This is a genomic window from Micromonospora sp. NPDC004704 (assembly GCF_053601675.1).
On record NZ_JBSGCD010000017.1, the window covers coordinates 1 to 57,671 of the forward strand.

A 57,671-nucleotide genomic window follows, 5' to 3' on the forward strand; every position below is an offset into this window, starting at 1 on the left:
GGTCCCAGGACGTCTTCGAACGGATCTCCGACGAATTCACCGCCTTCGCCGCGAAACTCGAAGCCCCCGACCTGACCGTGGTCCCGATCTCCGCGCTGCGCGGCGACAACATCGTCACCCGGTCCGAACACACCCCCTGGTACGAGGGCCCGTCGTTGCTGCACCACCTGGAACGGGTGCACATCGCCTCCGACCGCAACCTCGTCGACGTACGGTTCCCGGTCCAGTACGTGATCCGCCCCCAGTCGACCACCATCACCGACTACCGCGGGTACGCCGGACAGGTCGCCTCCGGCGTACTCAAGCCGGGTGACGAGGTGATGGTCCTCCCGTCCGGATTCACCAGCAGGATCGCCGCCATCGAGACCGCCGACGGACCCGTCGCCGAGGCGTTCCCCCCGATGTCCGTCACCGTCCGGCTCACCGACGAGATCGACATCTCCCGCGGCGACATGATCTGCCGGCCGAACAACGCCCCCGCCGTCGCCCAGGACATCGAGGCGATGATCTGCTGGATGGACGAGAGCACCCCGCTACGCCCCGGCGCCAAGTACGCCATCAAACACACCACCCGTACCGCCCGAACCGTCATCCGCGAACTGCACTACCGCCTCGACGTGAACTCCCTGCACCGCGACGAGACCGCCACCGAACTCGGACTCAACGAAATCGGCCGCGTCCGCCTCCGCACCACCGTCCCGCTCCTCGCCGACGAGTACCGCCGCAACCGCACCACCGGCGGTTTCATCCTCATCGACGAGACCACCAACCGCACCATCGCCGCCGGCATGATCGTCGACACCAACTGACCAACGGAAAGGGCCCCTCCCGCCACCGGAAATCGGAGCGGGAGGGGCCCTTTGTCACGTCTCAGAGGGTGAGGGTCCAGGTGTTGATGTAGCCGGTGTCACCGGCGAAGACGTCTCGCACCCGGAGCAGCCAGGTGCCGTTCGCCGCCTCGCTGGAGAGATTCGCGGTGTAGGTCGTGTTGACGTTGTCGGCGCCGTCGAAGAAGCTCTGGTTCTTCAGCCGGTAGGCCGTAGCGTCCGGGGCCACCAGGTCGATGATCAGGTCGCCGCGGAAGGTGTGCACGATGTTCACCGCCACCGTGGACGCCGAGGAGGCGCTACGGTTGCAGCCGGCGATGACGATGCTGCTGGTCACCGCCGTGTTGCTGTCCGGGATCGCCACATCGGTGCCGTTCGTGCCCGAGCAACCGCCGCCACCCGATCCGGTCACCGTCAACGAGTACGTGGCGCTGCGCGTACCCGCGGTGCCAGTGCCGGTGACACTGATGCTGTAGGTGCCGGAAGGCGTGCTCGCCGAGGTGGCGATGGTGAGCGCGGACGAGCTGCCCGAGGTGACCGTGGCCGGACTGAACGAGGCGGTGGCGCCACTCGGCAGGCCGCTCGCCGACAGGCTCACCGACTGCGCCGAGCCGCTGGTGGTCGCGGTACTCACGGTGGCACTGACCGAACCGCCCGGCGCGGTCGAACCGGCCGTCGGCGAGACACCGACCGAGAAATCGTTGGCCGGCGGGGTCCCGTCGTTGACCACATAGAGCAGCTTGTTCGGCGAGCCGGTGCCGGGGTTGGTCACCACGTTGTTGGTGGCGTTGTTGAACAGATAGTCCCGGACCTGCTGCGGGGTCCAGGTGGGGTTGGCGGAGGCGACCAGGGCAGCGGCGCCGACCACGTGCGGGGTGGCCATCGAGGTGCCGCTGATCGTGTTGGTCGCGGTGTTGCTGGTGTACCAGGCCGACGTGATCGACGAGCCAGGTGCGAAGATGTCCAGGCAGGTACCGATGTTGGAGAAGGACGACCGGGCGTCGGTGCTGGTGGTCGAGCCGACCGTGATCGCCTCTGCCGTCCGGGCCGGCGAGGTGTTGCAGGCGTTGGCGCCGTTGTCGTTGCCTGCGGCGAGACCGTAGGTCACGCCCGAGTTGATCGAGTTGCGGACCGCCGTGTCGAGCGAGGCGTTCGCGCCGCCGCCGAGGCTCATGTTCGCCACGGCCGGCTTGATCGCGTTCGCGGTGACCCAGTCGACGCCGCCGATCACACCGGCGTTGGTGCCGCTGCCGGAGCAGTTGAGCACGCGCACGCCGACCAACTGCACGCCCTTGGCCAGGCCGTAGGAGGAGCCGCCGACGGTGCCGGCGACGTGCGTACCGTGCCCGTTGCAGTCGTCGGCGGAGCCGCCGTCGACCGCGTCGAAGCCGCTGGTGGCCCGGCCGCCGAAGTCGTTGTGGGAGAACAGGATGCCCGTGTCGATGATGTACGCGTGCACGTTGGTCGCCGTGTTCGGGTAGGTGTACGAGCTGTCGAGCGGTAGGTTGCGCTGGTCGACACGGTCCAGACCCCACGACGGGGGGTTCGGCTGTGTGCCGGAGATCCGGACCGTGTGGTTCTGCTCGACGTACGCGACGTCGGGGTGCGCGGCGATCCTGGCCGCCGCCTTGGCTCCGGCCGTGATCTCGAAGCCGCGCAGCGCGGCGGAGTACGTCCTAGCGACCGCTCCGTCGTGCCTGTCGGCCAACGCGCTGGCCGTGGTGCCGACCTGCGCCCGACTCACCGCGCTCTCCTTGAACACCACGATGTAGCTGTCGGCGACAGCCGTGGCACCGCCGGCACTACGGATGACACCCTCCGGTTCGGCCGCCACCGCCGGCGCGGCCGCCGTCAGTAGCAGCATCGCGGCGGCGCCCACCACAAAAGATCTTCTCGGGAGACTCATTCTCCCCTCCCTTCGATCGGCACTCGTTCGTCCACTCGCCCACGACGAGAGATCGACGGTGACCGATTGAGAAGAGATTACTCAATGATGGCGGCAAAAGACAGATGTCGAATCCTCTATACCGATCGAAAGATGGAGGTCAAGGTATGGCAATTCATTCCACATCACAGGGAATGGTGATCAACCTAAGCCGCGCTATCGATTCTTCGACAGCGCCGCGCCCGAGAGGTGCCAGGCACGCGTACCGGTGTCCGCGACCGGCAGACCTTGGTGTAGTCGGTCGGCGTGCCGCCAATTGGATTGACTGCCCGAACATCTTGCACCGCAGGGCGGGGATCGCTGTGCCGATGCGGAGAAGGGCACGGAACCCGGTCCGGTTCCTTTGTGTGACGAGAGCGGCGTTGGTGGCGTTTCGGGCGGTGATGGCCCGGCGCGGTTGGTGGAACGCTCATCGCGGTTTCGTAGACACCGATGCCGGTTTGCGGATCGGCGTTGGCGGTGAGGGCTGGGCGACGTTTGTCGGCGCTGCGCAGGGCGAGGAAATTGGCAGGACGAGGGCCAGGACCGGGCATCCGGCCAGCCCGACGGCGGGGATGGCCCGAGCCGGACGGCTTTCGAGGCACCAGGACGGCCACGACGGCCAGCTCGGCGCGGTGTGGCGCCTTGAACCGAGGATGGACGGCGGCCAGGGCCCGTAGCCGGTGGCGGTCTGAGCCGGTCGCGAGGCTACGGGGTGACGAGCCCGGTCCGGTAGGCGATGACGACCAGTTGCGCGCGGTCGCGCGCACCGAGTTTCACCATGGCATGGCTGACGTGGGTGCGGGCGGTGGCCGGACTGAGAAACAGCGCGGCGCCGATCTCGTCATTGCTCATGCCCTGACCGACGAGCGCCAGGACCTCACGTTCTCGTGCGGTGAGGACGGAGAGCCGCTTTTCGGCGACCTCGTCGGCAGTCCTCCGGGCGGTGAACTGGGCGATGAGGCGGCGGGTGATACGCGGCGCGAGCAGCGCGTCTCCGGCGGCGATCACTCGGATGCCGTGCAGGAGTTCGGCCGGGCCGGCGTCCTTGAGTAGGAACCCGCTGGCTCCGGCTTGCAGGCCCTCGAAGACGTAGGCATCAGTGTCGTACGTGGTCAGGATGAGGATGCGAACATTCCGCAGCTCGTTCGCGGCCGTGATCGCTCGGGTGGCCTGGATGCCGTCCATCTTCGGCATGCGGATGTCCATGAGCACGACATCCGGGCCCGTGGCTCGGGCCCGCTCCACGGCCTGGGCGCCGGTGGTGGCCTCCCCCACCACCGTGATGTCGTCCTCAATGTCGAGCAGGAGCCGGAAGCCGGATCGCACCAGCTGCTCGTCGTCGACGAGAAGCACCCTGATCGGGGCATCATCGTTGCATGCGCCTGTCGTGTTGCTCATACGCTCGCCGTTCCGGTCGAGGCCAGCGGCAGCCGGGCGGTGACTGCGAAGCCCCCGCCCGCACGTGGACCGGCGTCGAGATCCCCGCCCAGCAGGTGACAACGCTCCCGCATTCCCAGAATCCCGCTGCCCGGGTGGTGAAGGGCGGCTTCCTCAGCTCTCGGACCCTGATGTGGACCATCGTCGGTCACGCGCATTTCCACCGAGTCGGCGCCGTAGTCCAATGCGACCGTGACTCGGGTCGGTCCGACATGGCGAATCACATTGGTGATCGACTCCTGCAGGATCCGGTACAGAGCGCTACCCACCGCGCTCGGCACCGGCGACGGTGACGAGGCCACTCGCAGCTCGACGTCGAGGCCGGCTTCGCGGCCCTGGATGGCAAGCTCGCCGATCTGCCCGAGCCCGGGATGCGGGACACGGCCGTCGTCAGCATCGCGCAGTACCCCGAGGATGGCCCTCATCTCCTGCAACGCCCGCGAGCTGGTCTGCTCGATAGCCTCCAGGGCGTCGCGTGCCCGCTCCGGTCGCTGGTCGAGTACATGCGCGGTGACACCGGCCTGGACGTTGATGACGGCGATCGCATGCGCGACCGTGTCGTGGACCTCCCGCGCGATCCGGAGTCGTTCCTCGTCTACCCGCGCGCGGGTCTCCTGCTCACGAGTCCGCTCCGCCAGCTCGGCGCGCTCCACCGCCTCGGCAGCGATGACCCGCCGGGAACGGACACTATCCCCGAGGGCCGCGCTCATCACCGAGGCGCCGATCCGGAAGAACACCCAGCCGATGGCGGCTCGTGGCTCAATGTCGGCCGCGGCGATCAGCCAGCAGGCGGCCAGCGCGGCGATCCCCACACCAGCCATCACCGACGAACGCCGTCCGTCGCCGAGGGCGGTCAGCGTGTAGATGGCCACGAACAGTCCGAGCCACCCGGGCCCGTCCGGGAAGTCGAGGGCGTAGTAGGCCACGCTGGCAAGCGCGGTCACGGCGAACACGGCGACGGGCCAGCGGCGGCGCACGGCCACGACAACGCCGCCCACGATCAACAGCAGATATCCGAGATGCCCGAGATCAGCCAGAGGCCGCACCATGGATCCTGGATCTCCATGGGTACGCGAGACGGTGCCCTGGACCTGCATCACGGTGATGAATAGCGCCACCAGCAGGTCCTGCGCCCAGGCCGGCAATCGGAACAACGTGACGCGGTCCCGCATGCCGCGATCCTACGGCTTGCAGCCGGGCGGCTCATACGTCGAGCAGCGCGATCCCGCGCGAGCCGACTACCCCGAACTGCGTATCCGCTGCTGCTTGCCGGCCGAGGACGCCCCTGCCCGCGAAACGCGACGATCGTCTCCGTCGACAAGACGACCGACTCGATCGAAGGGACGCCCCATGTCTATCCTGCGCACGCTCGCCGCGCCGCCGGCCAGCTACGTCTCGGCCGCCGGATACGAGCTCGGCTCCGGGCGGCTCGTGCCCACCGCAGCCGCCGTGGTCGGGCTGGCCAGCGTGGTGATCGGTGGGCTGGCGCTGACACGCCCCAGTCGTACCGGCAACGGGCGCGTCAGGACTGTCCTGGCTCTGGTTGCAGGGCTGATCGGCGCTGTCGTCGGCGGCCTGCACGCGGCCAACTCCGCCGGCGGCCTCGGAACTGGCAACGGCCTGGCCGGAGCTGTCATAGCCGTAGCGTTGGGACTGATCGGCACGGCCATCGCTGTGCTGGCTCTGGCCCGCTCCCGTCGCCGCCATGCATAGTCGAAGGACCGCCGCGCACCCCATCTCAGGCCATCCACGGGTCAGTTGTAGGACCAGAGCGTAGCCGGCGACCACGGCAGCGGAGACGACAATGTGGCCCGGGCTGAAATCCCGCGCTGCGCTGACGACGCCCTCGGCGCGACCGCAGCGCCGAGCGGCGTCAGCTTCCCCTCGATGTCCTCGACGCGTAGACCTGCGCCGACCCGCCCCCACGGTGTCGGCGTAGCGGCCGGGGCGGAGCGACGAATACGGCTATTGGTCCTGGTTCGCCATTGGTGACATCACGGGGCGGCCGGGTGAAGGTGCACACACCGCCGACGGTTGCCGTTCTTGTCGTCCGACTCTCGGCGGCCTGCCCCGTCGACATTGACGAGCGCCTCGTACGGGTCAGCGGGCTGGACGCGGGTCAGGCGGTCTTCAGTTCCGCCGCCCCGAACGAGACCGCGAAGCGTTTGCACCAGATCGAAACGCTGCGGAAGTCCGCCGGATCGATCGACGGCGGCAGCTCGTACACCTGGTCACCTCGATTGCCCTTGAGTCGCGCCACCTCGAACCACTCGCCATCGTCGAACAACCGCCAGCCTGCCGTACCCGCGACCACCCGTTGATCGGTCAGCCAGACTCTCAGGTCCGGCCCATTCGACGTGTCGAGGTCGTGCAGCACGAGCAGGTTCGGGCCGTCGGGCTGACGGACGATCTCCGCGCGCCCCGTCGTCGCGTGCTCGTGCGTGATGAAAACCCCGGCGGCCAGTACCTGGTTCCCTGCTGGCGCGCCGGACGCCGGAGCAGCCGTGGCCGTGCCGGATGGGCCGGGTGCGGCCGTCGTTGTCGCCAGCCCAACGGGTAGGGCGTCATCGACATAGGTGTCCGTGACCAGCTTCCACGGCTGGAACCAGTAGAGGCCGAACGCCGCCACGATGCCGAGGAGCACCACACCGGCCCAGGCGAGCGGTGACCGGAAGACCCGTTTCAACATTCGTCGAGAATACGGCGACGGCACCGGCGGAAATGGCCATAGCCATTGCGAGAGTCTTACGGCGCGACGTTCCGGTGAGTGGGTGGCGTCGACCGGCTTGGTCACACGCGACCGGGCACGTCACGCCCGCTCACGCGCCGGTCAGCCGCGCACCCCGCTGCTGCCGGCGCAGGGCGCGACGGGAGACATCGGCCGCGCGAGGTGGAGCAGGCGCGCGCTGCGGACGCACTGCTCCCGGTCGCCGCCCCGGGCGCGACGACCGCCGACGGTACGGGTACGGGATGGTCACCGGCCGGCGGTTCGGCGTACCACCGGCCGGTGACCGTACCGGGTGGGGCCGGTGGCTCCGGCCCCACCCGGCGGACTGGGACGAGATGGCTCGGTCAAACAGTCGTGACCGCGATTGGCGCCGAGATGCTCTGCACGCAGGTTCGGTCCAGCGGAGCCTGAAGAGCCGTCGTACCGAATCAGCTCGTCGTGCAGGTGAGGTCGGTCGGTGGGCTGTTGGTTCCGTTTGCGGTGGCGACGAAGCCGAGGGTGGCGGATCCACCCACGGGCAACGACCCGTTGTAGTCGACGTTCGCCACCGTCACGTTCGCCCCGCTCTGCGTGTACGAGCCGCTCCACATCCGGCTGATGACCTGTCCGTTGGGAAAGGTCCAGGACACGGTCCAGCCGCGGATCGGGGCCGAGCCGGCGGTCACGGTGACCTCGCCCTGGAAGCCGCCCGACCACGAGTTCGTCACCGTGTACACCGCCCGCGCGCCGGACGGCGAGGGAGTGCTGGTGAGGGTCGGTGACGGTGACACGCTGGTCCGCGCCACGCGGTAGGTGTGGCCGGCGCGGCCGTTGAGTTGAACGACATCTGCCTCGGGTCGCGTGGTGGCCGGTGTGCTGCCGTCGGTGACGTCGACGAGTGTGAAGCTTCCCGTGAGGAGCCGAGCCCTGAGTTTCACCACGCCGTCGCGGTCCGCCCGTACCCGGATCTCGTTGGCCTGACCGCTGGTCCAGGTCATGCCGATGGTGTATCCGCCTCGACCTCGCAGTCCTGCGACCTGCCCCGCGGGCCACGCGGTCGGCAACGCGGGCAGCACGTGCAACTCGCCGTTGTGGCTCTGTAGCAACATTTCGGTGATACCGGAGGTAGCGCCGAAGTTGCCGTCAATCTGGAACGGTGGGTGCAGGTCGAACATGTTCGGCGCGAGCCGATCGGTTCGTACCAGATCCCGGATGAGCTTGTGGGCGCGGGCGGCTTCCTCCATCCGGGCCCAATAGTTGATCTTCCAGGCGAGGGACCACCCGGTTCCGTCGTCGCCGCGTAGCTCCAGCGTCCGGCGCGCGGCCTCGTACAACTGGGGCGTTCCGCGCCTGGTGATCTGGTTGCTGGGGTGCAGCCCGTACAGGTGGGAGATGTGGCGGTGGGTCCGCTCCGGCTCGATCCAGTCGGCGAGCCACTCCTGGATGTTGCCGCGTGAGCCGACGCGCATCGGCGGCAGCCGGTCCTTTGCCGTGCGCACCTGCGATCGGAATGCGGTGTCGACCCCGAGAACCTCGCTGGCTCTGGCTGCGGCCTCGAACAGGTCGCGCAAGATCTGGTTGTCCATCGTCGGGCCCGCGCATACGCTGACGTTCGCGTGGTGAGCGAGTTCCGGCGAGTTCGACGGGTTCGTGACCAGGTATCCGAGCGTCGGATGGGTAACCAGGGTGTCGAGGAAGAACTGGGCGGCGCCTTTCAGAGCCGCGTAGTTGGACCGGAGAAGATCGACGTCTCCGTTGAACAGGTAGTGCTCCCAGATGAGGGTGGCCAGCCATGCGCCGCCGGTCTGCCACATTCCCCACAGGGCCCCGTCGACGACCGACGCACCACGCCATCCGTCCGTGTTGTGGTGGGTGACCCAGCCGCCGGCTCCGTACTGGGCCTGGGCGACCCGCGCCCCGGTCACGGACAGGTCCTTGACCATGTCAAAGACGGGGAGCATGCACTCGGCCAGGTTCGTGGTGTCCGCGGGCCAGTAGTTCATCGGCAGGTTGGCGTTGATGGTGTACTTCGAGTCCCAGGGCGGCGCCATCGACTCGTTCCAGATGCCCTGCAGGTTCGCCGGTTGAGTGCCCGCCCGCGATGAGGAGATCAGCAGATATCGCCCGAACTGGAACAGCAGGGCGGAGAACTGTGGGTCGTCGGTGCTCGCGTGTTGCGCGATCCGTACGTCGGTCGGCTGGTCGGCCGCGGCTGTGCGACCCAGGTTGATGGTCACCCGGTTGAACAGCCCCTGGTAGTCGGCAAGGTGGCGACTACGCAGCTGATCGAGGCCGACGTTTCGGGCGGCACCGAGGCGGGCACGTGCGGTGCCCTGGTAGTCGCCGTTGACGGTGCGGTAGTTCACGTAGCTGGAGCCGATCGAGATCAGCAGGGTCACGCTCGTGGCACCGGCCACCCGCAGCGTGCCGCCGGAACTGCTGACCGTGCCGCCGGTTGCGAGAGCATTGGCCAGGGCGAGGAACCGTACCGAGCCGTTGACACCCTCCATGTTGCCGGAGACGCCGTCGACGGCGACGGTCGTGGCGTCCGGGCTCGACATGGTGGTCCGTTGAGGACTGTCAAAAGTGGCGTTGAACGTGATCGAGCCGGTTCGGTCGGCGGTCAGCCGGATCACGATTACCTGGTCGGGTGCGCTGGCGAACACCTCACGCTGATACCGGACACCGTTGAGCACGTACGTCGTGGTGGCGGTGGCGGTGGTGAGGTCGAGCGTCCGGTTGTACTGTGACACCCCACCGGAGGAGCCAAAAGCCAACCGAAGGTTGCCCACGGGCTGGTAGGCCAGCTGCCCGCCCGGGGTTCCCATCATGGTCTGATTGATCAGGTCCTGCGCCCGGGTCCACTGGTCCGCGAAGACCTGGCGCCGGATCTCGGCCAGGGTGGCCGCGCCCCGGCCGTTGGCGGAGTCGTACGGGCCGCCGGCCCAGATGGTGTCCTCGTTGAGCTGTAACCGCTCGGTGTTGACGTTGCCGAACACCATGGCGCCGAGGCGCCCGTTGCCAATCGGCAGCGCGCGAAGCCAGTCGGTGCCGGCCTCCTCGTCGTACCACAGCGCCATATCGCCCGCCGCGAGCACCTGCGGCGGCGGCACCGAGCCAGCCCTGGCGGTGGCGCTCCAGGCGGCCGGCAGCAACGCGGCTCCGGTCCCCACGGCCCCTGCCCTGAGCACATTCCTTCGTGTCACCTTCGGCATGCCTATCTCCAAGCCGATCGTAGGGACGGCACCCGCGGCGCCGAGGGGAGGCGCGACGTCGACCCCGGCACAGGTGTCGTCATGTCCGGGACCACCGCTGGTTCGCGCCGGTGTGGCAGTTCCAGACGATCACGGCTGTGCCGTTGGTGGTGGCGGCTCCGCTCACGTCGAGGCAAAGGGTCGGCGCCCGCACGCTGCTTATCGTGCCGTTGCCGTTGTGGGTCCACCGCTGGTTGGTGCCGCCGTTGCAGTCCCAGATCTGTACCTGCGTCCCGGCGGTCGCGCTCACCGGGATGTCCAGACACTTGCCCAGGACCTGGAGAGTCTGACCGCTCTGGCTGAACATCTGGTTGGCATTGTTGTGGCAGTCCCAGATCACCGTCGGAGTCCCGTTCGTCGACGACCCCGAATTCACGTCGAGACACCGGCCGGACGATTCGCCGCGCAGTCGGAATGTCGGCGGTGGCTCGACCGTACCGCCACCGCTCACCCGGTAGACCACCGTCCCGTGGGCGGGGACGTTGGCGGAGATCGTGCCGGACGTGGTGGTGGTCGCGTTCGTCCACGCGTCGAGCAGGCTGAACGAGTTGCCGGTCTTGCCGACCGCCGCCGCCGTCGTGGAGACGGTCGTGGTGGAGCTGCCCTGGTTGAACAGGGCCACCGCGACGTCCCCGTTGGAAAGCCGTTTGGCCAGCACACGCCTGGTCTGGTCGTTCGACACCTGCACTGCCTGGAGGGCGAGGGAGTCCTGGTTGATGGCGATGAGGTGCTGGTTGCGCAGGATCGTCAGGGTGGCCGAGTCGGCGGAGCGCAGGTCGTTCCCGGCCATCAGGGGCGCCGCCATGATCGCCCAGAGGGCGAAGTGGCTGCGCATCTCGGTGTCGGTCATGCCGCCCCGACCCACCTCGAGCATGTCGGGATCGTTGAACGACCCGGGCCCGGCGTACGAGGACAGTGGGACGTTGACGTTGACGATGTTCTGGATTCCCATCGGGTATCCGTTCGTCTGTCCGCTGTTCCACGTGTTGGTGATGTCCTCGGTGGTACGCCACAGGTTGGCCACATCGCCCCAGTTGCGCATCGGCCCGGTCTTCTCGTGGATGCTGTTCGAGTTGATGCTGTAGACGATCGGTCGACCGGTCGCGGCCAACGCGTCGCGCATCTTCGCGAACGCCACAACCTGGTCGTTTATCGATCCAGCGGGCGAACACCAGTCGTACTTCAGGTAATCCACGCCCCACGCGGCGAACTGCCGGGCATCCTGGACCTCGTGGCCGAGGCTCCCGGTCGAGCCGGGGAAGGCGTCGAAGTACTGGGCGCAGGTCTGGTCCATGGGCGACTGGTAGATGCCGAACAGCAGGCCACGGGCGTGCAGATAGTCACCCAACGCTTTCATTCCGCTCGGGAAGCGACTCGGATGGGCCTGAAGATTGCCTTGTGAGTCCCGGTTGGGGTCGAACCAGCAGTCATCGACCACAACGTATCGGTAGCCGAGATCGCGCATTCCGTTGGTTACCATGGTGTCTGCCATCTGCCTGATCAACGTCTCGTTGATGTTGCAGCCGAACGTGTTCCAGGTGTTCCAGCCCATCGGTGGAGTACGAGCGACACCGTTGTTGAGTGCCCACGCCGACCGTGGCGAGTGCGTCCCGACGATTGCCGCGGACGCGGCCACCACCACCAGGCTCAGGACTGTCAACCATCGCGATTTCCACTGCATTTTGCCTCCTCACGCGCCGATCGACGGCACGCACCGGTCATCTGGGAGCAGCCCCCACGACATGGAACCCCGTGGATAGAAGCTCCCGGCGGTTTTTCAGACCTCAGCTGACGCGCTGGAGGCGCCAGCGGTTGTCGGAGCTGGCATTGTCGGCGTCCTGCACGACCTGCGCACCCCAGGCGGTGTTCCCATTGAGGACGCCGAGAACCTTGCCACTGTTGACGTTGCGGATCTTGTGAGTGCCGTCGCCGTTGTCAGTCAGCGTCCAACGATGGTCGGCGGTACCGTTGTCCGACCACTGCAACACCAGGGCGTTGTCGGCGGTCGACATGTTCTCCACGCCGAGCACCTTTCCGCTGTTGACGTTTTTGAAGCGAACAGCATTGCCGTCGGCCACCATGACCCACTGGTGGTCGGCGGTCCCGGTGTCTCCCCACATCACGGCCAGACCGCCGTCGGCGGTGGACATGCCCTGCACTCCGAGCACCAGGCCGCTCGCCGCGTTGACCAGTTTGTAGGTGTTGCCGGTGCCGCCACCCGAGCCGGTGTTCCAGTAGACGGTGTAGTTGAAACCATGCGCGTCGCGGAACGGCACGAGGTTGACGGTGGACCCGTTCGCGGTCGCGGTGAACGTCAGCGCGCTCGCGCTGGTTCGGGTGATCGAGGAGACTGTCAGCGCGGGTAGCGAACCGACGGTGGAATTGCCGTAGTTGCCACAGAGCACCTCCGGGCCATAGGTGATCGCCTGGACGTTGGCATTGTCGTTCGCCGCCTGCATGATGACGCGCATGGGGAGACGTACGGTGATCGTGTCACCTGCGGCCCAGGTCCGGGTGATCGTGGCATAGCTACCCGTCGCCACACTCTGCACCTGACCGTTGACGCTGATCGTCGCGCCGTTGGTCCACGCGGGAATCCGCACCCGGATGCTCCACGATCCGCTCATCGTGCCGCCGAGCGTCAGGGTCGTCGTGTCGCTGGCCGGATAGGCGGTGCTCTGCGTGACCGTGATGCCCCGTTGCGACCAGGTCAACACCGACGGCACGAACAGGTTCACCGTCAGCGTGGTGCCGTTGTGGAAGTAGATGGAGTCCATCAGCTTCGTGTTCGTCTCGATACCGGCACCCTGGCAGCACCAGAACGTGGTGTAGTCGGTGCTCCAGGTGCCACCACCCCAGGCCGGACCCACACCCCGGCGACCGCCGGGGTTCAGCGGCGTGAAGTAGGTGATGTGACCGTGGCTGTCGGCCGGGTTCTGTGCGCCGACCAGATGGTTGACCAGCGCCCGCTCGTAGTAGTCGAAGTAGGTCGACTGGGTCGGGTCGAGCAGCCACAGCTCACGGGTCAGCTTCAGCATGTTGTAGGTGTTGCACTGTTCGCAGGCGTCGCTGCTGAGGTATCCCGCGATGGCGTTCGGCGGACGGAAGTGCTCGGCCTGACTGTTGCCACCGATGACGTACGTGTGCGCGTTGACGGTGAAGTTCCACGCGTTGCGGGCGATGTCACGGTAGCGGGTGGTACCGGTGGCCTTGTACTCGCGCGCGGCACCCACCCACTTGGGCACCTGGGTGTTCGCGTGCAGCCCGCTGAGCTGGTCCTGGTTGTTGGCGAGCGGGTTGAACACCGCGGCATGGTCGAACCGCTGTGCGGCGGTGAGCCAGCGGGCGTCGCCGGTCTGCTGATAGATGTCGGTCAGCGCGGCGTTCATTCCGCCGAACTCGGTGCCCAGCATCGCCTGCATCTGACTCGAGGTCAGCCGCGCGGTACGGGTGTCGACCCAGGCGGCGAGCGCCAGCAACACCGTACGCGCCTGGGTGTTTCCGACGTACCGCCACACGTCGAGCAACCCTGCCAGCGTCTTGTGGATGCAGTAGTAGGGAACGTTGCCGTTGTTCAGGGTGCGCGCCTCAAGGGCGGTGAAGTCGGACTCCGGGAAGCCGGAGAGATAGCCCGCGCCGAACCCGGCGGCTCCGTTGTTCGCCTGGCACCTGGCCATCTCGGCGACCATGTAGTTGGCCTTGTCCCGGCACGTCGTGTCACCGAGCACCGCATATGCCTGGGCCCATGCGGTCAGGAAGTGCCCCTGCATGTGGGTCCGGAACGGGAACGTGGGCGCGTCCCAGCCGCCGGTCGCAACCGCGCCGTTGGTCGACAACCGGTGGTTGGCCCGAAAGTTGTAGAGCAACCGCTCCACGTCCACGAATCGCAGGTAGTTCAACGTGCGGGTCTGGTTGTCCAGGAACCGCCCGGCGGTGAGCCGAACCTGACCCAGCGCAAACGGGTACGCCGAGACCCCGATGTCCGCGCGGGCCGGCGGGAGTTCGGCGGCCATCGCCGGGAACGAGCCAAGGAGTTCGGCACCGGTCGCCGAGGCCAGCACACCGCCGGCCGCGGCGCCCAGTACGTGACGCCGGCTTAGGCGCAGGGATGACATGAATCCTCCAGAGTGCTTCGCCGGGGACGGGTGGGACGGAGCGGAGACAAACGCCGAACCCTGCCTCACGATCCTCACAAAAGTGAGCGCTAACATGTGTCATACATGTTACGTCTGGTCGCCCTGACATTCAAGAGAGTCAGTACGATACACCTCTTCACGAAGGTGATCCCGCTGGCCAGGAGCGGCTTTGCATCCGCACATCAAGCGGATCCGGCGCACCGGCAGAACCTGGCATCCCGCGAGGCCGACAACACCCTTATTATCGTTAACATCCCAGGATCCATGCCTTCGGAGGTCACCGCGTACCCGGTTGCCGGCGAGCGTCGCCCTGGCCGGGTTCACCACCGGAGGGTGAACCCGCGACGAGCACGGACTCCCGACCCTCCTGCCGGCCCTCCTCCCGAGCGCGGGCGACCAGCCCGGCCAGCCGCCGCCGGTGGTGCCAGGCTGTGGCCCGCAGGCCGAGGAGCAGCGCGGCGAACAGGATCAGCAACGCGAGCTGTGCCCACGGTAGGGCCCAGGTGGTGACGCTGGCGGAAACCTGCCGGAGGTCTGCGTCGGCCTGGTCGTCGCCGAGCAGGGTCGGGGTCGTGGTGACGGTTGTTCGTAGGCGTCCCAGCGCCCAGACGCCGTCAACGCGGATTTTGGCCTCCCGGCTGCCGCCCGGAAGCAGTTCCTCGACGTCACCGGTGGCGTCGTGGCTGGTCAGGCCGAGGATGTCGGAGACCGCTACCCGGCTCCTTCCGGTGACCCAGGCGTTGCCGTCGTTCGTCACGGTGTAGCGGACCCGAACCGTGCCGCCCGCGAAGGGATTCCACGATGGGGTGTAGGTGGCACTGAGGGTCTGGACGGGCAGGGCCGCCTGAACGGTGCCGTTGACCCGCACCATGACGCGGAATCCGACTCGACTCTCGACGTTGACCGTACCTCCGGTGCTTGTGACGGTCGCGGCGATGCCGGCCGGGTGGTCACCCGGCGTGGCACTCCGGGGCACGGTGATGGTGAACGGGACCACCTTCGTCTCGTTGGCGCCGACGGTGACCTTCCCCTGCACGTCGATCCAGGTGCCACCGTCGACCGAGGGGCGGTCGGACGGCAGCATGTTGAAGCGGCCCTTGTCGGTGAGGTAGGCGTCGGCGGCCTTCAGCGCGAAGACGACGGCGGTACGGCTGAAGTTTCGTACCGCCAGGTGTTCGGTCACGACCTCTCCCGGGTCGAGGCTGGTGTTGATCCACCGCCGCTCGTCCGGCCCGCTCGGGGTGGCCGGCTGGACCGTCCAGGTCAAGGCCTTCGGGTCCGGTTGGGCCACCGCCACAGTCGGCGCGGTGGCGATCGTGAGGATCGCGGCGGCGAGGATGGTGAGCGCCCGGCGCAGCGGGGTGACGGTCATGACGGCGGCCCTTCGACCCAGGCCGGCGGGGGCCTGGTCCAGGCCCCCGCCGAGCCACTACTCGAACAGGGAGAGCGTGAGCGTGGAGCTGTACTCACCGGCGGCGACGTCCGCCGGGGTGCGCAGGTACAGGTCGGCGTTGACGGAGTACGAGTCGCTGGCTACCGCCTCGGAGTCGAAGGCCGAGACCAGCAGTTCCTGGTCGACCAGGCCGACATTGTTGCCGGGCAGGGTCTCCTCGTCGAGGACGGTCACGACCTCTTCGCCCTCGGTGACCAGACCGGTGTCACCGCCGTCGAGCAGGCGCGGCTTCCAGCCGAAGTGTTCGGCGCTGATCGGATCCTGGCCGGAACCGCCGTCGAAGTCGGTGGCGCTGCCGAGCACGGCCCAGCTCGCGCCGTCGGGCACCTCGTCGGCGACGCGGGTGTCGGTGACCCTCACGGTCGGCAGCGTGCCGACGAACTGACGAACCAGCAGGGTCGAGCCGTCCTGGGCCAACGCGACGGCGTCACCGGCGATCGACAGGGCGAGCACCCCCGGTTCCCTGATCTCGGCGATGTCGACCGTCACCCGCACGCCGGCGTCGTCGCCGGGCTCGGCGTCGGCGGGCGACGGCAGCACCGCAGCCCCGGCCAGAGCGGCACCGACGGCGCAGGCCGCGAGCACCTGCCGTCGTTTACCTGTGTTCATGTGATCTCCGTTGTCATCGTTGGTTGACAGGGGACGTGGTGGGCCTATTCGCCGCAGGTGATGGCGGGATGCTGCACGGTGCGTACGGTCGTCACGTCGCTGCCGCCGAGCGCCCCGGTCACCCGGACCGTGACCGACCCGGCCGACACGGACGCGGCACGCGTGTTGAACGACTGGTACACGTTCGACCCCGGCGCCACACCCTCGAACGACCGCTCCCCGTACGGGGTCTCCAGACCGATCCCGACCGAGCCGTCATGATCGTTGCGAGCCTGCACCGCCACGTACGCCCTGCCACCCAGGCACCGTGCCTGCGCGGTGACCGTGACGGGCAGTTCGGGCTGGCCCGTCGCGGCTTCGAAGGCCCAGGAGTCGATCTCGAAGAGGTCGACGCCGGTTGGGCCGGCGAAAGTGAAGTAGACGTCGTGCACGCCGCTCACGCCGTCGAGCTCGGCGGTCACCTCGGCCCATTCGCCGGACAGTGTGTCGACCGGAATCGTGCCGACCACGGGGCCGGTGAGCTGGTCCAGCCGTACCTCGATACGCGCGCCGGCCGCGAGCGCTCGCACCTTTGCCGTCACGCTGCGGGCGCCGTTGTCGCCGAAGTCCACCGACGACAGTGCGGTCCAGTCGCCGTTGTCGATGTCGCGTACCACCAGGTTCGGCGCCGCGGCGCCGAACTGAGCGGAGCCGCCGTCGACCTTCCGGGTCGAGACACCCTTGCTCCAGCCGAAGGTCTCGGCCTCGAAGACACGGTACGGGTCGAAGTTCCGGACCTGGTTGACGCCGGCATAGGTGCCGACGACCTGCTGGATCGTGCCATCCGGGTTGAAGGTCAGCTCTTGGATGTGCGGGCTGCGGTACCCCTGGGTGGTGTTCCCGTTGATGCGTTTGTTCAGCGTCGGAGCATGGTAGGTGAAGTAGTATTTGCCTTCGAACTCGAACACCGACTGGTGGTTGTTGCCACCGGTGCCGGCGCCGAAGAACTGTGACTGGTTCGGGAACAGCACGCCGGCATAGGTCTCCTTCGGCCAGGACATCGGATCGTCGGAAATCATGTACCCGATCTGGCCGCCGCCGGGGTAGCCGGGAAGCGGCGTCTGCGGGCCGCCGAAGTCGTTCCCGCCGAAGTGCGAGGAGTACGAGAAGTAGTACCTGCCCTCGCGCTTGAAGACGTGGCCCGCCTCGAAGGCGACGGGAGCGTCGACCACCGCGGCCGATGCCTCGGTCGAGACCATGTTGTCGCCGAGTTCGATCGCCCGGATGTTCTTCGGGTTGTTGAAGCGCTCGGCCGGCGGCATGCTCGTCGACGCGGGACCACCGCCGAAGTAGAGGTACGGCTGGCCGTCGTCATCGACGAAGGGAGCCGGGTCGAACTTCCACGCGACATCCTCGGCACCGGGAGTACTGCCGTTGATCAGCGTGCTCGTACGCTCGCTGATCCACGGACCGAGCGGCGACCCACCCGTGATCACGTTGCTGGAGCCGCCGCCGTTGGCGTAGTAGAGGAAGAACTTCTCCTCTCCGTTCACCACCTTCTTGGTCATACCGGGCGCCCACGAGTTGCCGGTGAACGGCGCCACCCCGTTCGGGCCCGCGACCTGAATCTCGCCGTGATCCGTCCAGTTCACCAGGTCCGCGGAGGAAATCACCGTGATCTGGTTGATGTCGCCGTAGTTGATGCCCGGCGAGACGCCGGTGACGGGGTCGGGAGCGTAGCCCTGGGTGTCATTGGTCAGGTACATGTACACCCGGCCGTCGTGCACGAAGCCGAATCCATCGGCACCGAACTTGTGCCCGATCAACGGGTTGTGTTCCCCCGGCAGCTTGCCGACGACCTCGATCGTCTTCGACGGCGCCGCCGGTGGCGCGGCGCCGACCACCGAGACGTCATCGAGCTTGAAATCCATGAGGTGCAGGTTCGGATCCGAGGACGGCGTGCTCGTCCACGGCGTCTCGAAGAACAGCCGCGCCGTCGAGACGTTCTGCGTCGCCGGAATCGTGAACGTTCCGTTGAACTGCGCCCACTGGCCCTTTGTCGCGACCACGCTGACGAGGTTGGTGTAGGTGGCAGCGCCGTAGTGCATCGTGGCGAAGAACTGCTTGGTCGCCGGCCCGCTCGGGTTCTCGTACTTGATGCGGGCCGTCAGCACGTAGGTCTGCCCCGCCTGCACCTTCCCGCTCAGGTCCTGCATCGGACCGGATCCGGTCGTGGTCCGGCTGGCGACGAGCGCGGCGCCCTGACCGGAGTAGGCATCCGAGGTCACCGACAGTTGGCCGCCGTCGGCGGAGTTCCCGTTGTTGACGAACCAGTTGGCCAGGCCCCCCTCGAACCCGCCGTTGACAATGAGATTCGTGTCGGCGGCGTGGACGGGTGCCGTTCTGGCGAAGATTCCTGCGGCCAGGACCATGCCGACCGTCGCGATCACCGCGATCCCTCCTCGGGTCGCCCGTCGCATGTGTTGTTCCACGAGACATCCTCCTTCATCTCTGACTGGGTCATCGGTGTACGGGAGACCGTTGGGTACGTGCCCTCGGGCGCCTTCGATGCGGGTCGGCCGCCGTCACCGGCTCAACCAGGCAGTGGCGACCGGTGAATTGAGGACTGTCGGGGTTATCCGCCGCAGGTGATGGCGGGATGCTGCACAGTGCGTACGGTCGTCACGTCGCTGCCTCCGACCGCCCCGGTCACCCGGACCGTCACCGACCCCGCCGGCTCGGACGCGGCGCGGGTGTTGAACGACTGGTACACGTTCGACCCCGCAGGTCCAGCCTCGAACCGTTGGGGGCGATCTCGGCCTCGGTCGGGTCGGTTGTGTCCAGCCCGAGCGTCGCGCCGAACTGGCCGGCCCACGACGCGACCGATCCGGCTTCGCACCCGGAGCTGGCACCGAGATCGACGCCCACCGTTGCGAGCGTGCGCAGTGGGCCGGGCCGGCGAGCGTAAACCGTGGCGCCGATCCGTGCCATCACGGTCACGACACATTGAAGCGCGACATTGGGGCTGTTCAACGATGATCTGCGGTGGGGCCTGGGGACATGCGAGCGGATCGACACAGCCAAGGCGAGCTCCAAACGCGAGAGCGGCGTGAAGGCCATCTTGTTATCGCTAACAATGCCTGTCAAGAGCATCTATGCAACGTGCCCGAAGTATCCCCGTAACACCGCGTACCCATCCACCGGCGACGACGCGCGTTTCCCCACCCGCCGGTGTCGCCAGGGAACACGGTCGCGCGGTCGCGGTGCAGGCGGCTCCAGCGTCAGCTGGCCGAGCCGGCTCGGCGTTTGTTGTAGACGTCGAAGGCCACGGCGACGAGCAGGACGAGCCCCTTCACCACCGACTGCGTCGACTGGTCGACGCCCATCAGCTGCATACCGTTGCTCATCACCGCCATGATCAGACCGCCGACCATCGCGCCCACGACGGTGCCCACTCCCCCGGTGACCGCCGCGCCACCGATGAAGGCGGCGGCGATCGCGTCGAGCTCGAACATGTTGCCGGCTGCGGGCTGGGCACCGTTGGACCGCGACGAGTAGATGACACCGGCCACCGCCGCCAGGAAACCCATGTTGACGAACATCCAGAAGTTGACGGTGCGGACCTTCACTCCCGACAGCGCCGCCGCGGACAGGTTGCCGCCGATCGCGTAGACCTGACGACCGAAGACCGTACGACGAGTGAGTAGGCCGTACACCAGCACGAGGACCGCCAGGACGATCAGTACGATCGGCAACCCACGGGCGTGCGCCAACTGCCAGGCGAAGTACATGAGGACCGCCCCGACCACCGCCACCCGGGCAACGAACAGCGGAAACGACTCGACGGGCTGCTGGTAGCGGATGCGCGCGACCCGGGTACGGAAACCGCTCACCGCGTACCCGGCCACGGCTACGACGCCGATCAGCAGTGTGAAGGCGTCGTAGCCCTGCCCGCCGAGCAGTCCGTTGAGGAATCCCGCCGCGACCCGCTGGTACTCGGCCGGGAACGGCGACAGCGAGATGTTGTCGAGCACCCGCAGGGTCAGACCACGGAACAGCAACATTCCGGCCAGGGTCACGATGAAGGCCGGGATGCCGGCGTACGCCACCCAGAACCCGTGCCAGGCGCCGACCAGTACGCCGACCGCCAGCGCGGCCAGAATGCCGACCCACCACGGAAGGCCCTGCTGGATCACCAGGACGGCGGAGACCGCCCCGGTCAGCGCCACGACCGACCCGACCGACAGGTCTATATGCCCACCGATGATCAGGATGACCATCCCGATCGCGAGCACCAGGATGTACGAGTACTGCAGGACGATGTTGGTGATGTTCCCCGGGCTCAGCGACACCCCGTCGGTCAGGATCGCGAAAAACGCCACGATGACGACCAGGGCGACGTAGATCCCGCTCTGCCGCAGGTTGTTCAGCACCAAGGCCCGCAGGTCGCTCGTCCCGGTGTGCAGCGCGGCGGCCGGCGCGCCGTCCGGAGGCGTCGGACGCTCCGTCGAGGAGGTCTTGATGCTGGTCATCCGACGAACTCCTTGTCCTTGGTCATCAGACCCATGAGGCTTTCCTGGGTTGCCTCGCCCACCGGTTTCTCGCCCGTGATCCGGCCTGCGGCGAGGGTGTAGATGCGGTCGCACATCCCGAGGAGCTCCGGCAGCTCGGAGGAGATGATGATCACCGCCTTGCCGTCGGCGACCAGTCGATTGATGATCTGGTAGATCTCGTACTTGGCCCCGACGTCGATTCCGCGCGTCGGTTCGTCCAGGATCAGCACATCCGGGTTGGTGAAAAGCCACTTCGACAAGACGACCTTCTGCTGGTTGCCGCCGGAGAGCTTGCCGACCACCGTCATCACGCTGGGCGCCTTGATGTTCATCTCCCGCCGACTCGCCTCGGCGACCTTGATCTCCTCGTTGCCGTTGACCCAGCCCAGGCGGGACAGCCGGTCCAGGGCGGCGGCGGAGACGTTGCGGCAGACGTCGTCGATGAGGTTCAGTCCGAACCGCTTGCGATCCTCGGTGACGTAGGCGATGCCGTTGCCGATCGCCTCTGCGACGGTACGGGCACCGACTTCGCGCCCGTGCATGAACAACCGGCCTGCGATGTCACGGCCGTACGATCGGCCGAAGACGCTCATCGCCAGCTCCGTCCGCCCGGCCCCCATCAGCCCCGCTATCCCGACGACCTCACCGGCGCGAACGGACAGACCTACGCCCTCGACGACCAGCCGGTCCCGGGTCGGGTGCCGCACCGTCCAGTCCTCGATCCGCAGCACCTCCTCGCCGGGCGACGACACACGGTCCGGGTAGAAGCTGTCCAGATCGCGCCCGACCATGCCCCGAATGATCCGCTGCTGGCTCACGTCGTCGGCTCGCATGTCGAGGGTCTCCACGGCGCGCCCGTCCCGGATGACCGTGGTCGAGTCGGCGATCGCGGTGATCTCGTTGAGCTTGTGGGAGATCATGATGCAGGTGATCCCCCGGCCCTTGAGCTGCCGCAGCAGGCCGAGCAGGTGAGCCGAGTCGACGTCGTTGAGAGCGGCGGTCGGCTCGTCCAGGATGAGCAGGCGCACCTTCTTCGACAGCGCCTTCGCAATCTCCACCAACTGCTGCTTGCCCACGCCGAGCTGGATGACCGGGGTGACGGGGTTTTCGTCCAGCCCGACGGACGCCAGCAGCACCGCCGCCTCGGCGTTGGCCCGGTTCCAGTCGATGAGCCCACTTCGGCCACGACGCTCGTTGCCGAGAAAGAGGTTCTCGGCGATCGACAGATGGGGCACCAGGGCGAGTTCCTGATGGATGATGACGACGCCGTTGGCCTCGCTGTCCCGGATGCCGCGAAACCGCATCGGTTCGCCGTCGAACAGGATCTCGCCGTCGTACGAGCCCGCGGGGTGAACACCGGACAGCACCTTCATCAGGGTGGACTTGCCGGCGCCGTTCTCGCCGCAGATGGCGTGGATCTCTCCCCGGCGCACGGCGAGGGTGACGTCGTCCAGCGCGGTCACCCCGGGGAAGGTCTTCGAGATGCGACGCATCTCGAGGATGGTGTCGTCCATGGTCACTGTCCTCTGTCCGGTTGGACGCGGTACGCGACGCCGTCGGACTCGGTCATCGTCGCCGAGCCCGACGGATGGCTTACTTCTTGGCCTGACCCGCGGCGACCTCTTCCGCCGTCCAGTAGCCCGAATCGATCAGGGTGGCCTTGATGTCGTCCTTGTAGACGGTGGCGATCGGCAGCAGGTACGCCGGGACGACCTTGACGCCGTTGTTGTACGTCTGCGTGTCGTTGGCCTGTGGCTGTTTGTCCTGAAGGAACGCCTCGGCGGCGAGCATGGCCTGGTCGGCCAGCAGACGCGTGTCCTTGAAGACGGTGGAACTCTGTACGCCGTCGTTGATCAGCTTGACCGAGGCGATCTCCGCGTCCTGGCCGGTCACCACCGGGATCTTCTTACCCGCGGCGCCGTAGCCGGCGTTCTGTAGGGCGGTGATGATGCCGCGGGAAATGCCGTCGTACGGCGACAGGACCCCGTCGACCCGCGCGCCGTCGTTGTAGCTGGAGGTGAGCAGGTCCTCCATCCGCGTTTGCGCGGTTCCCTGCTGCCAGCGCAGGATGGCCACCTGCTCGACAGCGGTCTGGCCCGACTTCACCCGTAGCGTGCCGGCCTCGACGAACGGCTTCAGCGTGTCCATCGCGCCGCCGAAGAAGTACTGGGTGTTGTTGTCGTCGAGCGAGCCGGCGAAGAGTTCGACGTTCAGCGGGCCCTGGGCCGTACCCTTCGCGCCATCCCTGGTTTGCAGGCCGAGGCCGACCAGCAGCGCGGTGGCCTGGGCGACGCCCACCTTGTAGTTGTCGAAGCTGACGTAGAAGTCGACGTTCTTGCTGCCGCGGATCAGCCGGTCGTAGGAGATGACGGGAATCTTCGCGTCGGCGGCGGCCTGCAACTGTCCGCTGAGCGACGTGCCGTCGATCGCCGCGATGATCAGGACGTCCGCGCCCTGGGTGATCATCTGGTCGACCTGCTGCGACTGGGTGGGGATGTCGTCGCCGGCGTACTGGAGGTCGACCTTGTAGCCCTTTGCCTCCAGCTTCGACTTCACCGCGTTGCCGTCCGCGATCCACCGCTCCGAGGTCTGCGTCGGCATCGAGACGCCGATGGTCAGGTCGCCGGGCTTGTCCCCGCCGGTGTCACCGCCGCCGCCCGCACCCTCGCCACTGCACGCTGCCAGGCTCATCGCCAGCACGGCGCTGCCGAGAGCAACCAGGAACCTTTTGCCCATGAGTTTCTCCTTTTTGACCTCTCCGCCGACTGCCGGGCCGACTGTCGCCTTCCGGGTAGCGTTAGCGCTCACAAAGTGAACGTCAACACTTGTTCCGAAATACCGGTGTCACGGTCTCGTAACGGAGGTGTCCCGACGAGCAGTGCGCGGGACTGCTACTCGACCTCGGACCGGACGCGGAAAGCCGCTCACCACCGTCGATGTGGGCCCCAGCCGGTGCCGTCGGCGTCGGTGACCCACCGCCGCCTGGCCGACCGGCAGTTGGCGGCGACGCGGGGGCCGGTCGAGGACGCGAACGTCGGTGCCGGGCTCCGGCCGCCTGCGATCAGCGACGCGGTGGGGCGACGCTGTCCCGGGAGACCAGGGCCGGGGCGATGGTCTGGCGCAACGCACCGCCGGTGCCCGATTCGATCTGCGCCAGCAGCATCTGCAGACTCGCCCGCGCGACCGCGCCGAAGTCCGGCCGGACGGTGGTCAGCGGCGGGATGAAGTACGCGGCCTCCGGCACGTCGTCGAAGCCGACCACGCTGATCTCGTCCGGCACCCGCCGGCCGAACTCGTGCAACGCCCGCAGCACGCCGAGCGCGAGATGGTCGTTGGCGGTGAAAACCGCGGTGACCTCCGGCATCCGCGCCAGCATCTGCCCACACCGGTAACCCGAGGCCGCGGACCAGTCCCCCGGCAGCAGCGGCGGTGGATCCACCCCGGCAGCCAGCAGCGCCGCCCGCCAGCCGTCGATCCGGCCGACACTGTCGAACCAGTCGGACGGCCCTGAGACGTGCCAGACACTGCGATGCCCGGCGTCGAGCAGGTGCTGGGTCGCCGCTCGGGCACCCGCCACCTGATCGACCGTCACCAACGGCACCGGCCGACTCGGGTCACCGTCGACCGTGACCAGCGGAACATCCTTGGGCAGGCGCTCCAGCGCCTCACCCGCCGACTCGACCGGCGCGATGACCACGATGCCCGCGACCCGGTGCGACAGGTGCCGCTCGACGGCGGCCGAGATGGAACGATGGTCGAGGCTCTGCACGCTGCCCATACTGACCGCGAAACCCTCCGCCGCAGCGGTCTGCTCCAACGCGGCCAGCAACGACGCCGGACCGTAGAGCGTCGTGTTCTGCGCGACCACGCCGATGACCTGCGATCGGCCGGTCACCAGGGCACGTGCCGCGCCGTTGGGACGGTAGCCGAGCTGGGCGATTGCCGCTCGCACCCGCAGCCGGGTCTGCTCACGGACGTTGGGGTGCCCGTTGAGCACCCGCGACACCGTCTGATGTGAGACACCGGCCAGACGAGCAACGTCCGTCATGGCAGGACCGTGGACGGCCATTTCGCTCCCCCCACCACATCGCCGGCCCGCGGCCCGTCGACGTCGACTGGAGCGGTTCGGCCCGATCCTCCTCGCTCGGTCACCACGCCGGTGCGCAATCCCAGGTGACCAGCGCTGGATGGCCTGCAGTCTACGTCAGCCAACGACTCGGACGCGGTACCGCTTTGTCGGATCGGCGAAACAAGGGCACGGTCGCACGGAGCGATCACCGCGCGCCGGGTACGCAGACGACCGCGTGCGCCCCGCGCACCGTGGCCTGCTCCACACTCCCGTGGACGGAGCGTGGAGCAGGCCGGCGACAGACACGACGCGGCGGCACACCGGCACTCGCCCGGCAGGCACGGGGTTCTCCGCGCCAGCGATCAAATCAATCGCTGCTCACGTGGTGTCATGGGGTTGTCAGACTGAACCGGCGTACGGTGACCGCGCCACCGAGCGACTGGGTGGCGTGGTTGAACATCGCGAATCGGTAGCCCATGAAAAACTGCCAGTTGTTGGCCAGGGTCAGGGAATTGCCAAGTGAGGTGAAGGTGACTCCGTCCGTGCTGTAGGAAAAGCTTGCTTGTCGGCCGGCGCCGGGTCTGATGTCGGCGTTGGCGCGCAGCCAGATCCGGCCACCGGAGACGGCGGCGCCGGCCACCTCGGTACCGGTGCTGGTGGTGTTCCAGTTGCTGTCCATCGTTAGGCCGTTCTGCATGACCAGTCGGGTGGTGCCGTTGTTACGACGGACTCCGATCCAGGCCGACGAGTTACGCAGCACCGCCAGCCCGGCGCGGTCACCATCGCGCATGGTGGAGTAGTCGAGTTCGATGGTGGCGGTGGAACTGGGGCCCTGGATGCGATGGGTCAGCGTGTTACGTGCGGCGTACAGGTCGCCGGTGACGGTGGCGGTCTGCAGGCGCAGTCCGTCGTTGACCGACCATTTGGTGTTGTCCGGGTTGTGGTTCCATTCCCACTGCGGGCCGAGAGTGGTGCCGGCGAAAGTGTCGGTGCCGGTCAGTGGCTTCACCACCCGAGGCGGTGCGGGCAGGTTCGGTGCGGGGTAGGAACTACCCCAGGCGCCGTTGACCGTCTGCACCACGGGCCAGCCATCGCCGGTCCAGGTGATCGGCGCCAGAGCCGGCATCCGGCCGCCCGGATAGGCGTCCACGAAGGCCATGTAGTACCAGTCGCCGTTCTGGGTCTGCACCAGCCCACCCTGATGTGGCACACCGCCGCCGGAGATCGGCCCCGGCATGTCGAGCAGCACCTGGCGCATCTCGTACGGGCCGAAGGGGCCGTTGGTCGACTTCAGGACGTACTGCCCGTTTGCCGGTCGGGTGAGCCAGATGTAGTAGTTGCCCCCGCGCTTGTAGAAACGCGCTCCCTCCAGAGTTCCGACGCTCGACGGAGTGGTGAACACCTGCTGGGCACGGACCTGGCTACGCCCGTCGGCGGAGAGCTGCGCCACGCTGATCGTGCCGTTTCCGTACGCCACGTACATGGTGTCGTTGTCGTCGATCAACATTCCGGCGTCGTAATAGCAGTTGTTGATGGTGGTGTGCCGGTTCCACGCGCCGTCGACGGCGGTCGCGGTGTAGATGTGGGTCTGCACGAAGTCAATGCACCCCGCCCAGTAGAACGTCCGGTTGCTCGGACGGTAATTCAACGTCGAGGCCCAGATTCCGTCGACGTACGCCCGGCTGCCGTTCAGGTCGTACTTCGACCCGAAGTCGAGCCGGGGCACGGAGTGACCGGCGAACTCCCAGTTCACCAGGTCGTACGAGCGCAGCACCGGTGCGCCCGGCGAGTAGTGCATGGTGGACGCCGACATGTAGTAGGTGTTGTCCACCCGGATGATGTCGACGTCGGCGAAGTCCTGCCACACGACCGGATTCGAGTACGGGGTGTTTCCGGGATTGCCGCTGCCGACGGGTACGAGCTGCCATTGCTGGTTGTTGCCGCCCCAGTCGTCGTACTGCACCACGTTCGCGCCGTCGGCGGTCGACGCGCCCTGCACCTCCACCGCCCTGTTGCTGTTCCGATTGATCAGGCGGACGTAGCCGCCGGCAGAGTCCGCCAACCGGAACTGCTGGTTGGTCCCGTTGCCGTCGGCCCACTGCACCACCGCCGCGCCGTTCGCGGTGGAAAAGTTGTAAATATCGAGCACCTTGCCCGAATGACGCGACTTCAACCGGTAGTAGCCCCCACCGGAGTCCACGAACTGCCACTGCTGCCACGCGCCGTCGTTACGCGCCCACTGGGTGATCCGCGCACCGTCGGTCGTCGCCCGGTTGTAGACGTCCAGCGCCTTACCGCTGTTGCGGTTCACCAACACGTACCAGGCATTGGTGTCGACCGTCGCGGCCGAGGCGGGTGTCGGGGCGACGGCCGCCACCGCTCCGCCCACCACCGTCGCAACCGCTGCCGCGGCGACCCGCGACAACCACCCACGCCGCCGCGTTGGTGGCGCTACCCGGGGAACCCGATCGATGGCAACCATGATCCTCCTCTGACGACGCGAACCGAACGGTCTGAGTCGGTGTCCACCGCACCGGGCGGCGGCGCGAGGCTGGCGAAGCATGCCCTTTGTGATCGCTAACATCATCCATCGCACTCCGCCACACTCTGCTGTCGCGCACGAGGAGAGACATGACCACGGGTGAACCAGCCACGAATATCGACCGTCTCAGATATAGACTGTGAGCGATAACACGCTCGTAGTCAAGACGTAACACAAGCGGTCCACAGTCGTGCCGAGACGCGGGCAGGGCGGCCCGTCCCCGCCCGCCGGACGCGGGCAGGGGCGGACCACCCCGTCACGGATGCGGCGTGGCCGGGCCGGTCAGAGGCCGCGGGACAGCCGGTAGTATGCCTGGTTCCAGCGGATCTCGTCGGCGAACCGGCGGGGCTCGGTCTCGGCGTCGATGACGACCAGTTCGGTCCGGCTCATCTGCGCCAGGTCGTGCAACTCCTCCACTCCGACCGCCTGTGACAGCACCGTGTGGTGCGGTGCGCCAGCGGTAATCCACGCCTCCGCCGAGCTGGGCAGGTCGGGCCTCGGGCGCCACACGGCGCGGGCGACCGGTAGCCGGCGCAGCGGCTGCGGCGGAGCCACCACGTCGATCTCGTTGGCCACGAGCCGGAAGCGCTCCCCCATGTCGGCCAGCCCGAGCACCACCGCCGGGCCCGGCGCGGCGTCGAACACGAGCCGGACCGGATCCTCCCTGCCCCCGATGGTCAGCGGGTGGATCTCCACGTTCGGCACCCCGGACGCGATGGTCGGGCAGACCTCGAGCATGTGCGCACCGAGTACCAACTCCTCGCCCGGGGTGAGGTCGTAGGTGTAGTCCTCCATGAACGACGTACCGCCATCCACACCCACCGACATCGCCTTGAGGGTCCGCACCAGCACGGAGGTCTTCCAGTCACCCTCGCCGCCGAAACCGTAGCCGTCCGCCATCAGCCGCTGCACGGCGATGCCGGGCAACTGGCGCAGCCCGCCGAGGTCCTCGAAGTTCGTGGTGAAGGCCCGGAACCCGCCCGCGTCCAAGAAGGCGCGCATGCCGAGCTCCAGGCGTGCGGCGTACCGCAGCGAGTCGTGCCGCTCGCCTCCGGCAAGCAGCTCACCGACGATGCGGTAGGTGTCCTCGTACTCCTTGACCAGCTCGTCCACCTGCGCGTCGGCGACCTCACCGACCACCTGGACCAGATCGTTGACGCCGTACGTGTTGACCGACACCCCGAAGCGCAGCTCCGCCTCGACCTTGTCACCCTCGGTCACCGCGACGTCACGCATGTTGTCGCCGAAGCGGGCCAGGCGCAGCGACCGCATCGCCGACCAGCCGAGCGCGGCACGGGCCCACGCCCCGACGCGGGCGGTCACCCGCGGGTCGCTGACGTGCCCGGCCACGGTCTTGCGGGCCACACCGAGACGGGTCTGGATGTAGCCGAACTCGCGGTCGCCGTGGGCCGCCTGGTTCAGGTTCATGAAGTCCATGTCGATGTCGGCCCACGGCAGCACGACGTTGGCCTGGGTGTGCAGATGCAGCAGCGGTGTCTGCAACGCGTCCAGGCCGGCGATCCACATCTTCGCCGGCGAGAAGGTGTGCATCCACGCGACAACCCCGATCGCGCCCTGCGCGGCGGCGTCGCGGCAGACCCGCAGAATCTCGCCGCTGTTGGTCAGGACCGGCTTCCAGACCACCCGGGCGGGAATCTGCGGCGATTCGTCAAGCACGGCCGCGATCAGACGTGACTGCTCGGCCACCTGCCGGAGAGTGTCCTCGCCGTACATGCCTTGGCTGCCGGTGAGAAACCAGACCTCGGGTTCGGTGTGTGATGCCATGGGGCTGCCTTCCGCGAGAGGGACGGTCACTTGTAACGGATGCCGATGATTCGCTGGAAGAGGATGAACACGAAGAGCAGACCCCCGATCACAATTTTGGTCCACCAGGAGCTGAGACTTCCATCGAAAGTGATGAGGGTCTGGATCACACCCAGGACCAGCACGCCGAGCACCGTGCCGAAGACGTAGCCCGAGCCGCCGGTGAGCACGGTGCCACCGATGACGACCGCGGCGATGACGTCCAACTCCATCCCGACGGCGATCAGTGGCGCGCCGGAGAGGGTGTAGAAGGACAGCAGGATCCCGCCGATCGCGGAGCACAGGCCGCTGATCGTGTAGACGGCGATCCGGGTCCGCCCCACCGGCAGGCCCATGAGCAGCGCCGACTGTGGATTACCGCCAATGGCGTACACGTTTCGTCCCAGCCGGGTGTAGGCCAGCGTGTACGCGGCGATGGCCACCACGACCAGGGTGATCAGCACGCTGATCGAGACGAAATTTCCGCGGGGATCACCGATCCGCTCCTGCGACATCCTGGTCCAGAACCCATCGGTGATCGGGATGGACGAACCGGAGATGGACGTGCACATCCCCCGGGCGAAGAACATCCCGGCGAGCGTGACGATGAACGGCTGGATCTCGAAGAAGTGGATGGCGCAGCCCATCAGCAGGCCGAGCGTCGGACCGATGAGCAGCGCGATGACGAGGACGAGCCCCGCCGGCAGGCCCTCCTGGAGCAGCCAGGCCGACACCATCGCCGTCATGGCGACGACGGAACCGACCGACAGATCGATACCGCCGGTGAGGATCACGAAGGTCATACCCACCGCGACAACGAGCAGGAAACCGTTGTCGATGAAGATGTTGAAGATGACCTGCACGTTGGAGAACGCCCGGTACTGGGACACGCCGATGCCGTACATGACCAGCAGCAGGGCGAGCGTGGCCAGGACCGGCACCTGTCGCCTCGGCAGCCGGATCCGGGACGGACGCGCGGTGATCGATCCGGTGGTCATGCCGTCACCTGCTCCTTCGACTTGGCGGCGATGGTGCTCGGCGGTGGCGCGCCGGTCCTGCGACGGGTGAACCGAGCGCGGAAGGCCGGCGCCTGGATGAGACAGACGGCGATCACGACGACCGCTTTGAACAGCAGCGAGGTCTGCGGTGAGATGTTCATGGCGTACACCGTGGTGGTCAGGGTCTGGATGATCAGCGCGCCCAGGATGGTGCCGCTGAGGAAGAACCGGCCGCCCGCGAGGGACGTGCCGCCGATGACTACCGCGAGAATGGCGTCGAGCTCCACCCAGAGTCCGGCGGCGTTGCCGTCGGCACTGGAGACGTTCGCCGTCATCATGAAACCGGCGATCGCGGCGCAGCCGGCGCTGAGCACGTACGCGAGGAACACGACCCGGCCGGAGCGGATGCCGGACAGGCGGCTGGCCTCGGCGTTACCGCCCACCGACTCGATGATCATGCCCAGTGCGGTGCGGCGGGTGAACGCGGCGACGAGCAGGGCCGCCGCCAGCGCGATGAAGATGGCCAGCGGCAGGGTCAGCACGTGGCCCAGCCCGATCGCCCGGTACGGCTCGGAGTTGATGGTGATGATCTGGCCCTCGGTGATCAGCTGCGCGAGCCCTCGGCCGGCCACCATCAGGATCAACGTGGCGATGATCGGTTGGATCCCGATCACGGCGACCAGCACCCCGTTCCAGGCGCCGAGCACGAGCGCGACCCCGAAGGCCATCGCGAGGGCGGTCAGCACCACGGCGAGGCTGTTCTGGTCGGGTTGCCGGCTGATGTACATGCAGGCGATCGCGCCGCTGATCGCGCACAGTGAGCCGACCGACAGGTCGATTCCCCCGGTCGAGATGACCAGGGTCATGCCCAGGGCGACGAGGATCAGCGGCGCGCTCAGCCGCAGGATGTCGATCGGGGCGCCGTACAGGTGCCCATCCTTGAGCTCGATGGACAGGAACCCCGGCCGGTAGATCGTGTTCGCGGCGAACATGACGACCAGCACGGCGGCGGGCCAGAACAGCCGGTGACCGATCATCGTCCGGTAGCGGCCCATGGTGGCGTTCATCGGTCTGCCTCCTCCCGGTGGGACCCGTTGGCGATGGTCTGCATGATGCGATCGGCGTCGAGGCTGTCGTCGTTGGCGAGCTGCGCGACCATCTGCCGGTCACGCATCACCACCACCTTGTGGCTGAGGCGCAGCACCTCCTCCAGCTCGGCGGAGATGAACAGCACCGCCATGCCGCCGTCGGACAACTGCGCCACGAGCTTCTGGATCTCCGTCTTCGCGCCGATGTCGATGCCCCGGGTCGGTTCGTCGAGGATCAGCAGCCGTGGCTCGGTGATCAGCCACCGGGCCAGGAGCACCTTCTGCTGGTTGCCGCCGGAGAGATTGCGTACCGGCACCTCCGGGTCGGACGGCCGGATGTTGAGCGCCTTGACGTACTTCTCGACCAGCTCGTCCTGCCTGCGACGAGGGATCGGCCGCAGCCAGCCGCGGGCGGCCTGCATGGCGAGGATCATGTTCTCGCGGACCGTCAGGTCGGCGACGATGCCCTCTGCGCGGCGGTTCTCCGAACAGAAGCCCACGCCCTGCTCGATCGCCCGCGCGGGGGTACGCAGACTGCTCGATGTTCCGTTCACCGCGACCTGACCACCGTCGGCCCGGTCGGCACCGAACAACAGCCGGGCCACCTCGGTACGGCCGGAGCCCAGCAGCCCGGCCAGTCCGACCACCTCCCCCGCGTGAATGGTGAGGTCGAACGGCTCGACCGCCCCCGAGCGCCCGAGCCTCGACACCGCCAGCAGCGGGCTGCCATGCTGTCGGGCGGCCACGTCGCGCCGCGAGTGCTCCTCGATCCCGTCGAGTACGTCGAGTTCCTTGCCGATCATCTTCTCGACGAGGGTGAGCTGGGGCAGTTCGGCGGTCGGATACTCGCCGACCAGCCCGCCGTTGCGCAGCACGGTGATCCGGTCGGCGATGCCGTAGACCTGGTCGAGGAAATGGGTCACGAACACGATCGCGATGCCCTCGTCGCGTAGTTGCCGCATGATGCGGAACAGCTGGGCGACCTCGCCGGCGTCAAGGCTTGAGGTCGGCTCGTCCAGGATCAGCACCCGGGCCCGGATGTCGATCGCCCGGGCGATGGCGACCATCTGCTGGATGGCGAGGGAGTACGTCCCGAGCGGCGCGCTGACGTCGAGATCGAGGTCGAGGCGGGCCAGCAGCGCGCGGGCGCGGCGGCGGACGTGACCCCACCGGACGGCTCCGAGCAAGCGGGGCTCGCGTCCGATGAAGATGTTCTCCGCGACCGAGAGGTTGGGGCAGAGGTTGACCTCCTGGTAGACGGTGCTGACACCGGCGGCCGTCGCCTGCATCGGCCCGCTGAAGGACACCGGCTCGCCGTCGAGCGTGATCGCGCCCTCCTCGGTGTCGTAGACGCCGGTCAGCACCTTGATGAGGGTCGACTTGCCGGCGCCGTTCTCGCCCATCAGGGCGTGCACCTCGCCCGGAAAGAGCCGGAAGTTGACGTCGTGGAGTGCGCGCACCCCGGGAAAGGACTTGGCGATCCCGGTCATCGTCAGGACCGGACGGCTATCCGTCATCCCATCAGACCTCTTCTGGGTTGTCGACAGGGAAGGGCCGCTGCGCTCCCGTACGCCCGCCCGGTCGTCGCTGCGGATCGCCCGGGCGGGCGTGGTACGAGGGTGATCGCGGGCCACGCCCGGTCCGTTGCGGGTAAGGGGGTGACGCAGCGGGGCCGCCACGCAGGCGCGGCGACCCCGGCGTCGGTCAGTACTTGCGGTTGGGCAGTGCCGCCTTGGCCTGCTCGGAGGTGAAGGTGGTCTCCTCGGTCTCGATTCGAGCCGGCACCGCCTCGCCTGCGTGGACCTTCTTCGCCAGGTCCATGAGCTGTGGGCCGAGCAGCGGGCTGCACTCGGCGATGAAGTTGAACTTGCCGTCGGCGAGGGCCTGCATGCCGTCCTTGACGGCGTCCACGGTGATGATGGTGATGTCCTTGCCGGGCACCTTGCCGGCGGCGGTGATCGCCTCCAGCGCGCCCAGCCCCATGTCGTCGTTGTGCGCGAACAGCACGTCGATCGTCGGGTTCGCCTTGAGGAACTGCTCCATCACGGCCTTACCGCCGGCCCGGGTGAACTCACCGGTCTGTGAAGCGATGACTTTCAGGTTCGGGTTGGCGGCGATTGCCTCGGCGAAGCCCTTCTTGCGGTCGTTCGCGGGCGCGGCACCGGCGCTGCCCTGCAACTCGACGATGTTCACCGGGCCCGAGGCGGTCTTCTTCTGCTCGACCAACCATTCCCCGGCGAGCCGGCCCTCCTTGACGAAGTCCGAGCCGAGAAAGGTCTTGTAGAGGGACTTGTCGGCCGAGTCGACCGAGCGGTCGGTCAGGATGACCGGGATGCCGGCGTCCTTGGCCTCCTTGAGCACGGTGTCCCACCCGGATTCCACCACCGGCGAGAAGGCGATCACGTCGACCTTCTGCTGGATGTAGTTGCGGATGGCCTTGATCTGGTTCTCCTGCTTCTGCTGCGCGTCGTCGAACTTCAGGTCGATCCCGGCGGCAGCAGCGGCGTCCTTGATCGAGGTGGTGTTCGCGGTCCGCCAACCGCTCTCCGCGCCGACCTGCGAAAAGCCCATCGTGATCTTGCCGTCGTCGGTGGACCCGCCGCCGGTGTCGCTGTTGCCGCAGGCCGCCATGCTGCCGACGAGCAGCACACTGGCGACGACCGAGGCGGTACGCCATGCAGCGGAGTGCGTTCGCATCTTTCTCATCGGATCTCCTTGGGCTCGGTGTGGTGGATGCACCGCGCCTACCGCCGACGTGCGGGAAGTGGCATACGCGGCTGGTGCGTGCTGGTAACTCCGTGGTGCAGACCGGCGGGCTTTCGACCCGACCGCGGGGCGGTCAGGAATCCGCCGGTGGCGCCGGTTGTTGGCCGTAGACGTTCTGGTACCGGTGGTAGAGGGCGTCGATGTCGGCCTGCGCGATCGGCACCGGCTGCCCGAGTGCGCGGGCCAGGTGCGCGGTACGGGCCACGTCCTCGCACATGACCGCCGCCTTGACCGCCGCGCGGGCGTCGCGGCCGATGGTGAACACGCCGTGGTTGCGCATCAACACCGCGGGCGAGCGGTGCCCGACGAGCGTGCTGACGATGCCCTTGCCGATGTCGTCGCCACCGATCAGGGCGAACGGGCCGATCGGGATCTCTCCTCCGAACTCGTCCGCCTGCGCCGTGAGGTGACAGGGGATCGCCTCCCCGCTCGCGGCCCAGGCGGTGGCGTACGAGCTGTGCGTGTGGACGACCCCGCCGACCTCGGGCATCGCCCGGTAGACGTAGGCGTGGGCGGCGGTGTCGCTGGACGGCGCCAGATCCCCCTCGACGAGTACGCCGTCGAGGTCGCACACCACCATGGTTTCCGCGGAGAGCTCGTCGTAGCCCACTCCGCTCGGCTTGATCACCATCAGATCCCGGCCGGGGACCCGCGCGGAGACGTTGCCGGCCGTCCAGGCGACCAGGCGATATCGGGTCAACTCAGTATGCAGGCGGGCGACGATTTGCCGCAGCTCGCCGATCTGTCGGTCCACCTCGTCGTTCATCGGATCACCTCCAGCGCGGTCTCGGGCGTGACGGCGGCGGCATCGACCGCCGCGTTGCGGATCGCCCGGAGGCGGAGCATGACGTCGTTGCCGCCGCGTCCAAACTGGTCGTGCAGTGTCCGGTACTCGGCGTAGAGGGCGTCGTAGGCACGCACCCGCTCGGGATCCGGTCGGTAGACGGCCTCGTGCACCCGCCCCATCGCCTGCGACGCCTCGTGGATCGAGGGGTAGTCACCGGCGGCGACGGCGGCATGGATCGCCGATCCCAGCGCGGGCCCCTGTGCGGAGCCGATGATGTTCAGCGGCCGGTTGGTGACGTCGGCGTAGATCTGCATCAACAGGCTGTTGGAGGTGAGACCGCCGGCGATGACCAGGTCGTCCACCGCCACTCCGGACGCCACGAACGCCTCGATGATCATCCGTGTGCCGTACGCCGTGGACTCCAGCAGCGCCCGGTAGATGTCCTGCGGCCGGGTGGCCAGGGTCATCCCGACGATCATCCCGCTCAGGTCGTGGTTGACCAGCAGCGAGCGGTTGCCGTTCCACCAGTCCAGCGCGATCAGGCCGTGCGCACCGACCGCCTGGCTCGCGGCCAGTTCGGTGAGACGTTCGTGCGAAGCGACGCCGGCCGGGGCCGCGTGCTCGACGAACCAGCCGAAGATGTCGCCCACCCCGCTCTGCCCGGCCTCGTACCCCCACGCCCCCGGGCTGATGCCGCCGTCGACGACGCCACACATCCCGGCGACCTCCGCGAGGTGTGCGCCGTTGACCACGTGACAGGTGGAGGTGCCCATGATCGCAACCATCCGACCGGGCTTCACCGCCTGCGCGGACGCCGCGGTGACGTGCGCGTCGACGTTGCCGACAGCCACCGCGATCCCCTCCGGCAGGCCGGTCCACGCCGCGGCTCGGGCGGTGAGCGCGCCGGCTCGGGCGCCGAGGGGTGACAACGGACCGTCCAGCTTGCTCACGAAGTCGCCGAAACCCGGGTTGAGCGCGGTCAGGAAGTCCCGGGACGGATGGCGACCGTCCTGCAGGATGCCCTTGTAACCTGCCGTGCAGGCGTTCCGGGTTTCGGCGCCGCCGAGCTGCCAGACGATCCAGTCGGCCGCTTCGACGAAGCGCTCGGCCCGGTGATAGACCTCGGGGTCCTCTTCCAGCATTTGCAGGCCCTTGGCGAACTGCCACTCGGCTGAGATCTTGCCGCCGTACCGGCCGATCCACGGCTCCGCACGCTCGTGTGCCAACGCGTTGATTCGGTCGGCGTGTGGTTGCGCGGCGTGATGCTTCCACAGCTTCACCCAGGAGTGTGGACGGTCGCGCAGCTCGGGATCCTCGCAGAGTGGAGTGCCGTCGGCGAAGGTCGGGAGCACGGTGCAGGCGGTGAAGTCGATGCCGATCCCGACCACCGCCGCGGGATCCACCTTCGCGGCGGACACCGCCGCCGGGACCGCGTACCGCAGCACGTCGCGGTAGTCCTCGGGATTCTGCAGAGCCCAGTCCGGAGGAAGCGGTCGGCCTGTCGGAAGCGCCGCGCTGATGACCCCGTCGCCGTACTGGTGCACCGCGGTCCCCAACTCGGCGCCGTCACCCACCCGGACCACGAGAGCTCGTCCGGACAGGGTGCCGAAGTCGACACCGACGACGTAGCGGTCGCCAGCTCCGTCCACACGGTTCATGTTCACCTCCACCGTTGACGGGGATAGTGTTAACGCTCACATCCAAACTCGTCAAGACATCTGTACGCAACGGCTCCGTAACGGAGCCGAACAGTCGCCCCGACTCGGGCGCAGCGACATCGCGACGGCGCAAAGGATCCGTTCCGTCCCCTTTCCGAGGGACCGGGTCGACCGCCGCGCAGACCGGCGCCGCGAATGCGCGTTCGCCGGGCAGGGTGGCCCACACCGAGCGACAGCACCGCCGACGAGACACGCCGCGCGGTCCGCCGACCCCGGCTGTCCAATCACGACCATCGGTCGGCAGTCCGTGATGTCAGCGATAACATCGGCGAAACCAGCTATTCATCGCGGTCGAATCGATCGACCCGCCAGTGCGGCACCTCGCGCGATGCCAGGTTCGCGATTGGAGGACACCAAGGATCGCCGGCCGCCGCGACCGTCCTCGTTTCAGGTACGCAGGGATTCATTTCCCCCGCACCACTCGACCGGCCCAGGACCGACGGCTTCTCCCGCTGCCGAACGCTCGCGGCAGCCGACACCAGGGCCTTCCGGTCGGAACGGAATCCGACGTGCGCCACGGCCAGCACCGCGCACCCCACCTGCCGCGACGATCGACACCCGATCCGGCTCATTTCCGCACGACCGAATCGACCGCTCCGCAGGGCTGATGCCGACCTGGATCGAACGCACCACCGGGAGCGGCACACCAATGCGCAATTCGATTGTTATCGATAACATCCGCGTTTCCCGACCCCCGTCGTCGGCGCCCCTGCGGTTCCGCGCGACACACGGATAAGGGCGGCCTCCAGGGACGGAAGTTACCGGTACGTCCCGTCCGCTGCCCGCCCCGACGAGTCGGTCGGAGGGCCGGGCAGTTCGTCCCGGTGCGGCGGGTCGGCTCCCGGGCGGGCACAGGTGGCGGCGGCCACCGCGACGGCGTACCGCAGGGCGGCGCCGATCTCGTCGTCCGGCCAGGCGTGCCCTGCGCCGGACCGGGAGAGTACGGCGAGCAACCCGGCGGTGAACGCGTCGCCGGCGCCGATGGTGTCGACCACCTCGACGGCGGGGGCCGCCTGCCGGAGCAGCCGGTTGCCCGAGCGGGCGACGGCGCCACGCGGGCCGAGGGTCACGACGCCGAGCGTCACGCCCTGGTCGTGCCAGTGATCGAGGACCTGCTCCTGCGATCGCCCCGGGTAGAGCCAGCCGATGTCCTCCTCGCTGGCCTTGACGACGTGGGCATGGCGCACCAGCTGGTCGACCCGGGTGCGGGCCTCGGCGGGGGTGCCGAGCAGGCCGGGCCGGACATTCGGGTCGAGGCTGACGATCATGCCGTTGTCCCGCGCGGCACGCAGGGCGGCGCCGACCCGGTCCGCGCCGGGCGGCAGGAACACCGCCAGCGAGCCGGCGTGCACGATGCCCCGCCGGGCGAGTGCGACGTCCAGCTCGCCCGGCCGCCAGGCCCAGTCCGCCGTGCCTTCGACGTAGAAGTCGTACCCGGCGTTGCCGTCGGCGCCCAGGGAGACGATCGCGAGCGTCGCCGGCTCCTCGGCGTCGACGGCGTACCGGAGGTCGACGCCGTTGGCCGCCGCGTGCCCGCGCAGCCGGCGGCCGAGGGCCGTGGTCGAGAACCGGGCGAGCAACCGGGTCGGCACACCCAGTCGGGCCAGGCCGACGGCCACGTTCAGGGGGCTGCCGCCCGGATGTGCGGCGTACCGGCCGTCGGGCTCCGGTACGAGGTCGACGACCGCCTCGCCCAAGACGGTGACCGGTGTCGGGTCCGGGCTGACGGATCCGTCCCCCTGCTCCCGTGCCGCGCTCATGGCCGGTGGCCGACGGTGGCCCGCACGGTGTCGGCGTCCGGGCTCGTCCACGGGGGTTGGAACGGGACGGGGTCGGTGATTTCGCCGACGAACGTGCCGTCGACGTGGTCGAGGAATCCGATGAGCGCCCAGCCCCGGTCCCCGTCGGGGACCAGGCGGGGTGCGTAGAGGTGCGGGTGCGCGACCGGCTGCGCGCGGGATATGTCCCAGGGGCCGCGCACGCTCGGTGCGTCCACCACCCAGATTCGCTGGTCGCCGAGGCGGGGGTCCGCCACGGCGTTGGTGCAGAAGAGCAGGACGGGTTGGCCGTCGACAACGGCGACCTGGGGAACTTCGAGGTGGCCGAATCCGGCGGGCGTGGACAGCGGCGGCCGGGCGGTCCAGGTGACCAGGTCCGGGGAGGTCGCGTGGCCGACGACGCCGCGCTCGGACGCCGGTCCCTGGTTGGCGCGGGCGGTGACGAGCATGTGCCAGCCGTCCCCGGAGGGGTCGGCGAACACCCACGGGTCACGCCATGCCTGCTCGTACCACATGTCCCGGTCGAGCAGCTCGTACCAGGTCGGGTCGGCTTCGACGACGGGTTCGGTGCCGTGCCGGTGCCAGGTGGTCAGGTCGTCGGAGACCGCCCGACCGATCCGCTGGACCAGCCCGTCCTCGGCGCGGCTGACTCCGGTGTAGAACATGTGCCACCGGCCGTCCGGGCCGCGGACGGTACACCCCGTCCAGGTGGCCAGATCGTCCCAGCCCGGTGAGTCGGCCGGCACGAGCGCGTCGGCGACCAGGGTCCAGTCGCGTAGGTCGGTGGAGACGGCGTGCCCGATCGTGGCCCGCTGGTGGCGGCGGTTCGGGTCGCGCAGGGCGCGGGAGGCGCGCAGGAAGAAGGCATGCCACCGGCCGTCGTCGTCCTGGACGTACCAGCTGTCCCACACCCAGTGGTCCGGCAATCGCAACATGCCGGCAACCTACCAGTGAATCGGTTTAGCTAGCACATCCCCTACCTCGGTGAGTGGGTTGTGCCGGCCGGCGCGGCGGTGGACCTGCGTCGACGCAGCGGCATGGGAACGTACGACGGCCCGGCCGCGCCGCCGTCGAGCACGAGTTCCACGGCACGGCGCCCCATCCGCTCGTGCGGCAGGGCGGCGCTGGTCAGGCTGGGACGGAGCCAGGCGGCGATGGGATCGTCATCGAAGGAGATCACGGAGATGTCGTCGGGGACGGTCAGCCCGGCCTCGTTGAGCGCCTGGTAGGCACCGAAGGCCAGGCGGTCGTTCATGCAGATGACCGCGGTCGGGCGTGGTGACCTGGACAGGAGGGTGCACATGGCGGCGTACCCGTGTTCGGGTAGCCACTCCACGCAGTGACACTCGGCGAACAGGGTGACGTCGGCGGCGGAGAGGGTTTTGCGGATACCGCGCAGGCGGGCCCGCGCGGCGATGGAGACCTCGGGGTCGTCCTCCTTGAGCCGGTTGCGGCCGATCAGCGCGATGCGGTCGCGATGGCCGTGTGCGAGGAGGGTCTCGGTGACCGTCACGGCGGCCTTCTCGTCGTCGGGCAGCACGCAGGGCAGGTCGTCCGAGCTGGTGGCGTTGAGCAGCACCACCGGGCCGCCGAGGATGGCGGGGGGCACCGTGAGCCGACGGGTCGCCATCGCCGCGTAGACCACGCCGTCGACCTGGCGATCGAGCATCGCCTCGATGGCGTACCGCTCGAACGCCGCGTCGCCCTGGGTCTCCGTGATGAGCAGTACGTGGTCGCGTTCCCGGGCGGCGTCCAGCGCGCCGCGGATCAGGTCGCCGGCGAACCTGGTGGTGGCGACGATGTCGGAGACGAACGCGATGGTCGCGGTCTTGCGGGTGCGCAGACTGCGCGCCGCCGTGTTGGGTCGGTACCCGAGTTCCTCGGCTGCGGCGAAGACGCGCTGGTGGGCCTCTGCGGAGAGCCGGGTGCCCTCGCGCCCGTTGAGCACCATCGAGGCGGCGGTCTTGGACAGGCCGGCCAGTCGTGCGACATCGGCCAGGGTCGCCCTGTTGCTGCCCATGACTCCTCCGAATCCGCGGTGCGTCACATGCGCCACCACATCTCATTCATCATCCGCGAGTCGCCGTGTCCGGCGCAGCCGGGACGGGCGACGGGCGCGCTCGGCCGTGTGGCCGAGCCGTTTCCAGGTCGTTACAGATCTCATCCTTGACAGGGTTCATGGGCCGCGCGCATGCTCTGCTAAATCATTTTAGCGACGTCGTTCAGCGTTACGGAAGGGAAACAGCCCCCTTTTCCCGTGATCGTGTCGGCCGACGTGGTCGCGGCCCCCGGGCCCGGCCGCGCGACCGGGGCGAGGCGGTCGGGGCTGTGCCGCCCGACCGTCGGCGGCGTGACGCGGCATGAATCAAGGAGTGGTTGACGTGCCGGATTTTTCGACCAGGTTCTCGCGACGCCGGCTGGCACTGCTGGTGCCGGCCCTCACCGCCGGCCTGGTGATGACCGCCTGTAGCGCACCAGGATCGGACCAGCCGTCGTCGGCCGGGTCCGACGCCCCGGTCAGCACCGAACTCGGCACCGGGCCGATCACCCTGGAGCTGTACGCGGAGACCGGCTTCCCGCTGGTCAAGGCGCTGGCGGACGAGTTCACCAAGCAGCACCCGAACGTGAAGTTCAACGTCCGCGAGGACCAGTTCACCGTGATCACCGAGAACGCACCCCGCGTGCTGGCCTCGGACAACGCGCCCGACATCATCCGGCTACCCACCATGGTCGACCTGGTCAAGGACGACCTGCTGAAGAACCTCGACCCTTACGTGACCGCCTACGGCTGGGACAAGTTCCCGGCCTCGCAGCTCGTCCAACTACGGCTCGCCGACGGGGGCGCCGTACGGGGCTCGGGCTCGCTGTACGGGCTCGGCCTGGGCTACAGCGTGACCGGGGTGTTCTACAACAAAACCCTGTCCACGCAGGTGGGCATGGCCAAGCCCCCGACCACCATCGCCGAGTTCGAGGAACTGCTGGCCAAGGCGAAGGCCGCCAACGTGCAGCCGATCATGCAGTTCAACAAGAACACCGCCGGCATCAACTTCCCGCACCAGGCGCTGCAGAACCAGTTCGGGGACCCCACCCAGGTGGCCGACTGGATCTTCCAGAAGCCGGGCGCGACGTTCGACACCCCCGCCGCGCTGAAGGCCACCCAGTCCATCCAGCGGTGGGCGCAGGCGGGCTACTTCCCGAAGGACGCGAACGCCCTGGACTACGCGTCCATGGTCGGCGAGTTCCAGAAGGGCAACGGCCTGTTCATGTTCAACGGTGACTGGGAGTCCGGCAACCTCGACAAGAACATGGCCGGCAACGTGGGCTTCTTCCTGTTCCCCGGCGAGGCCGCCGGCAGCAAGCACGTGGCGATGTCGGCGCCGAACACGTTCGGCGTCGGCGCCCGGGCGAAGAACCCGGACGCTGCCGCGTTCTTCCTCAACTGGACGCACACCGACCCCAAGGCCCGGGAGATCTCGGTGACGGTCGGCGGCTCGCACCCCGGTGGCCCGTCCGACCTGCCGCTCCCGACCATCGCCGAGGGCACCGTGTTGTCCGAGACGCTCAAGGCGTCGCAGCAGCTCGGCGCCGAGAACGGCGCGGTCGACTTCACCGCGAACGCGACCGGTGGGATCTTCGCCGCCGCGATCACCCCGGAGATGCAGAAGCTCGTCGCCGGGCAGCAGACCCCCGAGGGGTACGTGAAGGCGGTCCAGGCCGAGTACGAGAAGGAACTGTCCCGATGACCTCTGCCGTCGGCAGCACTCCCTCCGGCGCCCCGACCCGGGCCGGCGGCGAGGATCGGCAGGCACCCGTACGGCCCCACCGGAAGCGGTGGGGCCGTACGGCCGGCTGGCTCGGCTGGCTCTGGGTCCTGCCGGCCCTGATCATGTACGGGTTCTTCGTCCTGCGTCCGCTCGTCACCACGGTGCAGTACTCGCTGTACCGCTGGAACGGCATCGGTCAGGCCGAGTGGGTCGGCCTGCACAACTACCTGACCGTGGTCACCGACAGCGACCTCCTGAAGATCATCTCGAACGCGTTCATCCTGATCATCTTCTTCAGCTTCGTCCCGGTCTGCCTGGGGCTGCTGGTCGCCAGCCTCGTCCGCCGGCTCAGCGCCGGCCCCTTCGGCACCGTCGTGCGCACCGTGCTGTTCCTGCCGCAGGTGATCCCGCTGGTCGCGGCCGGCATCGCGTGGACCTGGCTGCTGTCCACCGACGGCCTGGTCAACCAGATCCTGCGGGCCGTCGGCCTGGGCGGGATCACCCGCGCCTGGCTCGGCGAGTTCGACACGGCGCTGCCCTCGGTGGGCGTGATCGGTACCTGGGTCATGCTCGGCCTGTGCACGATCCTGCTCGTCACGGGCATGAGCAAGATCGACCCGGCGCTGTACGAAGCGGCCCGCATCGACGGCGCCGGACCCGTACGGGAGTTCTTCGCCGTCACCCTGCCGAGCCTGCGCCAGGAGATCGGGGTCTGCCTCACCGTGACCATCATCGCCGCCCTCGCCAGTTTCGACATCGTCTACATCTCCACCAGCGGTGGGCCCGGCATCCAGACCACGGTGCCCGGTCTGGAGATCTACCGGCTCGCCTTCTCCCAGCGGCAGGTCGGACTCGCCTCGGCGCTGGCGGTGGTGCTCATGGTGCTGGTGCTGGCGTGCGTGCTGCCGATCCAGCGGCTGACCCGGGAGGACAAGGCATGAACCTCACCAGCCGCGGCGAACGCCTGACCGGACGGATCTTCCTGATCGCGCTCGTCGTCGTCACGCTCCTGCCGTTCCTGAGCATGCTGTCCGCGGCGTTGCAGCCGCGCGGCACCGTCCCCACCGGACTGGCCTGGCCGTCCGACCCGCAGTGGGGCAACTTCGGCGCCGCGTTCACCGCCGCCAACATGGGTGTGTTGCTGCAGTCCAGCCTGCTGATCGTGGTCGGGGTCGTGCCGATCGGCGTGGTCATCGCGACCATGGCCGGGTTCGGACTGGGTCACCTGCGGGTGCCCGGCGGTCCGATCGCCTTCGGTCTGCTCCTGCTCGGGCTGACCCTGCCACTCGAAGCCGTGGTCACCCCGCTGTATTACCAGATGCGCGACCTCGGCCTGCTCAACACCCGCTGGGCGATCATCCTGCCGCTGATCGGCCTGTACATGCCGTTCTCGGTGTTCTGGATGCGGGCACACTTCACCACCGTGCCGAAGGAACTCTCCGAGGCGGCGCGAGTCGACGGCAGCAATACCTGGCAGTTGTTCTGGCGCATCCACGTACCGCTCGCCCGACCGGCCATCGCGTCGCTGACCATCCTGCTGTTCCTGTGGACCTGGAACCAGTTCCTGCTCGCCATCGTGCTCGTCGACGACGCCACGAAACGCACGATGGCCGGCGCGCTCGGCGCGTTCCAGGGCCAGTGGGGGACCGACCTGGTGCTGCTGTGCGCCGGGTCCCTGCTGATCCTCACCCCCACGCTCATCGTGTTCCTGATCTTCCAACGCCAGTTCATCAAGGCCCTGATCCAGGGGTCGCTGAAGGGATAGTGCGTGACCACGCATCCATCGATCCGGGGGGACGCCGACGAGGGCTTCGGCCGGGTCGTCGACATCTTCCGGGACAACTTCTCGTCGCGCGACGAGGTCGGCGCCGCCGTGGCCCTCTACGTCCGGGGCCGCAAGGTCGTCGACCTGTACGGAGGGCTCGCCGATCCCCGGTCGGGACGCCCCTGGGAGGCTGACACCCCGGCGGTCGTCTTCTCCTGCACCAAGGGGATCCTGGCCATCTGCGCGTACCTGCTGGTCCAGCAGGGCCGCCTCGACCTGGACGCGCCGGTCACCCGGTACTGGCCCGAGTTCGGTCAGCACGGCAAGGCGGCCATCCCGGTGCGCTGGCTGCTCACCCACCAGGCCGGCCTGCCAGCCCTGGACCGGCCCCTCACCCGCGAGGACGTCGTCGGCTGGAAGCCGGTGATCGAGGCGATCGAGGCGCAGACGCCACTGTGGGCGCCCGGCACCGCGCACAGCTACCACGCGATGACCTACGGTTGGCTGATCGGCGAGGTGATCCACCGGATCACCGGTCAGCTGCCCGGCGCGTTCTTCCGCGACGTACTCGCCGCGCCGCTCGGCCTGCGTACCTGGATCGGTCTTCCCGACGAGGAGCGCGACTCGGTGGCCTGGATGCTGGCGCCGCCGGCCGGCTCCTCGGTGCCCATGCACCCGGTCGCCGAGAGCGGACTCACCATGGGCGGCGCCTTCGCCTTCCCCGCCGACCACGACGGTCTGGTCAGCTTCAACGACCCGGTGATCCAGGCCGCCGGGATACCCGGAGCCGGTGCCGTCAGCACCGCCGAGAGCCTCGCCCGCCTCTACGCCGCCACGGTGTCCCCGGTCGGCACCGAACGCCTGCTCACCAAGGCTTCGGTCTACGACGCGACCCTCCCCCGGGTCGCCGGCCAGCAGCGGTACGGGCCGGCCGACACCGGCCAGCGGTGGGGAACCGGCTTCCTCCTGGACTCCCCGCCGGCGCGCCCCCTGCTCGGCGCGCTCAGCTTCGGCCACGACGGTGCGGGCGGCCACCTGGCCTTCGGCGACGACGCCTACCAGGTGGGCTTCGCGTACGTCGTCAACCAGATGGGCGGTGTCGACGACGACCGGGGCGATCGGCTCACGGCCGCCGTGCGAGCCTGCCTCGGGGCCTGACCCGCCCCGGAGGCCCACGGATGTCGACCCTCCGAACGAGGGCGATCGGGCGCCCGTACCTCCTGCGGCGCAGGGCGGTACGGGCGCCCACCACTCAACTGCGCAGCCGCCACTGCTGGTTCGTGCCACCGTTGCAGGACCAGAGGACGAGCTTCGTACCGTTTGCCGTCGCGGCGCCGGTCGCATCCAGGCAGAGGCCCGACTGCTCGCCCGTGATCGTGCCGTTGGCGTTGATGTTCCACTGCTGGTTGGCCTGGCCGTTACAGTCCCAGATCACCACCGTGGTGCCGTTGGTGGTGCCCTGGCCGGAGGCGTCCAGGCACTTGGTGCCGTAGACCATGAGCTGCCGACCGGCGGTCTGGGTCCAGCGCTGGTTGGTACCACTGGTGCAGTCCCAGAGCTGGGCCTGGGTGCCGTTGGTCGTGCTGGACCCGCCAATCTCGGCGCAGCGGCCCGACTGGCCCCCCACGATCTGCACGTTCTGCGGGTTGGTGCCGCCGTTCTGGACACCGGCCGCGGTGATCACCGCCTGGGCGCCCGACGGCCAGTTGCCGTTGGTGACCGTGAGGTTGCCGGAAACGACGTTGCCGCGATCGCCGTTGGTCACGTTGGTGCTGCCGTTGGTCGACCAGTTGTTGGTGACGGTGAAGTTGCCCATGTTCTCCGCGTACCAGTAATTGGCGGTGGCCCAGGTACCGGTGGAGGAGAGAACGTTGTTGCGGGCGCTGTAGTAGCGGGAGCCCTCGTCGAAGTAGAGCCCGAACCAGCCGTTGGTCCGCAGGCAGTAGTTCTCGTCGATGGCCCCGTTCGGGTTCGCCGAAAGGGTGTAGATGCACCCTCCGTCGGTCATCTGCTGCATGACGTCGTGCACGTAGTTGCCGATGACCCGGTTGTTGGACGCGGTGGTGGGTGTCGTGTAGCGCGGCTGGTAGTTGTACAGGCCACGGTTGGCGTAGTGCTGACTGCCGCCGGCGTCGTTGGCGCCCCAGCCGTACCCGACCGAGAGGCCGGTGTACGGCATGTTGTAGACCTCGTTGTGGGAGATGGTGGCGGTGTTGACGTAGGTGGTCAGGATCGACACGACGCCCCGGTACTCCAGGCCGAGGTCGTGGACCCGGTTGTTGCTGATGGTGATGTCCCGGTTGACCATCCGCTGGTCACCGGGGTGATGCGCGTCGGCTCGTACGCCGCCGACCACGATGCCGCCGGCCGAGTTGCGGGCGATCTCGGAGCGGGTGACCGTGATGTTGCTGGCGCCCAGGCCGACGCCGCTGGCGTGGGCGTTGGCGTCGTTGCCGATGCCGATCGCCGTCTGTCCCAGGTTGACGAACTGGGAGTCGCTGAACGTGACGGTGTTGGCGGCGGAGACCTGCACGGCGGCGGGCATCTGGTACCAGTTCGGCCGGGTGGCCTCGAACTGGGGGCAGCCGGCCTGGCAGGAGGTCAGGGCGTCGGACGGGCGGGCCCAGGTGCCGATGATGTGGGCGCCTGTCTGCTGGTCGGCGAAGCCCTGGTTGCTGCTGGGCCCGAGCCAACTGGTGCCGGTGAAGGTGATGCCGCGCAACGCGATGTGGTGCGCGGGCGCGTCGTAGGTGCCGCCGACGTTGACCAGGGACTGCAACTGCGGCAGTTCCACGTTGACGGTGGCCATGTTCTGCCCGGCGAGCGGGATGTAGTTGAGCGCGCCGGTGCCGGGGTTGAGATACCACTCCCCCGGCGAGTCGAGGAACTCGTACGCGTTGGTCAGGTAGAACGGGCCCGCCCGGTGCGGGCTGGACAGGGTGTCGAAGCCGAAGGTGTTGTTGTTCCAGGCGGGCTGCTGCATCGTGAGGAAGTTGCCGCTGATGCTCTGCACCGGCGAGTACCGGTCGGTGAACGAGCCCACGCTCTCGACCTCGACCCGGTTCTGGTTGCCGAGGTTGTTGAGGTAGTTCAGCGCGCTGTTGCTGAACCGCATGCCGGTCGTGGTGAAACTGAAGTCGGCCCGGTTGACGGCGGTACGCGCCCGGGTGGCGACGGCGCCGTTGACGTAGAGCTGGCGGGTGTCGAGCCCGGCTCCCACGTTGGCCCGCCAGATGTTCTTCCCCGAGTCGACGAGCGACCAACCGGTGACCGCCCGCGCGCCGCTGATCGTCGGACGGGCCGAGGCGGCCGCTTGCCAGATCACCTGGTAGCCGTTGTTGCCGGAGTCTGCCGCCGTCAGTCGCAGCGGCGTCGTGAGCCGGTACACCCCGTCGGCCAGTTCCACGACGATGTCACCGGACATCGTGCTGTTGCGTGCCCGTACCGCAGCCTGTGCGGCGGTGAGCGAACACGGCTGGGAGGCGGAGCAACCGGTGCCGGTGCCGGAGGGGGACGCATAGAGGGTGGTGGTGACCGCCAGGGCCGGGGACGCCGAGGCGGTCACGGCGACCAGGGCGGTCATCGCCGTGGCGGCGGCGCCGGCCAGCAGCCGGCGGACAAGGGGTAGGGACACGGGACGGTCTCCTGACCTGGGAGGGGTGGTGGTGGAACCGCCTCAACGCGGCGGGGCTCGGTGACGCGGTGATCGCGTTAGCGCTAACAACATGGACCAGCGGACCGCCGCTCCCGCGCAGCGACCCACTGCGGACGGTTTCCTGCACGGCCACCGGTCATCTCATGGCCTTCCGCAGGTGGTGCAGGCCGTCCAGGGCGAGACGGTCCTGCGATACGGCCAGCGGACGCCAGATCGACGCGGCGGTGGCGATGGTCTCGTTCTCCGCCGTGAACGACTCGATGCAGACCGCGCCCTGATAACCGGTGGTTCGCAGGGTGTCGAAGAATCGGGGCCAGTCGAAGTGGTCCCGCCCGGGGGCGCCCCGGTCGGTCCCGCTGACCTGGACGTGCTTGATGTGCCGTCCGGCGACGGCGAGTGCCTCGTAGGGATCGGCCTCCTCGATGTTCATGTGATATGTATCGATCATGATGCCGACGTTGGGAGGCAGACCGTCGATCAGTTCGATCGTCTGCTCGATGGTGTTGACGACGCTCGTCTCGTAACGGTTCAGTGCCTCGACACCGAGGCTCACACCCCACTCGCCGGCCTGCTCGGCCACCGGCGACAAGGCCCGCCGGAAGTCCGCGTAGCAGGCCGCGCGAGTCGTCGGCGACATCCGCCAGGTGCGGCCGACCGCGGCGTACACCGGACCGCCGACGCACGGTGCGCCAACGGCCGCCGCGCTCGCCACGCAATCCATCAGGTACGCCACGGTCGACTCCACGACGGCCGGCGCCGCGTCCACCAGGTCCCGACCGGGCGGGGTGACCGCGCAGACGCCGGCCGCGACGAGGCCGTACGCCGCCAACAGGTCCCGGGTGCGGACCGGGTCCCAGTCGCCGGGCTGCTCGATCGGCAGTTCGACCGCGTCGAAGCCGAACGAGGCGATCCGTGGGATCAGCTCGGCGAGAGCCTCGTCGTCGACCGGCGAGGTCCACACCCAGGGGTTGACGCCGATGGCGTACACCGGAACCTACTTCCAGCGCTGCGGGTAGCCGGGCAGGTCGGTGCAGCCGCACATGGCGTAGTGCAGCGGCGGCATGCTCGGATCGAGGTACCGGTCCAGGTTGTCTTCGGTGATGGTCGGCTGGGGCAGCTTCCACGGGCTGGACACCTCGGAGCCGTCGAGAATGCGCAGTGCGGCGATGATCGGGGTGCGCCACTGGTAGGTCGGGTAGGTCGGGGCGATCGCGGTGAGTTTCTTGTCCTTCCACATCTTCAGGAAGTCGAGCTGGTCCTCGCCGTTGATCGGCGGCACGGGCTTGCCCGCGTCCTGGAACGCCTCGACGGCAGCGACGGCGACCGCCCCCGCGTCCATCCAGACGCCGTCGATCGTGCCGTACCGCTGGATGTAGTCGTTGACGATCTTCTTGGTCTTGGCCGGGTCCCCGTCGGTGAACTCGACCCCGACGACGTCGACCTTCGCCTTGTCGAACACCACCTTCGCCGCGGACCAGCGGGTCTCCAGGACGTCGACACCGGGCAGGATCCGCAGGGCGAGCACCTTGCCACCGGGCTTCATCCGCTGGCTGACGAACTCGGCTCCGACGTGACCGAAGCCGTAGCCTCCGATCGGGTTGATGAACGTCACCGGGCACTTCGTGTTGACACCACGGTCGAACACGACAACCGGCAGGCCCGCCCGGCAGGCCGCCTCGACGGCCGGGGTGAGGGTGGCGGTGGTGTTCGGCGAGACGATGAGTGCGTCGCAACTCTTGCCGAGCAGGTCGTTGATGTCCGCGATCTGCTTCTGGTCCTTGCCCTCGGCGTCGACGTGCACGAACTCCTTGATGCGGCTGCGCTGCGCCTCGACCTCGGCCTGCATGGTCTTGAATCCGACCTGTCGCCAGGGATTGTTGAGCGCCGCGTTGGAGAAGCAGATCTTGTACGGGCCGTTCTTCTTGAACTTCGCGGTGTCCACCATCGTGGGGTTGAGCACCTGTTCCCACGGCTTGTCGGCCGGCCCGGTCGGGGCGGCGTCCAGCAGCGAGAGCTCGGCTTGGTGGTCGGCCTCCACGAAGAACTTCGACTGGTCCCCGGTGCCCGACCCGGCGGCGGAGGCGCTGCCCGAGGGGCCCGCGGTCGGCTCGTCGGTGGCACAGCCGGCGAGGGACAGCAGAGTGACGGCCGCCAGCGCCGCCATGGAACGTCGTACCATGATTCCCCTTATCTCAACGAAGATCGTGTTGCCGAGACCGCCACGGCGAGCAGGATGATCGCGCCCTGGACGGTCGACCTGAGGGCGCCGGAGACGCCGTAGAAATTCATGAGGGTGAACAGGAGTTCGAGGGTCAGCGCACCGAGCATCGCTCCGACGACCGAGCCGCGCCCCCCGCCCAGCGCGACGCCGCCGAGGACGACGGCGGTGATCGCACCGAACTCCAGGCCGGCGCCGGCCTGGAACGACACGCCGCTGTAGCCACCCAGCAGGATCGCCGCCACCGCTGCCGCGACTCCGCTGAGGACGAAGGCGATCGTCCGGGTACGCCAGACGCGTACCCCGCTCAGCTCGGCGGTGCGCGGGTTGTCGCCCACGGCGACCAGCGTCCGGCCGAAGTCCGACCGCATCAGCAGCGCCGCCAGCGCCGCGAGGACCACCAGGACAACCAGGGCGTACGGGAGACGTCCGAGCACCGGGACGTCCTCGATCGAGCGCCGGCCGAACTGACGGAACTCCTCGGAGAAGCCGCCCTTCGGTGCGCCGTCGGACCAGAGGTAGACCGCGCCGACGAGGATCAGGAACATGCCGAGGGTGGTGATGAACGACGGCACCCGCAGTCGCGTCGTGATCAGGCCGTTGACCAGCCCGACGAGCGCGCCGCCGACGAGCAGCACCAGCACCACCGGCCACGTCCGCGACGGATCGCCGTCGATCAGCCGGGCGGCGACGACAACCTGGGCGGTGACCAGGGAACCGACCGAGAGGTCGAACTCGCCGGAGACGATCACGAAGTACTGACCGGCGGCGAGCAGGATGACCGGCGCGCAACGGCCGAGGAAGGACATCAGCGACGGTGGGGCGAAGAAGTCGGGCTGCCGGACGGCGAGGAGGACCAGCAGCACCGCGAGAATCGCGAGGATCGGCAGGACGCCGCCGGGGCGTACCCGCAGGAGTCGCAGCGGCAGCGGACTGCGTTGGGCGATCTGCATGGCTATGACGCCGCCTTTCGCGAGGCCCGGCGGGCGTAGACGGCGACCGCGGCGATGATGATGGCGCCCCTGACCACCTGTTTGAAGAAGGCGTCCACCTCAAGCTGGTTGAAGATGGCGTCGATACTGGCGAGCAGCAGAACTCCGCCGACTGTGCCGATGACGCCGCCGCGCCCGCCGGCGAGGGCGGTCCCGCCGAGCACCACCGCGGCGATCGACTCCAGGTCGTAGAGGCCCTCGGTGCCCACCCGGGGTGCCCCCGAGCCGAGCCGGCTGGCGAGGTAGATGCCGGCCAGCCCGGCGCAGAGCGAGCAGAGCACGTGGGCGGTGACGAGAACCCGGTCGTTGCGGACGCCGGAGAGCCGAGCGACCTCCTGGTCGCCGCCGACGGCGACCAGGTGGTGGCCGAACCGGGTCCGTGAGAGCGCGAACCACGCTGCCCCGGTGACGACGAGCAGCAACAGGAAGGACAGCGGCACCGGTCCGACGCGCTGGTAGCCGAGGGTCTGCACGAGTGTGGGTGAGGTGGTGCCGGCCGGACCGTCGTAGCCGCTGTCGAGGTATCCCTTGAGCAGCAGGCCGACGCCGAGGGTCGCGATGAAGGCGTTTATCCGCACCTTGGTGACGAGCAGGCCGTTGAGCAGGCCGATGCCGGCGCTGAGGGTGAGTGCCAGGCCGATCGCCGGCAGCATCGCTCCGTCGCTGCCGTTCATGGTCTCGGCCGCGACGAGGGTGCTCAGGCTGATCACGTACGCCACGGAGAGGTCGAGCGAGCCACCGAGGATGACCAGGGTCTGGCCGACGGCGACGAGCCCCAGCCCGGCGGCGACATGCAGCAGACTCACCGTCGTCGACTGGTTGAACAGTTGACCGCCATCGATCAGGACGACCAGCCACCCGATCGCGAGAGTGAGGGTCAGGGCCACGAACACGCCCGGTACGGGGCGTCGGGCCGGCAGGAGCGACAGGACGCTCACGCGGCCGCCTCCCGTACGGTCCCGACCGCCAGGGCGACGACGTCCTCCTCGGTCGCACCGGCGGGCACCTCGCCCGCGATGCCGCCGTCGCGCATGACGACGATCCGGTCGCTCATCCCCAGCAGCTCCGGCAGGTCGGACGAGATCATCAGAATGGCCGCGCCATCGTGGGCGAGGCGGCGGACGAGGTCGTGGATGGCCGACTTCGCGCCCACGTCGATGCCCCGGGTCGGCTCGTCGAACAGCAGGATCAGCGGGTTGATCGCGAGCCATCGGGCCAGCACGACCTTCTGCTGGTTGCCGCCGGACAGGAAGCGGATCTCCTGGTCGTCGCCGGCGGCGCGGACCTCCACCGCGGCGAGCAGTTCACGGACCCGAACGGTCCGGGCGGCGCGGCCGGACCGAGCCGCGAAGACGGCCCGGCTGGCGAGCAGCGCGTTGTCGAGCACCGACTGTCGGGCGACGATGCCTTCGCCCTTGCGGTCCTCGGTGACGTAGGCGACGCCGGCCAGCATGGCGGCGCGCGGCGAGCGCAGCCGGACCGGCTTGCCGCCGAGCGTGATCTCGCCGGTCGTGAACGGGGATACGCCGAAGAGCGCACGGGCCAGCGCCGATCGCCCGGAGCCCTGGAGGCCGCCGACGCCCAGCACCTCCCCCGCGCGCAGGTCCAGGTCCACGCCGCGCAACTTCCCGTTTCCCCCGCCGCGGACGGTGAGTCGGACCTGACCGAGGTCGTCGGGGCTGGCCCGGTCCGGGTAGTAACTGGACAGCTCCCGGCCGACCATGTGCCGCACCAGCTCGTCGGCGTTGGTGTCCGGGGTGTGCAAGGTGGTCACCCGGCGACCGTCCTTCAGGACCGTGATCCGGCCGGACAGGTCGAAGACCTCGGTGAGCCGGTGTGAGACGTACAGCAGGCCGATGTCGCGCTCCTGGAGCCGGCGTACCAGCCGGTAGAGCAGTTCGACCTCGTGGTCGGCCAGCGCCGCGGTCGGTTCGTCCATGATGAGCAGCCGCGCGTCGAGCGCGAGTGCCTTGGCGATCTCGACCACCTGCTGCTGCGCGACACCGAGGCGCCCCACACGGGCGTCGGCCGGCAACGCGGTCTCGCCGATCGAGGCAAGCAGCTGAGTGGTGCGGCTGAGCATCTCCCGGCGGTCGACCAGGCCACGCCGTACCGGCTCGTGCCCAAGGTAGACGTTCTCCGCGACGGTGCGCTCCGGCAGGAGGTTGAACTCCTGGTGGATGATGCCGATGCCGGCCCGCTGCGCGTCGCGTGGGCCGCGGAACGCGCGCGGAACGCCCGCGAACTCGACGGTGCCCTCGTCCGGGACGTACCCGCCCGAGACGATCTTCATGAGGGTGGACTTCCCCGCGCCGTTCTCACCGACGACGGCGTGGACCTCGCCCGGCGCGACCTCCAGGTCGACACCGTCGAGGACGCGTACCCCGAGGAAGGACTTGCCGATGCCGCGCAGGGCGAGCAGCGGCGCCGGACGTGGATCTGACATCCCGAGAACCCTCACAGAAAGTAGTCACCGACGAGATCCGCGCACCGCCCCGAAGCCGTTCGGGGCGCTGGACGACGAGCTTCCGCAGATCGCCACACAGGCTTACGTGCTCGTGTTGCAAACATTGCCTTGACACGGCCGAAACATCACACGTATGAAGATAGATGTTTGGATGCGGGTCCGCAATCCTCGACTCGAGCCGATCACCAGGCCCGTCACCGGACCGGCGGCGGCGCCAACCGAGAAAGCCGGGCGCCTTCGCCCGGCCTCCGGAGGAGAACCGGGACATTTGATCAGGCCATTGACACCCATCGATGCCTAGCGCATCCTGACCTCACAGACCACGGGACGAGAACACAGCCCATGCCACGCTGTGTGACGTCCTGCAGGGGCTGACTGCCGTTGCGGCGGACGGCACGACGACCAACCGGCACACTCGTGCCCCCTCGCGCGTCCAGGCACAACCTGACATGCCGTGGGGCCCGTGGTCGCAATCCCGTTGCCCGCCCACATTAGGAGACGGCATGCGTCGCAAGACATTGATCATCGGGTTGATCGCGGGCCTGTTACTCGCGCTCGCGCTCGTCCAACCGGCATCGGCGGCCCCGGCCTTCCGAGCCCTGCTGTTCACCAAGACCACCGGCTACCGACACGACTCGATCCCCGCCGGGGTCTCGATGTTCCAGCAACAGGCGACCGCGAACAACTTCGAGTTGGTACACAGCGAGGACTCGAACGTCTTCACCGCGGCCAACCTCGCCACCTTCGACGTCCTCATCATGTTCCAGACCTCGGGCATGGTGTGGACCTCAGCGGCCCAACGCCAGGCGGTGGAGGGTTTCCTCGCCAGCGGTAAGGGAATCGTCGCCATCCACAACGCCACGGACATGGGCATCGAATCCGAGTACCCGTGGTGGGACCAGACCGTGAACGCCGGCGCGCACATGCCGGAACACTCCCCCGGCGTGCTGCCCGGCACCGCCATCGTCGCCGACAAGAAGCACCCGTCCACGGCCGGCCTGCCGGACCGCTGGAACCGCAGCGAGGAGTGGTACAACTTCGACCGCAACCCCCGCGGCGACGTCCACGTCCTGGTGACCGCCGACGAGCGGACGTACAACCCGGGCTCACGGGCGATGGGGCCGGACCATCCGATCTCCTGGTGCCGCAACGTCGCCTCCGGCCGGGTCTGGACCACCGCCATGGGGCACGCCGCCGAGTCGTACAGCGAGACGTACTTCCGCAACCACGTCCTGGGTGGAGTCAAGTGGGCGGCCGGCAACGAGGCCGGCGACTGCGGCGGCACCGTCTGGGGCAACTTCGAGAAGCGTGCCCTCGACGACAACACCGTCGACCCGATGTCCCTGGCCGTGGCACCGGACGGGCGCGTCCTCTACGTCCAGCGGGGCGGGCAGGTCAAGATCTTCAAACCCGGCACGAACACCACCGTCACCGCGGGCACGCTCAGCGTCTACACCGGCGGCGAGGACGGCCTCACCGGGATGGCGCTCGACCCGAACTTCGCCACCAACGGTCACGTGTACCTGTACCACTCGCCGTCGAGCAGCACGACCGACGTCAACCGCGTCTCCCGTTACACGCTCACCGGCGACACGCTCAACCTGTCCAGCGAGGTCCGGATCATCGACATCCCGGCGTACCGTGACCGCACGTTCCCGGAACCCGGCCACACCGGCGGATACCTCGAATTCGGTCCCGACGGAAACCTCTACATCGGCACCGGGGACGACACGCCGCCGAACCTCGACCCCAACTGGCAGGGCTACGCGCCGCTGGACTGGCGGTCGGGCAAGGCCAATCTCGACGCCGCCCGGACCGCCGGCAACACCAACGACCTGCGCGGCAAGCTGCTGCGCATCAGGCCCTCGACCAGCGGCGGCTACACCATCCCGACGGGCAACCTCTACGCGCAGGGAACGGCACAGACCCGACCGGAAATCTACGCGATGGGCTTTCGCAACCCGTTCCGCTTCTCGATCGACCCGGCCAACGGCTGGGTCTACCTGGCCGACTACGGCCCCGACCGGAACCCACCGACCACCAATCGCGGCCCCGAGGGGCTCGTCGAGCTCAACGTGATCAAGTCGGCGGGTAACTATGGCTGGCCGTTCTGCCACGGCGACAACCAGCCCTACGCGCCGTTCAACCCGGACACCGGCGTCGTCGGCGCCAAGTTCAACTGCTCCGCACCGGTCAACAACTCGCCCAACAACACCGGGCTGACCAGCCTGCGGCCAGTCGTCGCGCCCAACCTGTGGTACGGCTACGGCACCTCGCCGACCTTCCCGGAGCTCGGATCCGGCGGTTCCGGCCCGATGGGCGGACCGGTCTACCGGTACGACCCGGCTAACCCGTCCGCAACCAAGTTTCCGCCGTACTACGACGGCGTCCACTTCTTCTACGAGTGGTCGCGCAGCTACGTCAAGGAGGTGCACTTCGACTCCGCCACGGCGGTGACCCGCACCAACCCGTTCCTGCCGACGGCGAGGTTCAACAAGCCGATGGACATGGAGTTCGGCCGGGACGGCTCGCTCTACCTGCTGGAGTGGGGCACCAACTTCGGCGGTGGAAACAGCGATTCCGGGCTCTACCGGATCGACTACGTCCAGGGCGGACGGTCGCCGGTCGCCAAGGCCACCGGTACGCCCACCAGCGGCAATGCACCGCTCAATGTACAGTTCAGCAGTGCCGGTACGGCCGATCCGGACCCCGGCAACACGCTCACCTACCAGTGGACGTTCGGCGACGGCACCACCTCGACGGCGGCCAACCCGTCACACGTCTACACCACCAACGGCAACTATGCGGCGCAGTTGAAAGTCACCGACAACACCGGCAAGACCGGCTTCGCCAACGTCCAGATCACCGTCGGCAACACCGCACCGGTGGTCACCATCACCACCCCGTCGAACGGCGGCATGCTCACCTTCGGTGACCGGGTCTCGTACCAAATCAGTGTCTCCGACCCAGGCGGCGACCCGATCGACTGCGCCAAGGTGGTCCTCAACCCGGCGCTCGGGCACGACGACCACGCGCACGAAACCACGGAATACCCGGGCTGCTCGGGCACCATCTCCACCGACCTGCTCGGTGGACATCCCGACGGCGCAAACCTGTTCTACGTGCTGAACGCGAAGTACACCGACAACGGCGGCGCGGGTGGCGCGGCTCCGCTCACCGGCTACGGACAGGCGATTCTCCAGCCCAAGCACAAGCAGGCCGAGTACTACAGCAGCCAGTCCGGCACCCGGATTGTCGACCAGGCCGGCGCGGAGAGCGGCAAGCGCGTCGGGGACATCTCCAACAACGACTGGGTGGCGTTCACCCCGATGAGCCTGTCGGGCATCACGAACGTCAGCTACCGGCTGTCGTCGCCCTCCGGTGGCGGATCGATCGAACTGCGCGCCGGCTCGCCGACCGGCACCCTACTGGCCACCACACCGGTGCCCAGCACCGGTGGATGGGACAACTATCAGTCCACGGCACCGGTGAACGTTGCCGCCCTCGCCGGAACCCAGACGCTCTACCTGGTGTTCAAGAGCAGCGCGAGCAACTGGTTCGACCTCGACTCGCACACGTTCGGCGGCGCCGGCGTCGGCGTGCCCAACACCGGCGGCGTGGCGGGCCGGACCTGGACGCTCACCGCGTTGCACAGCGGCAAGCTGATGGACGTCAGCGGCGTGTCCACCGCCGACGGCGCCCAGCTCCACCAGTGGGCGGCCACCGGCGGCAACAACCAGAAGTGGCAGGCCGTCGACGCCGGCAGTGGTGCGATCTACCTGAAGGCGGTCCACAGCGGCAAGTGCGTCGAGGTGACCGGCGGCTCCACCACGGCGGGGGCCTTCCTCCAGCAGGCCACCTGCAACAACAGCAACCAGCAGAAATTCACCGCCGGGACGACGGGGACCGCCGGGGTGTACACCCTGACGAGCGCGCCGAGCGGGCTCTGCGTGGATGTCGCCAGCGCCGCCACCAGCGACGGCGCCCGGCTGTTGCAGTGGAACTGCCTCGGGTCCACCAACCAGCAGTGGCGGTTCAGCCTGGCCTGAGCAACCACGGCTACCGCGGCAGCCAGTGACGGTCCGGTCGGGACCGGCGTCCGACGAAACGGAGCCGGTCCCGACCGGGACGTCGCCGTCAACCGAGACGAGTGCGGGCGGAGCTGACCCGCCCCGGACAGGTGTGGCCGGACGCGCCGAAGCCCGGTTCGGTGCGGCGCACCGCCGGGCGGCGTTTCGGTGCCCACTGCTCGCTCGTCATCGGCCGAGCCAGCCGCCGTCGACGGGCAGCAAGACTCCGTTGACGTAGTCCGATGCCGCCGACGCCAGAAACACCGTGGCTCCGCCGAGATCGTCGGCGCGGCCCCAGCGGGCCGCCGG

At 68.4% G+C, this 57,671-nt stretch carries 39 protein-coding genes (1 of these 39 running past the window's edge); 7 read left to right on the forward strand and 32 right to left on the reverse strand.

Features of this window, described 5'->3' with window-relative positions; genetic code table 11:
* The coding region (locus ACWEFB_RS22550; RefSeq protein WP_452288286.1) for an elongation factor 1-alpha C-terminal domain-related protein at nt 1–809 on the forward strand (809 nt) is incomplete at its 5' end.
* 61 nt (nt 810–870) lie between these two features.
* On the opposite strand, the gene ACWEFB_RS22555 is transcribed toward ACWEFB_RS22550, so the two are convergent.
* The 3 genes from ACWEFB_RS22555 to ACWEFB_RS22565 form a co-directional block, all read right to left on the reverse strand.
* Nucleotides 871–2,733: a S8 family peptidase gene (locus ACWEFB_RS22555; RefSeq protein WP_452288289.1), complete on the reverse strand. Its 1,863-nt coding sequence runs from the start codon at nt 2,731–2,733 to the stop codon at nt 871–873.
* A 726-nt stretch (nt 2,734–3,459) separates the two neighbouring features.
* Entirely contained in the window at nt 3,460–4,152 is a 693-nt protein-coding gene (locus tag ACWEFB_RS22560; protein ID WP_452288291.1) for a response regulator transcription factor, read from the reverse strand.
* Nucleotides 4,149–5,363 (reverse strand): sensor histidine kinase, encoded by a 1,215-nt coding sequence (locus ACWEFB_RS22565; RefSeq protein ID WP_452288293.1) that lies wholly within the window; start codon nt 5,361–5,363, stop codon nt 4,149–4,151. Before ACWEFB_RS22565 ends, ACWEFB_RS22560 begins: the two co-directional genes overlap by 4 nt.
* 178 nt (nt 5,364–5,541) lie before the next feature.
* Here ACWEFB_RS22565 and ACWEFB_RS22570 point away from each other — a divergent pair, with 178 nt between their 5' ends.
* On the forward strand, nt 5,542–5,904 hold the full coding sequence (locus tag ACWEFB_RS22570) for a DUF6223 family protein (protein WP_452288295.1): 363 nt from the start codon (nt 5,542–5,544) through the stop codon (nt 5,902–5,904).
* Nucleotides 5,905–6,310: 406 nt separating this feature from the next.
* Here the strand turns inward: ACWEFB_RS22570 and ACWEFB_RS22575 are convergent, their stop codons facing one another.
* From ACWEFB_RS22575 to ACWEFB_RS22680, 22 genes are all read right to left on the reverse strand, one after another.
* Nucleotides 6,311–6,880, reverse strand: coding sequence for a DM13 domain-containing protein (locus ACWEFB_RS22575; protein WP_452288492.1), 570 nt, complete (start codon nt 6,878–6,880; stop codon nt 6,311–6,313).
* A gap of 467 nt (nt 6,881–7,347) precedes the next feature.
* Nucleotides 7,348–10,113: a glycosyl hydrolase family 95 catalytic domain-containing protein gene (locus ACWEFB_RS22580; protein WP_452288297.1), complete on the reverse strand. Its 2,766-nt coding sequence runs from the start codon at nt 10,111–10,113 to the stop codon at nt 7,348–7,350.
* Between the two features lie 79 nt (nt 10,114–10,192).
* Nucleotides 10,193–11,833, reverse strand: coding sequence for a glycoside hydrolase family 27 protein (locus tag ACWEFB_RS22585; RefSeq protein ID WP_452288299.1), 1,641 nt, complete (start codon nt 11,831–11,833; stop codon nt 10,193–10,195).
* A gap of 103 nt (nt 11,834–11,936) precedes the next feature.
* Complete coding sequence (locus ACWEFB_RS22590; RefSeq protein ID WP_452288301.1) at nt 11,937–14,267, reverse strand: beta-L-arabinofuranosidase domain-containing protein; 2,331 nt, start codon at nt 14,265–14,267, stop codon at nt 11,937–11,939.
* Nucleotides 14,268–14,565: 298 nt separating this feature from the next.
* Nucleotides 14,566–15,660 carry a COG1470 family protein gene (locus ACWEFB_RS22595; RefSeq protein ID WP_452288303.1) on the reverse strand — a complete coding sequence of 365 codons (1,095 nt, stop codon included), beginning with the start codon at nt 15,658–15,660 and terminating at the stop codon, nt 14,566–14,568.
* Between the two features lie 57 nt (nt 15,661–15,717).
* Nucleotides 15,718–16,350 (reverse strand): twin-arginine translocation signal domain-containing protein, encoded by a 633-nt coding sequence (locus ACWEFB_RS22600; protein ID WP_452288305.1) that lies wholly within the window; start codon nt 16,348–16,350, stop codon nt 15,718–15,720.
* 44 nt (nt 16,351–16,394) lie between these two features.
* Complete coding sequence (locus ACWEFB_RS22605; protein ID WP_452288307.1) at nt 16,395–18,779, reverse strand: family 43 glycosylhydrolase; 2,385 nt, start codon at nt 18,777–18,779, stop codon at nt 16,395–16,397.
* A gap of 831 nt (nt 18,780–19,610) precedes the next feature.
* Nucleotides 19,611–20,861, reverse strand: a complete 1,251-nt coding sequence (gene mmsB / locus ACWEFB_RS22610) for a multiple monosaccharide ABC transporter permease (protein WP_452288309.1) — start codon at nt 20,859–20,861, stop codon at nt 19,611–19,613.
* Entirely contained in the window at nt 20,858–22,396 is a 1,539-nt protein-coding gene (mmsA, locus tag ACWEFB_RS22615; protein ID WP_452288311.1) for a multiple monosaccharide ABC transporter ATP-binding protein, read from the reverse strand. The genes mmsB and mmsA overlap by 4 nt, the downstream gene beginning before the upstream one ends.
* Before the next feature lie 79 nt (nt 22,397–22,475).
* Nucleotides 22,476–23,618: a multiple monosaccharide ABC transporter substrate-binding protein gene (chvE, locus tag ACWEFB_RS22620; RefSeq protein WP_452288313.1), complete on the reverse strand. Its 1,143-nt coding sequence runs from the start codon at nt 23,616–23,618 to the stop codon at nt 22,476–22,478.
* A 325-nt stretch (nt 23,619–23,943) separates the two neighbouring features.
* Complete coding sequence (locus tag ACWEFB_RS22625; RefSeq protein ID WP_326559315.1) at nt 23,944–24,930, reverse strand: LacI family DNA-binding transcriptional regulator; 987 nt, start codon at nt 24,928–24,930, stop codon at nt 23,944–23,946.
* 409 nt (nt 24,931–25,339) lie between these two features.
* Nucleotides 25,340–27,433 (reverse strand): RICIN domain-containing protein, encoded by a 2,094-nt coding sequence (locus ACWEFB_RS22630; protein ID WP_452288316.1) that lies wholly within the window; start codon nt 27,431–27,433, stop codon nt 25,340–25,342.
* A 342-nt stretch (nt 27,434–27,775) separates the two neighbouring features.
* Nucleotides 27,776–29,278 carry an L-arabinose isomerase gene (gene araA, locus ACWEFB_RS22635; protein WP_452288318.1) on the reverse strand — a complete coding sequence of 501 codons (1,503 nt, stop codon included), beginning with the start codon at nt 29,276–29,278 and terminating at the stop codon, nt 27,776–27,778.
* A gap of 26 nt (nt 29,279–29,304) precedes the next feature.
* Nucleotides 29,305–30,294 (reverse strand): galactofuranose ABC transporter, permease protein YjfF, encoded by a 990-nt coding sequence (yjfF, locus tag ACWEFB_RS22640; protein WP_452288320.1) that lies wholly within the window; start codon nt 30,292–30,294, stop codon nt 29,305–29,307.
* Entirely contained in the window at nt 30,291–31,361 is a 1,071-nt protein-coding gene (locus ACWEFB_RS22645; protein ID WP_452288322.1) for an ABC transporter permease, read from the reverse strand. The genes yjfF and ACWEFB_RS22645 overlap by 4 nt, the downstream gene beginning before the upstream one ends.
* Entirely contained in the window at nt 31,358–32,899 is a 1,542-nt protein-coding gene (locus ACWEFB_RS22650; protein WP_452288324.1) for a sugar ABC transporter ATP-binding protein, read from the reverse strand. The genes ACWEFB_RS22645 and ACWEFB_RS22650 overlap by 4 nt, the downstream gene beginning before the upstream one ends.
* 187 nt (nt 32,900–33,086) lie before the next feature.
* On the reverse strand, nt 33,087–34,079 hold the full coding sequence (locus ACWEFB_RS22655) for an ABC transporter substrate-binding protein (protein WP_452288494.1): 993 nt from the start codon (nt 34,077–34,079) through the stop codon (nt 33,087–33,089).
* A 142-nt stretch (nt 34,080–34,221) separates the two neighbouring features.
* Nucleotides 34,222–34,914: an L-ribulose-5-phosphate 4-epimerase gene (locus ACWEFB_RS22660; RefSeq protein ID WP_452288326.1), complete on the reverse strand. Its 693-nt coding sequence runs from the start codon at nt 34,912–34,914 to the stop codon at nt 34,222–34,224.
* On the reverse strand, nt 34,911–36,593 hold the full coding sequence (araB, locus tag ACWEFB_RS22665) for a ribulokinase (protein ID WP_452288328.1): 1,683 nt from the start codon (nt 36,591–36,593) through the stop codon (nt 34,911–34,913). Before araB ends, ACWEFB_RS22660 begins: the two co-directional genes overlap by 4 nt.
* A gap of 818 nt (nt 36,594–37,411) precedes the next feature.
* A complete protein-coding gene (locus tag ACWEFB_RS22670; RefSeq protein ID WP_452288330.1) occupies nt 37,412–38,413 on the reverse strand; it encodes a carbohydrate kinase family protein in 1,002 nt (333 codons plus the stop codon).
* Entirely contained in the window at nt 38,410–39,366 is a 957-nt protein-coding gene (locus ACWEFB_RS22675) for a glycoside hydrolase family 68 protein (RefSeq protein ID WP_452288332.1), read from the reverse strand. Before ACWEFB_RS22675 ends, ACWEFB_RS22670 begins: the two co-directional genes overlap by 4 nt.
* A gap of 41 nt (nt 39,367–39,407) precedes the next feature.
* On the reverse strand, nt 39,408–40,451 hold the full coding sequence (locus tag ACWEFB_RS22680) for a LacI family DNA-binding transcriptional regulator (RefSeq protein WP_326559327.1): 1,044 nt from the start codon (nt 40,449–40,451) through the stop codon (nt 39,408–39,410).
* 361 nt (nt 40,452–40,812) lie between these two features.
* Between ACWEFB_RS22680 and ACWEFB_RS22685 the strand changes: the two genes are divergently transcribed.
* From ACWEFB_RS22685 to ACWEFB_RS22700, 4 genes are read left to right on the forward strand one after another with little or no spacing between them, the layout of a single operon-like run.
* Nucleotides 40,813–42,174: an ABC transporter substrate-binding protein gene (locus ACWEFB_RS22685; protein WP_452288335.1), complete on the forward strand. Its 1,362-nt coding sequence runs from the start codon at nt 40,813–40,815 to the stop codon at nt 42,172–42,174.
* A complete protein-coding gene (locus ACWEFB_RS22690; RefSeq protein ID WP_326559329.1) occupies nt 42,171–43,136 on the forward strand; it encodes a carbohydrate ABC transporter permease in 966 nt (321 codons plus the stop codon). Before ACWEFB_RS22685 ends, ACWEFB_RS22690 begins: the two co-directional genes overlap by 4 nt.
* Nucleotides 43,133–43,960 carry a carbohydrate ABC transporter permease gene (locus ACWEFB_RS22695; RefSeq protein ID WP_326559330.1) on the forward strand — a complete coding sequence of 276 codons (828 nt, stop codon included), beginning with the start codon at nt 43,133–43,135 and terminating at the stop codon, nt 43,958–43,960. The genes ACWEFB_RS22690 and ACWEFB_RS22695 overlap by 4 nt, the downstream gene beginning before the upstream one ends.
* 3 nt (nt 43,961–43,963) lie before the next feature.
* Entirely contained in the window at nt 43,964–45,118 is a 1,155-nt protein-coding gene (locus ACWEFB_RS22700; protein ID WP_452288337.1) for a serine hydrolase domain-containing protein, read from the forward strand.
* A gap of 94 nt (nt 45,119–45,212) precedes the next feature.
* Here ACWEFB_RS22700 and ACWEFB_RS22705 read toward each other — a convergent pair whose 3' ends face one another.
* The 6 genes from ACWEFB_RS22705 to ACWEFB_RS22730 form a co-directional block, all read right to left on the reverse strand.
* Nucleotides 45,213–47,594: a ricin-type beta-trefoil lectin domain protein gene (locus ACWEFB_RS22705; protein ID WP_452288339.1), complete on the reverse strand. Its 2,382-nt coding sequence runs from the start codon at nt 47,592–47,594 to the stop codon at nt 45,213–45,215.
* Between the two features lie 157 nt (nt 47,595–47,751).
* Nucleotides 47,752–48,603, reverse strand: coding sequence for a sugar phosphate isomerase/epimerase family protein (locus tag ACWEFB_RS22710; RefSeq protein ID WP_452288341.1), 852 nt, complete (start codon nt 48,601–48,603; stop codon nt 47,752–47,754).
* Between the two features lie 6 nt (nt 48,604–48,609).
* Nucleotides 48,610–49,794 (reverse strand): substrate-binding domain-containing protein, encoded by a 1,185-nt coding sequence (locus ACWEFB_RS22715; RefSeq protein WP_452288343.1) that lies wholly within the window; start codon nt 49,792–49,794, stop codon nt 48,610–48,612.
* An 8-nt stretch (nt 49,795–49,802) separates the two neighbouring features.
* Nucleotides 49,803–50,786, reverse strand: coding sequence for an ABC transporter permease (locus ACWEFB_RS22720; RefSeq protein WP_452288345.1), 984 nt, complete (start codon nt 50,784–50,786; stop codon nt 49,803–49,805).
* Between the two features lie 2 nt (nt 50,787–50,788).
* Entirely contained in the window at nt 50,789–51,763 is a 975-nt protein-coding gene (locus tag ACWEFB_RS22725; protein ID WP_326559336.1) for an ABC transporter permease, read from the reverse strand.
* Entirely contained in the window at nt 51,760–53,271 is a 1,512-nt protein-coding gene (locus ACWEFB_RS22730) for a sugar ABC transporter ATP-binding protein (protein ID WP_452288348.1), read from the reverse strand. Before ACWEFB_RS22730 ends, ACWEFB_RS22725 begins: the two co-directional genes overlap by 4 nt.
* Nucleotides 53,272–53,795: 524 nt before the next feature.
* Between ACWEFB_RS22730 and ACWEFB_RS22735 the strand changes: the two genes are divergently transcribed.
* A complete protein-coding gene (locus tag ACWEFB_RS22735; RefSeq protein ID WP_452288350.1) occupies nt 53,796–57,341 on the forward strand; it encodes a ThuA domain-containing protein in 3,546 nt (1,181 codons plus the stop codon).
* Nucleotides 57,342–57,548: 207 nt separating this feature from the next.
* On the opposite strand, the gene ACWEFB_RS22740 is transcribed toward ACWEFB_RS22735, so the two are convergent.
* Nucleotides 57,549–57,671: the 3' end of an SDR family NAD(P)-dependent oxidoreductase gene (locus ACWEFB_RS22740; RefSeq protein WP_452288352.1), read on the reverse strand. It continues 636 nt past the right edge of the window; 123 of the gene's 759 nt are visible here — the last part of the coding sequence; the start codon falls outside the window, past its right edge; its stop codon occupies nt 57,549–57,551.

Bases quoted from the DNA above. Each gene is read 5' to 3' on its own strand.
- ACWEFB_RS22735 (WP_452288350.1), top strand. From the start codon at position 53,796: ATGCGTCGCAAGACATTGATCATCGGGTTGATCGCGGGCCTGTTACTC.
- yjfF (WP_452288320.1), bottom strand. From the start codon at position 30,294: ATGACCACCGGATCGATCACCGCGCGTCCGTCCCGGATCCGGCTGCCG.
- ACWEFB_RS22650 (WP_452288324.1), bottom strand. From the start codon at position 32,899: ATGACGGATAGCCGTCCGGTCCTGACGATGACCGGGATCGCCAAGTCC.
- ACWEFB_RS22680 (WP_326559327.1), bottom strand. From the start codon at position 40,451: ATGGGCAGCAACAGGGCGACCCTGGCCGATGTCGCACGACTGGCCGGC.
- ACWEFB_RS22660 (WP_452288326.1), bottom strand. From the start codon at position 34,914: ATGAACGACGAGGTGGACCGACAGATCGGCGAGCTGCGGCAAATCGTC.
- ACWEFB_RS22695 (WP_326559330.1), top strand. From the start codon at position 43,133: ATGAACCTCACCAGCCGCGGCGAACGCCTGACCGGACGGATCTTCCTG.
- ACWEFB_RS22670 (WP_452288330.1), bottom strand. From the start codon at position 38,413: ATGAGCGCGGCACGGGAGCAGGGGGACGGATCCGTCAGCCCGGACCCG.
- ACWEFB_RS22720 (WP_452288345.1), bottom strand. From the start codon at position 50,786: ATGCAGATCGCCCAACGCAGTCCGCTGCCGCTGCGACTCCTGCGGGTA.
- ACWEFB_RS22595 (WP_452288303.1), bottom strand. From the start codon at position 15,660: ATGACCGTCACCCCGCTGCGCCGGGCGCTCACCATCCTCGCCGCCGCG.
- ACWEFB_RS22585 (WP_452288299.1), bottom strand. From the start codon at position 11,833: ATGCAGTGGAAATCGCGATGGTTGACAGTCCTGAGCCTGGTGGTGGTG.
- ACWEFB_RS22555 (WP_452288289.1), bottom strand. From the start codon at position 2,733: ATGAGTCTCCCGAGAAGATCTTTTGTGGTGGGCGCCGCCGCGATGCTG.
- chvE (WP_452288313.1), bottom strand. From the start codon at position 23,618: ATGGGCAAAAGGTTCCTGGTTGCTCTCGGCAGCGCCGTGCTGGCGATG.
- ACWEFB_RS22560 (WP_452288291.1), bottom strand. From the start codon at position 4,152: ATGAGCAACACGACAGGCGCATGCAACGATGATGCCCCGATCAGGGTG.
- ACWEFB_RS22580 (WP_452288297.1), bottom strand. From the start codon at position 10,113: ATGCCGAAGGTGACACGAAGGAATGTGCTCAGGGCAGGGGCCGTGGGG.
- ACWEFB_RS22575 (WP_452288492.1), bottom strand. From the start codon at position 6,880: ATGTTGAAACGGGTCTTCCGGTCACCGCTCGCCTGGGCCGGTGTGGTG.
- ACWEFB_RS22565 (WP_452288293.1), bottom strand. From the start codon at position 5,363: ATGCGGGACCGCGTCACGTTGTTCCGATTGCCGGCCTGGGCGCAGGAC.
- ACWEFB_RS22625 (WP_326559315.1), bottom strand. From the start codon at position 24,930: ATGACGGACGTTGCTCGTCTGGCCGGTGTCTCACATCAGACGGTGTCG.
- ACWEFB_RS22690 (WP_326559329.1), top strand. From the start codon at position 42,171: ATGACCTCTGCCGTCGGCAGCACTCCCTCCGGCGCCCCGACCCGGGCC.
- araB (WP_452288328.1), bottom strand. From the start codon at position 36,593: ATGAACCGTGTGGACGGAGCTGGCGACCGCTACGTCGTCGGTGTCGAC.
- ACWEFB_RS22590 (WP_452288301.1), bottom strand. From the start codon at position 14,267: ATGTCATCCCTGCGCCTAAGCCGGCGTCACGTACTGGGCGCCGCGGCC.
- ACWEFB_RS22675 (WP_452288332.1), bottom strand. From the start codon at position 39,366: ATGTTGCGATTGCCGGACCACTGGGTGTGGGACAGCTGGTACGTCCAG.
- ACWEFB_RS22730 (WP_452288348.1), bottom strand. From the start codon at position 53,271: ATGTCAGATCCACGTCCGGCGCCGCTGCTCGCCCTGCGCGGCATCGGC.
- ACWEFB_RS22715 (WP_452288343.1), bottom strand. From the start codon at position 49,794: ATGGTACGACGTTCCATGGCGGCGCTGGCGGCCGTCACTCTGCTGTCC.
- ACWEFB_RS22600 (WP_452288305.1), bottom strand. From the start codon at position 16,350: ATGAACACAGGTAAACGACGGCAGGTGCTCGCGGCCTGCGCCGTCGGT.
- mmsB (WP_452288309.1), bottom strand. From the start codon at position 20,861: ATGACCAGCATCAAGACCTCCTCGACGGAGCGTCCGACGCCTCCGGAC.
- ACWEFB_RS22655 (WP_452288494.1), bottom strand. From the start codon at position 34,079: ATGCGAACGCACTCCGCTGCATGGCGTACCGCCTCGGTCGTCGCCAGT.
- ACWEFB_RS22570 (WP_452288295.1), top strand. From the start codon at position 5,542: ATGTCTATCCTGCGCACGCTCGCCGCGCCGCCGGCCAGCTACGTCTCG.
- mmsA (WP_452288311.1), bottom strand. From the start codon at position 22,396: ATGGACGACACCATCCTCGAGATGCGTCGCATCTCGAAGACCTTCCCC.
- ACWEFB_RS22645 (WP_452288322.1), bottom strand. From the start codon at position 31,361: ATGAACGCCACCATGGGCCGCTACCGGACGATGATCGGTCACCGGCTG.
- ACWEFB_RS22630 (WP_452288316.1), bottom strand. From the start codon at position 27,433: ATGGTTGCCATCGATCGGGTTCCCCGGGTAGCGCCACCAACGCGGCGG.
- araA (WP_452288318.1), bottom strand. From the start codon at position 29,278: ATGGCATCACACACCGAACCCGAGGTCTGGTTTCTCACCGGCAGCCAA.